The following is a 54,763-nucleotide window of genomic DNA, read 5'->3' as shown; positions in this document are numbered from 1 at the left end:
ATCCGGCGGCGGCGACCCCGCGAAAACCCCAGGCCCGGTCCAGCGCACCGTGCAGCACACCGCGGAAGGCCAGTTCCTCGGGGATGACGGTCTGCAGCGGGATGATGATCATCGAGGCGATCAGGGCGCCGGAGACGGTCGCGTAGTGGTTGTTCATGAACATCGGCCGGGTCCACGGCAGCGCGACACCGATGGCGATGACCGCCAGCACGATGCCGATCGCGGCCGCGGCGTAGCGGGCGCCGGAGCGCCAGTGTTCGCGCCCCAGGCCCAGTTCGGCCCAGCCCAGCCCGCGGGCGCGCACCAGCGCCACCAGGGCGATCGCCGCGGCGGGCACCGTCGCGATATTGGCCCAGGGGGTCGTGAAGTGGGCGATGAGATTGGTGGCGACCAGGACGATCACCACGACCGCCAGGTCGATGTAGACGCGGGCGTGGTGCAGCGCCGACAGAGTTCCCACCAGTGGATGGGCTGGAGGGGAGATCGGTGAGGCCACCACGCCGAGGTCAGACATCGTTCTCCAGTGTACCGGCATGGGTTGTCTACCTAAGTTATAGAAGTGGGCACTAAGGTGTCCGTCGTGCCGGGGTATGACGCAGTGAGCCATCCACTCGCCGGGGTGCGGGTCCTCGAACTCACCGACGGGCCGGCCGACGGTATCGCCCGGCTGTTCGCCGACCTCGGTGCCGACGTCCTCAAGATCGAACACCCGGGCGGCGGGGCGGCCCGCGTGGGCGCCCCCACACTCGCCGGCGCATCGGTGTCCTTCGCCCTCGACAATGCCAACAAACGCAGCGCGATCCTGGATCCGCTGGACCCCGACGACCGGCGCCGGGTCGACGAACTCGCCTCCGGTGCCGACATCCTCATCGGGGATCAGTTCGTCGCGGCGTTCGGCACCACCGTCGCCGAACTGGCGTCAGGACACCCCGAGCTGGTGGCCGCCATGATGACCGACTTCGGCACCGACGGACCGCACGCATGGTGGACGGCCACCGATCCCGTCCTCTACGCGATGTCGACGGCGCTGTCTCGCAGTGGCCCGCCGACCGGAACCCCGGTGCTGCCGCCGGTGGGTATCGCGTCGGCCACGGCGGCAGTCCAGGCGGCCTGGGCGATCCTGGTGGCGTATTACCACCGGCTGCGTACCGGCCGCGGTGGGTTGATCGACTTCTCCCGGTTCGAAGCGGTCCTGCAGGCGCTCGACCCGCCTTTCGGCTCCGAGGGCCAGGCCGCGTCCGGGCAGAAGCGCTCCACCTGGCGTGGTCGACCACGCAATCAACAGATCTATCCGACATTCCGTTGCCGCGACGGTTTCGTCCGGATCTGCCTGCTGTCCCCCCGGCAATGGCGGGGGATGCGGGCTTGGCTGGGCGAACCCGAGGAGTTCTCCGACCCGAAATTCGACTCCATCGGCGCACGCTATGCGGCGACGAGGGAGCTCAATGCTGTCATCGCGGACCTGTTCTCCCGCGGCACGATGGCCGACCTCGTTGCCGAAGGGCAGGCCCGCGGGGTACCGATCGCAGCGGTGCAGGGCCCCGCCGAAGCGCTGGCCTCCGATCACTTCCGTGCTGTCGGCGCCCTGGTCGATGTGCAGCTCGCGCCGGGCACCGACACTGTCGTCCCGGTGGGCGCGTTCGTGATCGGCGACGTGCACCACGGATTCGCGCGGACCGCGCCGTCGCCGGGCGCCGACCGGGCCGACTGGGTGTCCGCCCGCTCTGCGGTGAATCTCCCGGCCGCCGACCGGCCCTTCGAGGGCCTGCGCATCCTCGATCTCGGTGTCATCGTCGCCGGCGGCGAACTCGGCCGGCTCTTCGCCGACTTGGGCGCCGAGGTGATCAAGGTGGAGAGCGCCGCCTATCCCGACGGCTTGCGCCAGGCCCCGCCGGGACGGCCGATGAGCCGGTCCTGGGCGCTGACCCACCGCAACGAGTCCAGTCTCGGCTTGGACCTGCGCCACCCGCGCGGCGCGGAGATCTTCGCCGCGCTGGTGGCCCGATCCGATGCCGTGTTCGCCAATTTCAAGCCGGGAACGCTGGCGGCCCTGGGTTTTTCGTATCGGCAGTTGACGGACATCAACGCACGGATCGTCCTGGCCGAGAGCAGTGCGTTCGGTGACCGCGGACCGTGGAGTCAGCGGATGGGATACGGGCCGCTGGTGCGTGCCACCACCGGGGTGACGCGACTGTGGCGGACACCCGACAGTGCCGACGACGAATTCCCGCAGTTTTTCGATGCCACCACCATTTTCCCCGACCACGTCGTCGCCCGTATCACCGCGCTCGCGACGCTGGCCGCCCTGATCCGCCGGGAGCGCACCGGACAGGGCGCCCACGTGCACATCTCGCAGGCCGAGGTGGCGGTGAACCAACTGGCCGCCGCCTACGTCATCGAGGCCGCCCGGGTGGCCGGCCTGCCCGTCGTACCCGACGCTTCCGTGCACGCGGTATGTCCGTGCTCCGGTGCGGACGAATGGTGCGTCATCTCGGTACGCCATGATGCCGACCGGGCAGCCCTGACCGGCGTCATCGGCGTCGAAATGCCGACGGCTGCACCAGAACTGATCGCCGCGCTCAGCGCGTACACCTCGCAACGAGACAAGCAGGACGTCGCCGAGGCGCTCCAGCGCGCCGGTATCCCGGCGGGCCCGATGAACCGGGCCGCCGACATCCTCATCGATCCGCAGGTCCGTCATCGCGGGCTCTACACCGACCTGGCGCATCCTCTGTTCGAGGAACCGATGCCCACCGAAACCGGACCTGCTCGCTACCACCACATCCCGCCCGCCCCGTTACGCCCGGCCCCGTTGCCCGGCGAGCACACCCGCGATATCTGCCAGCGGGTGCTCGCGCTGGACGACACCGCCATCGACCGCTTGATCACCGACGGCGTGCTGTTCGCCGCAACCGACCCGAACGACCCGAGGAGTTCGCTGTGAGCACCGCTTCTGTCTTCATCGCCGGCCAGTTCCGCACCGCCGAACGCACCGAACCGGTGATCGAGGCCGCCACCGGTGAGCTGCTGGGGCACGGCTCTTCGGCGACCGAATCCGAGGTCGACGATGCGGTGGCAGCGGCCCGTGCCGCGCTGCCGGCCTGGAGTGCCACGGCCGCCGGCGAGCGGGCGGCGCTGCTGCTGCGCTTCGCCGATGCCCTGCTGGCCCGCTCGGCGACCACCAACGAACTGTGTACCCGCGAGAACGGCATGCCGATCCGGCTGTCCAAGGGCGCCAACGGCATGTTCCCGGCGGTCCTGCTGCGCTACTACGCCGACCTGATCACCGCCGGCGGTGACGAGGAGATCCGGCCCGCGCTGATCGGGCACACCATCGTGCGCCGGGAAGCCGTCGGGGTGGTGGCGGCGATCACGCCGTGGAACTATCCCCAAGCCCTGGCGGCGATGAAGCTGGCCCCCGGGCTCGCCGCAGGCTGCACCATGGTGCTCAAAGCCGCGCCCGAAACCGCTTTGGATGCACTCGTTTTCGCCGAAGCCGCCGCCGAGGCCGGGTTTCCCGCCGGTGTGCTCAACGTGGTGGCGGGCGGCCCGGCCGCCGGTGCACACCTGGTGACGCACCCGGGCGTGGACAAGGTCGCGTTCACCGGATCCACCGGGGCGGGCCGTTCCATCGCCGAGATGTGCGGCCGGTTGCTGCGGCCGGTCACACTCGAGCTGGGCGGAAAGTCCGCCGCGATCATCCTCGACGATGCGGACCTGGCCGCCACGGTCAAAGGACTGAAGAACGCATCCTTCGTCAACAACGGCCAGACCTGCCACCTCAGTTCGCGGATCCTGGCGCCGCGCTCACGGTATGCCGAGGTGGTCGACGCGGTGGCGGCCCTGGCCGACGGGCTCACGGTGGGTGATCCGCTGGACAAGGCCACCGACGTCGGTCCGCTGGTCAGTGATCGTCAGCGCCGGCGGGTCCTCGACTATATCGACATCGGTAAAGCGGAGGCGAAACTCGTTGCCGGCGGCGCTGTTCCGGCCGATCAGCCGCACGGCTGGTTCGTCTCGCCGACGGTCTTCGCCGATGTCGACAACTCGTCGCGGATCGCGCAGGAAGAGGTCTTCGGCCCGGTGCTGGCGGTGATTCCCTACGACACCGAGGAGCAGGCCGTCGCGATCGCCAACGACAGCGAGTTCGGCCTCGGCGGCACCGTATGGACCACCGACGCCGATCGCGGGACCGAGATCGCCCGCCGGGTGCACACCGGCTCCATCGGCGTCAACGACTACCAACTGGACGTCGCGGCGCCGTTCGGCGGGGTCAAGTCCAGCGGCCTCGGTCGTGAGCTCGGCCCGGAAGGGCTGGCCGCCTACCAACAGCTCAAGTCCATCTACCGCGTCGGCCCGGCCTGAACGCCTCTACAAGACAGGAAGATTCACCAGATGTCTCTCGACCCACGCACCCCGGTCCTCGTCGGCTACGGCCAGGTCAACCAGCGCGAGGAGAGCGCCACCACCGAACCCGTCGACCTGATGGAGCGTGCGGCGCGCGCCGCCGCCGACCCACGCGTGCTCGAAGCGGTGGACGCCGTGCGCATCGTCAACCTGCTGTCCTGGCGCTACCGGGATCCGGGTCTGCTTCTGGCCCAACGGATCGGCGCGTCCACCGCGGCCACCCGGTATACCAGCATCGGTGGCAACATCCCGCAGTCGCTGGTGAACCAGGCCTGCCTGGACATCCAGCAGGGCCGCAATGACGTGGTCCTCATCGCCGGCGGTGAAACCTGGCGCAGCCGAACCCGGATACGGGCGCAGGGGCACAAGCTCACCGGCACCGTCCAGGATGATTCGGTGCCGCTACCCGCCGGCGCCGACGACGAGTTCCAGATGTCCGGCCCCGCCGAGATCCGGATCGGACTGGACCGGCCGGCCTACGTGTACCCGATGTTCGAGCAGGCGCTGCGTATCGCCTCGGGGGAGTCGCCCGAGGAGCACCGGCGCCGGATCGGTGCGCTGTGGTCGCGGTTCAGCCAAGTGGCACAGGACAATCCGCATGCCTGGAACCAGAAGGCGGTGCCGGCCGAGGAGATCTGGCAGCCGGGTCCGACCAACCGCATGATCAGCTGGCCCTACACGAAGCTGATGAACTCGAACAATATGGTCGACCAGGGCGCGGCACTGATCCTCACCTCGGTGGAGAAGGCGCAGTCCCTGCAGATTCCGCGGGACCGCTGGGTCTTCCCCTACGCGGGCACCGATGCCCACGACACCTACCTGATCGGGGAGCGGGCCCGCTTTGACGGGTCACCGGCGATCCGCATCGGCGGTCACCGCGCGCTGGAACTCGCCGGTCGTGGCATCGACGAGATCGACCTCGTCGACATCTACTCGTGCTTCCCGTGCGCGGTCCAGGTCGCGGCCAACGAACTCGGTCTGCCCACCGACGACCCGCAGCGGCCGCTGACCGTCACCGGCGGTCTGACCTTCGCGGGCGGACCGTGGAACAACTACGTCTCACACTCCATCGCGACCATGGCCGAACGCCTCACCGCGCAACCCGGCACCGTCGGGCTCATCACCGCCAACGGCGGCTACCTCACCAAGCACAGCTTCGGCATCTACGGCACCGAGCCGCCCACCGGCGAATTCCGCTGGGAGGACGTGCAATCGGCCGTGGATGCGGAGCCCACCGTGGTGGCCGAGGACGTGTGGGCCGGGGTCGGCACCGTGGAGACCTGGACCACGCCCCACACCCGCGAGGACACCGCGGAGAAGGCGTTCCTGGCGGTGCGGACCCCGACGGGCAGTCGAGCCCTGGCCGTGATCACCGACCCTTCGCAGGCTGCGGCCACCGTCACCGAGGACATCGCCGGGGTGAAGGTCACCGTCACCGCCGAAGGCATCGCCACCCTGGAGTGACGATGTCGACGACCTAGTTACCGACCTCACCGAGCGGTGTGTCGACGTCGGCCAACCGCGCGGCGTCCACCGGTTGCCCGCCGCGGACCAGGGCCTTGATATCGTCCAGGCCCTCCCAGATGTTGACGTTCATCCCCGCCAGCACCCGGGCGTCGTCGTCCAGCCAGAACGCGGTGAACTCGCGGCCGGGCACATCGCCACGGAATACCACCCGCGCGTCCGGCGGGGCGTGTCCGACATACTCCATGCCGAGGTCGTACTGATCGGTGAAGAAGTACGGCAACTCGTCGTAGCTGCCGGGTGCGCCGAGCATCCCGGCCGCGGCCACGGCGGGTTGTTTGAGTGCGTTGGCCCAGTGCTCGGTACGAATCCTGGTGTCCAGCAGGGGATGCTGGGCCGCGGCGATATCGCCGACGGCGAAGATGTCGGGATCACTGGTGCGCAGTGCCGCATCGACGGCGACGCCGCCGTCGGCCAGCGTCAGCCCCGCCTTCTCGGCGAGTTCGATACGAGGTCGGGCGCCCGCCGCGACCAGCACCACGTCCGCGGACACGGTGGAACCGTCACCGAGGCGCAGGCCGGTCGCGTGGCCCCCGGCCGTGGTGATCTCTTCGACCGAGGTGCTTAATCGGAGGTCGACACCGTGGTTGCGGTGCAGGTCGGTGAACACCCGCGCGACGTCACGGCCGAGTGCGGCCAACGGCAGATCCGCCGATTCGACGACGGTGACCTCGGCGCCCAACTCGCGGGCGGCGGCGGCAACCTCAAGACCGATCCAGCCCGCGCCGACCACTGCCAGCCGTGCACCCCCTCGCAGGAGCGCGCGCAGGGCCGCCGCGTCCTCGACGGTCCGCAGGTAGTGCACCCCGTCGGAGTCGGATCCGGGAAGGGGTGGGCGCCGCGATGCCGACCCGGTGGCCAGCAGCAGTTTGTCGTAGTGCTCGTGTTTGCCGTCCTGGTAGCCGACGGCGTGGGCCGCGCGATCGATGGTCTTGACGGTGGTGTTCAGCCGCAGGTCGATATCGTGCTCGCGGTACCAACTCGCGGGCTGCACGGTGAACTCGTCGGGTTCCTTCTTGCCTGCCAGGTAGTCCTTCGACAGGGGCGGACGTTCGTAGGGCAGATGGTCCTCGGTGCCGAACAGGATGATCTGACCGCCGAAGTTCCGGTCCCGCAGGGCTTCTGCGGCCTTGGCTCCGGCAAGGCCGGCGCCGATGATGACATAGGTCGGTGTGGTCATGGCAGTTCTCCTTCGATGAGCGGCTACGCCGTGACGTGTTCGCGCAGGTGGTGGTCGAGTGAGGCGCGGACCAGCGCGGCAGCCAGCTGGGCGGGGTGGCCGCCGGACAGGTCGAGCAGTGTTTCGGGGTCTTCGGGCAGGCCCAGTTCGTGTGCGCCGGCCAGGGCGCGATCATCGAAATAGGGCCGCACCCAAGGCCAGACGTTCTGAACCTCGCGCAGGAAGATGTCGGCGCCCACCGGGCCGATGCCGTCGAATTCCTGTAGGGCATGCGCGGCAGCCCGGACATCGCCGGCGGCTTCGTCGGCCAGTCTGCGCAGATCACCGCGATACCGCTGCTGCACCCGGGTGGCGAGCCCGGTCAGCCGAGTTGCCGAGCTTTCGTCGTAGCGCGCGTAACCCGCCCGGCCGAACGCCTCGATCAGCGTCGCGCGATCGGCGTGCAGTACCGAGGCAGGGGTCCGGATGCCGCTGCAAAACACCTCGCTTGCGGCCGCCACGGCGACCTCCGCGCTGATCGGTTTGCTAGCCAGCATGGCCAGCGCCAGGAGCTGGAACAACGGCTTGGGTTCGTCGCGCAACGTGATGCCGGCTTCGTCGGCGAACGTGGTTCCGGCTTGCCGGAGCAGCCGCGCAGCCAGGGTGTGTGCACCAGGCATGAGATCAGGCATACCCGCTCCTTGTTGCCGCCTAACGGCGCTGTTTGGCGGGGAGTCCCGACGCGTAGTCCACCCCGCGACTCACCCACGGCTGGAGCTGGCGGGTGGTGCGGATACCGTCGGTGCGCACGCGTAGCCAGCCGCGGGTTTCGCGGCCGGCCATCACCATGGGCTCGACATGGTCGCGGTCGAGCAGTGCGGCCGTCTCCTCCGGCGGCACGCGCACCATCAACCCGCCCCCGCCGCTGGCGGCCACCGCCATGTTGCCGTTCACCAGGAAGGCCAGTCCGCCGAACATCCGTTTCTCGTCGACATTCGCGGTGGTGGCCAGGATCTCGCGGATCCGGTTGGCCAGGTCCTCGTCGTAGGACATCTCAGTCCAGGTCGACTCGGATGGTGAGCAGATCACTGCCCATCACGCGGACCACCGCACTGTTGAGCTGAGGCAACTGGGCCAGCCGGGCGGCGGCGTCGTCGTCGGGCAGCAGATGCGCGGTGCCGGTGCGCCAATGGCCATGGATCCGGACCCGCACCGACGGATCGGCCTTGATGTTCTTCACGTAGTCGGACTGAGCGCCGTGTTCGGAGACCAGCCAGAAGGCATTGCCGACGAGGCGCCCACCCACGGCGGTATGTCGAGGCTGGCCGGACTTGCGGCCCGTGGTCTCCAGCATGGTGACCGGGAGTTTTCGCCCGACCGGGTTCACGAGGTAGCGCTGGGCGGTGTGCACGATGCGGCGTTTGAGCGTGTTGGCCACCATGGAAGCCGAGTGTAAGGCCGCGGGGCGTCGTCGTCGACGAGACGTTTGTGCGGTGAACTGCACTCACGATCGCTTGGTCAGCTGCCGATCCAGCCACTGCTGCACCTTGGCGGCGGCCATGGGGCCACCATGTCCGATGTGCAGGGTGTGGGGTCCCAGGCTCAGCGCGGCCTGCAGACTGCGGAGGGCCTGTTGAGGGTCGTCGTGGAACGGCGGGTTCGACGGGCGGTACTGCATCAGACCCAGGAAACCGCCGGTGAGCATGTCTCCAGCGATCAAGTCGCCCTGATCGAGCAGGATCGATACCGAACCAGCGGTGTGGCCGGGGGTATGGATGATGCGGCCGTCGATGCCATGTTCGTGGAGACGGTACTCCCCGGTGAGGACACGGTCGGGGTGCAGCGGCCGGGTGACTTCGTTCGGCGGTGGGGTTCGGGTAAAGAGGTGCCCGAAAACGCCGATGGGTTGGCGCCGGGCACGATCGGAATGTCCTGCCAGGTAAGTCGGAAGGTCGCCCTCATGTGCCGCGACGGGAGCACCGGTGCGGGCTTGGAGTTCGGTGGCGGCACCGAAGTGGTCGACATGCCCGTGCGTGACGATGATCATCTCCAGATCGGTGGGATCGATGCCCGCGGCAGTGATTCCGTTCCAGATGCGATCGCCGCTGGAGGGCATGCCGCAATCGACTAGAACGGGTCGCCGTCCGATCAACAGGTACGTGTTCACCAGGTGGTCACCGAGAACCGGAATCTTGACGATCTTGGTCTTCATGGGTTCCCTCGGTTTTCGTTGCGGGTGAGCTGTTGGGCGAGTGCCATCGGTGCCTCGAGCGGGATCAGGTGGCCGACGGCGTCGAGTACGCGCAGATGCGCATGAGGGATGAACGGCAACAGATGCCGGCGCAAGACCTCGACCGGTTCGACCAGGTCACGACCGCCGGCGATGACCGTGGTCGCGGCCGAAATGCGTTCTGCCGCCTGTGTGATGTTCTCGGCGATGCCGCGAAGTGGCCACTCCGTGCGGGCCGCCGCAGCGGCCGAAAGACTGTCCTCGATGACCGCCGAGCGCACGGAGGTCGGCAGTGCAGTGGCCGTAAGGACGTGATCGAGCGCGGCGGCCACGGTCTCTCGGCTGTCGTAGGCGTGCGCGAGTTCGTGTTGGAACTCCCGCGTGACTGTGGTCGGCGGGTCCGGGGGTGCAGGTGCAATGAGGATCAAACCTGTAAGCGCAGAGGGACTTCCGGCCGCTACGAGTTGCGCGACCTTGCCGCCCATCGAATGCCCGACAAGAATGACGTCGGTCTGCAGCGCCGTGATGACCGCCGTGGCGTCGGCGGCGAGTTGCTCCAGGTCGAAGGGTCCGGTCAGGGTGTTGGATCGGCCCCAGCCCCGGTGATCGTAGGAGGCCACTGGGGTCTGAGGGTCGAGATGGGCGAGCATCGGATCCCAGGTGCGTCTGCTGCCGCCCCAGTAGTGCAGAAGAAGCAGTGTCGGTCCCCGCCCGGACCGCCGTTGCACGGTCAGCGAGCCGCCTGCCACCGGGACGTGTAGTTCGCGGAACGCGGATGTCATGACAGACTGTCGCGCACTGCGACGGGGCGGTCGTTCCAGCCGGCGGCGTCGACCAGGTCGAACCAGGTCGCGGCCGGTTGGGTGGCATGCGCCAGCTGGTGGAGGTGTGCAGGAAAGCTCAGCGGTGGCGCTTTGACGGGATTGCGCTGCGCCTGTTCGGCGACGACTGCGGCGAGCGCATAGCCGAGGTCGTGGCGCGGCCAAACGGCGTGTACGCGATCGGCGAATTGTTCTGGCAGTTGCCAGATGTGGGTCCCGATGATGTCCGTACCGATACCCATCTGGGCGACCGCGGCGAGGGGACCGAACCGGTGGGCCAGGCCCGCGCTGGTATGCAATGCGATTGCTGTCCAGACGGTTTCGACCCGTGCGGGGGCGACGCCGTGCTCCTCAAGGAAACGTACCGCCGCATCTGCGCCGTCCACCTCGAAACGTTGGTCGGTGTTCGCATACTCGGTGGCGCCCAGGTCGTGCAGGATGCACGTGAGGAACAGCAACTCGTCGTCGAGCTCACCGATGGTTGCTTCGGCCACGGACAATTCCCGCGCGAACACGTAGCTGCGGACGGCGTGGTTGTAGACGAATTCGGGTGAAACGTCGTGGACGAGTCGGCGAGCCGCGACGGCCACCGGGGAGTCGGGTAGTCCGAACTGTGCGGCCTCGGCGTGGTCGTTGACGGTCATCTGCAAGCCCTTCGACGTTCAGCGGTGTTCCTCAACTCTGGGCTGCGGGGCTCCGTGGCGCCAGTGGCCAAGCAGCCACATATTGCTAAGATCTGGCCATGATCATCGGTGTGCTGGGATGTGAGCAAGTACTCGGCTTCGAACTGATGATCCCCGGTCAGGTCTTCGGGATGGCCAACCTCGCGGTGGCGGAGACCACCTTCGGTGAAATGCCCTACGACGTCCGAATGTGTGCCCCGCAGCACGCCGTGACCACGACCCTTGAGTGGGGCGCTGTCGAGATCCGGACACCCTTCGGTCTCGACGAGGTGATCGCCGCGGACGTCGTGATCGTGCCCGGCAAGCAGGACTTTCTGGCGCCGCCCTCCCACGATGTGGTCGAGGTCTTGCGGGCCGCATACCGAGCCGGCGCACGCATCGGTGCCATCTGTGTCGGGGCGTTCACGCTCGCCGCAAGCGGCCTGCTGGATGGGCGAACGGTCACCACACACTGGCAGTGGGCGGACGCCCTGGCCCGCCGCCACCCCGATGTCGACGTCAATGCCGCCGCCATGTTCATCGACGACGGTCAGATCCTGACATCGGCGGGCGTGGCAGCAGGCCTTGACCTGTGTCTACACCTGATCCGTCAGGACGCCGGGCCCGACCTCGCCGACCGCACCGCCCGGCGTCTCGTCCTGCCGAGTTGGCGCGAAGGTGGCCAGGCCCCGTACATCGAATCATCACGGCCAGAAGATGATTCGCTGCAGGAGATCGTCGGGTGGATGGAAGAGCACGCGCTCGAACCGCTGGACCTCCGCAGCATCGCCCAGCATGCGTCAACCAGCGTACGCAGTCTCAATCGGCACTTTCGCGCACGGCTGGGCACCACACCGCTGCAACTGTTGCTCCAGATTCGCATCGACCGGGCACGCCGGCTGCTGGAGTCCACCCGACTGCCGATGGACAGGATTGCCGAGCGGTCCGGTTTCACCTCGCACGCCTCGTTTCGCTACCACTTCGTCCGCAGCGTCGGCGTTCCGCCGCAGACGTACCGCGCGAGTTACGAGGCGCGTCCTTGATGTGTGGTTGACGGTTGCCAGCCGAGGCGTGGTCCCAGTTCCTGCGCCATGTCCGTGATGATCTGGTTGTAATCCGCGGGTGCGAAGGTGAACGGCAAGGCGAAGGTCACCTCGTCGGCCCGGGTGAATCCGGCGTGTGCGAACAGCTGGTCGGCGAGTTCGTCGGAGGTGCCGACGTAGTCGGGGGAGAACAGCATGCCGCGCGCGCCTTGCGGGCTCTTGGTCCGCTCGAACCGGCTCGCCGCGTACTCGCGGTAGCGGCGGATCTGGTCGTCGCTGGCCGAGTCGGTCGGGATGACCACCAATCCCTGTGACACCCGGGATTTCCCGGGCTCGGGATGGTGTGCCCGGTAGGCGTCGATGTGTTCAGCCTGGATGGTCGCGAAGTCGCGGGATTCGGTGCCCTCTGAGATGTTCTCCGTGCTGACCACCGAACTCGTCATGTAATTGATCCCCTGTTGGCCGGCCCAGATCGCCGACTCCCGGCCGCCGCCGTACCAGACCCGCCCGGCCAGCCCGGGGGAGTGCGGTTGCACCTGGCGCACGAATTGTTCGATCCCGATGACACCCTCGAAATCGCTGACCGGTTCCCCGCGCAGACTGCGCAGCAGCCGCAGCACCCGCTCCTTCGAAAAGTCCTGCACATCATGGGATTCCGGGTACAGCGCGGTTTTGTAGTGGTCGTAGAGCATCGGTGTACCCACCGACACCCCCGGGTTGACCCGGCCGCCGGACAGGATGTCGACGGTGGCCAGATCCTCGGCGAGGCGCACCGGGTTCTCCAGACCCAGCGGGATGACGGCGGTACCCAGCTCGATGCGGGACGTGCGCTGGGTGGCCGCCGCCATGATCGCCACGGGGGAGGAGATGCCGGGCTGGAAATGCCGGCAGCGCAACCAGACACTGTCGAAACCGAGCGCCTCGGCCCGTTCGATGACCTGCAGCGTTTCCTCGATACCCGGACCCGGATGGTCCACGTCGAAGCGGCCGATGGTCAGGAAGCCGAGCTTGCGCATGTTCTCCTCCTCACACGAGCGTGCGCATTTGCACGCGACACACCGTGTCAGGCCGTACAAACACGCACGCTCGCGTGGTTATGCCGCGAGCGTCGCCGCCTCGGCCACCGGTTCCAGCGCCTGGGCGACGATCTCGGCCACATCGGTCATCGGCTTGACCTCCAGTGCGGCCAGCACCTCGGCAGGCACGTCGTCCAGGTCCGGCTCGTTGCGCTGGGGGATGAAGACGGTCTTCAGCCCGGCCCGTTGCGCCGCAAGCAGTTTCTGCTTGACGCCGCCGATCGGCAGCACCCGGCCGTTCAGCGTGACCTCACCGGTCATGCCGACATCGCCGCGGACCTGCCTGCCGGTCGCCATCGAAACCAGCGCCGTGACCATCGTGACGCCGGCCGACGGACCGTCCTTGGGCACCGCGCCCGCGGGCACGTGCACGTGGATCTGGCGGTCCAGCGCCTTCGGGTCGACGCCCAGCTGCTCGGCGTGCGCTCGGACGTAGGACAGCGCGATCTGCGCCGACTCCTTCATCACGTCACCCAGTTGACCTGTCAGCTTCAACCCGGCATCGCCATCGGTGGCGCCCGCCTCGATGTAGAGCACATCGCCGCCCAGTCCGGTGACCGCCAGACCGGTGGCCACACCGGGCACCGCCGTGCGCTCGTTCGACTCCGGGGTGAACCGCGGACGGCCCAGGTATTCGACGAGATCGGGTTCATCGATGGTCAGCGGCGCTTCGCTGGAGCTCAACTTGGTGGTCACCTTCCGCAGCGCCTTGGCCAGGAGTCGTTCGAACTGCCGCACACCCGGTTCGCGGGTGTAGTCGGCGGCGATCTTGCGCAGCGCCGCGTCGGTTACGGTCACCTCATCTGAGGTGAGCGCCGCACGCTCGGCCTGCCGGGGCAGCAGGTAGTCGCGTGCGATCGCGACCTTGTCGTCCTCGGTGTACCCGTCTATCTGGATCAGCTCCATGCGGTCCAGCAGGGCCGACGGGATGTTCTCGATGACGTTGGCCGTCGCCAGGAACACCACATCGGACAGGTCCAGATCCAGCTCCAGGTAGTGGTCGCGGAACGTGTGGTTCTGCGCCGGGTCCAGCACCTCCAACAGCGCGGCCGACGGGTCGCCACGGTAGTCCGAGCCGACCTTGTCGATCTCGTCCAGCAGCACGACGGGGTTCATCGAGCCCGCTTCGCCGATGGCCCGCACGATGCGGCCCGGCAGGGCGCCGACGTACGTGCGCCGGTGGCCGCGGATCTCGGCCTCGTCGCGCACACCACCGAGGGCGACGCGGACGAACTTGCGGCCCAGGGCGCGGGCCACCGACTCACCCAGCGATGTCTTGCCGACGCCGGGCGGACCGGCCAGCACCATGACGGCACCGGATCCGCGTCCTCCGACGACGGCCATGCCGCGCTGCGCGCGCCGGGCCCGCACCGCCAGGTACTCCACGATGCGGTCCTTCACATCGTCGAGCCCGTGATGGTCGGCATCCAGGATCTCCCTGGCCGACTTGAGATCGGTGGAGTCCTCGGTGGTGATGTTCCACGGCAGGTCCAGCACGGTGTCCAGCCAGGTTCGGATCCAGCCGCCCTCGGGGCTCTGCTCGCTGGACCGCTCCAGCTTGCCGACCTCGCGCAGCGCGGCGTCGCGCACCTTCTCGGGCAGATCGGCGGCCTCGACCCGGGCCCGGTAGTCAGCTTCTTCTCCTTGGCCTTCGGGACCCAACTCGCCGAGCTCCTTGCGGATGGCGTTCAGCTGCTGACGCAGCAGGAACTCCTTCTGCTGCTTGTCCATCCCTTCCCGGACGTCCTCGGCGATCTTGTCGTTGACCTCGACCTCGGCCAGGTGTTCCCCGGTCAGCTCGATCAGCAGCCGCAGCCGCGCGGCCACGTCCTCGGTCTCCAGTAGTTCACGCTTGCGCACATCGCTGAGATACGACGCGTAACCGGCCGTGTCGGCCAGCTGCGACGGATCGGTGATCTTGTTGACCACATCGACGATCTGCCACGCCTCGCGCCGCTGCAGCATCGCCAGCAGCAGCTTCTTGTATTCGGCGGCAAGGGTTTTCGTCTCGTCGGTGGACTCGGAGTCCGCCACTTCTTCGACCTCGACCCACAACGCGGCACCGGGTCCGGTGGCCCCGGAACCGATGTGGGCGCGGCGTTCACCGCGCACGACGGCGGCGGCACCGCCGCCCGGGACGCGGCCGACCTGCACGATGGACGCGATCACACCGTAGGTGGGGTAGCGGTCGTCCAGGCGGGGCGCGATCAGCAGCTTGCCGTATTCGCTTGCCTGCGCCGCGTCGACGGCTGCACGGGCGGCATCGTCGAGCTCGATCGGCACGACCATGCCGGGCAGCACGATCGGCTCGCTGACAAACAACACCGGGACTGCGATGGCTTCAGTCATCAATCCTCCAAAGTTGAACCTGATGGGCTCAACTCTGTGAAGCGATCCTTTGTTCCCACCGCGATCTGGCGGCCTTGGCCACCACCACGGTCGCCAGGATCAGCAGGCCGGTCAGTGCGAGGGATACCGCCGTGTTCACACCCTTCCCGACGTCGACGGACAGCGAGAAGATGATGCCCAGACTGAGGAACATGCCCAGTAGCAGGCCGACTCCCCATATCGCTGACAGCAGAACGTGCACGCGGTGTCTGTAGGCCCGCGCGCCCGGCTCGCTCGAGCGCTCGTCGGGGGGCTGGACGCGCTCGGCAACCACCTGGGTCAGGGGCTTACCGATAATGCAGCTGCCCAGGAAGATCAACGCGCCGATCCCACCGACCAGGGTGTCGCCCACCATCAGCATCCGGGCATTCGAGGTCGCCAGTCCCACGGCGAGGCTCAGACCGAAGTTGAGCATCAGGTAGCCGGCGAAGGGATCGAGCCGGCGCGCCTTGATCGCGTCATAGGCCACCTTGATCCCGGCCAGCACGGTCGCGGACAGGAGCGCGATATATTCGGACACCCCGGCGGCACGCAGTCCGTAGTAGGCACCCAACGGCGGCCCGAAGTCGAGCAGCATGCCGCGCAGGACCGGACGGAGGGACTGTGGTCGCGCGGGCGGCTCGGTCACCGAGCCGACGGTAGGTCGCGAAGCTGTGAGGTCACTGAAGGGGCGTATCCGCGTGTCGGCCGCGGAATCGCGGTGCGGCGGAATACTCACCGGCCACGGGTCGTCGTAGCCCTCATGACCAGAGCTGTGCAGTTCGATCGGTACGGAGACGTCGACGTCCTGGAGGTTCGCGAGGTGCCCCGGCCCGAGCCCGGCCCGGGCGAAGTGCTTGTCGAGGTCAAGGCGGCGGGTATCAATCCGGGCGAGGCGATGATCCGCAGGGGCTTCCTGCACGACATCTGGCCGGCGACGTTCCCCTCGGGTGAGGGGAGCGATCTGGCCGGAGTGATCGTCGAATTGGGTCACCGAGGCGAGCGAAGCGACGGGACACGCAGCGGTGTCACCGAGTTCGCCGTGGGTGACGAAGTCCTCGGGTTCTCGATGCGACGGTCCAGCCACGCTGAGTACGTGACGGTGCCCGCCGATCAGCTCACGGCCAAGCCGGCCGGCGTGTCCTGGGAGGTGGCCGGATCACTGTATGTCGCCGGATCCACCGCCTACGCCGCCGTCGGGTCGGTCGCTCTGAAAGCCGGGGAGACCGTGGCCATCGCGGGCGCGGCCGGTGGTGTCGGCAGTATCGCCGTGCAGTTGGCGGCCCGGACCGGGGCGAGGGTGCTCGGTATCGCGGGACCGGCCAACGACGACTGGCTGCGTAAGCATGGTGCGACTCCGGTGAACTACGGCGACGGTCTGGCGGACCGGCTGCGGGCCGCAGCAGAGCCGGGCCGGGTGGACGCGTTCCTCGACTTCTTCGGCGGCGGCTACGTCGCGCTCGCCGTGGACGAGCTGGGCGTCCCGCGCGAACGGGTGGACACCGTCATCGATTTCGCGGCGATCGAGCAGTTCGGTGTCCTCGGCGTCGGCAGTGCCGAGGCCAGCACCGCCGCGGTGATGGCCGAACTCGCCGCGGCGGTGGCATCCGGCGAGCTCGAGGTCCCGATCGCGAAGGTGTACCCGCTGGCCGAGGTCCGCGCGGCATATCGCGATCTGGAGGAGCGGCACACCCGCGGCAAGCTGGTGCTGCGCCCGTGAACCCCCTCGATGGCAAGGTCGTGGCGATCACCGGGGCCAGTAGTGGGATCGGGGCAGCCACGGCCCGGCTGCTGGCGCGACGCGGGGCCCGGGTGGTGCTGGGTGCGCGCCGCGTCGATCTGCTGACGGCCCTGCAGGATTCGCTGCGGGCCGACGGCGCCGACGTGGTGTACGTGGCCGTCGACGTGACGCGGCCCGAGGACGTCGAGCGGCTGGTCGCGGCGGCGGTGCAGCATTTCGGCCGACTCGATGTGTTCGTGAGCAACGCCGGGATCGCGTCGCTCGGCCCGCTGGCCGACGGCGACCTCAGCGCGTGGTCGGCCATGATCGATGTGAATCTGCGGGGGGTGCTCAACGGGATCGCGGCGGCGATGCCGGTGTTCCTGCGCCAGGGTCACGGCGACTTCGTCACGACGGTCTCGACGGCGGGGTTGAAGATCGTGCCGAACATGGGTGTCTACGCCGCGACCAAGAATGCGGTGCGCACGGTGCTGGAGGCGTTGCGCCAGGAGTCCACCGACGGGGTGGTCCGGACGACCGGCATCTCGCCGGGCTACGTCCGCACCGAACTCGGTGGGCCGGACCGTGATCCCGAAATCGGTTCCCGGATGGCGGCGATGGCGATCGCCCCGGAGGCGGTGGCTCGGGCGGTCGCGTTCGCGATCGAGCAGCCCCGGGATGTCGAGATCGGCGAGATCACCATCCGTCCGACCGTCCAGAACTGATCAGACAAAAGCAGGGAGCCTGCCGCTCGGGGGGTTGCGGCAGGCTCCCTGTGGTTCTGGTGTGTTACGTGGCGGCTTGCGCCCCGAGCACACGCTGGATGTCCGGCTTCATCATCTGAAGCTGCTGACCCCAGTACGCCCAGGTGTGCGTCCCGTTGGGCGGGAAGTTGAACACGCCGTTGGTGCCGCCTGCGGCGATGTAGCGATCGCGGAAGGTGACGTTGGTGCGCAGCGTGAAGCCTTCGAGGAACTGCGCCGCCATCAGGTTCGCGCCGTTGGCTCCGGCGTCGAGATCCGACGGGGTTCCGGTACCGCAGTAGATCCAGATACGGGTGTTGTTGGCGACCAGCTGGTTGATGTTGACCATCGGGTCGTTGCGACGCCAGGCCGGATCAGAGGCCGGGCCCCACATGCTCTCGGCGTTGAATCCACCGGCGTCGTTCATGGCCAGCCCGATCAGCATCGGCCACCAACCCTCGGATGGGTTGAGGAAGCCCGACAACGTGCCCGCGTAGATGAACTGCTGCGGATGGTAGATCGCGTAGGTCAGGGCAGCGCTGCCCGCCATCGACAGGCCGACCACGGCGTTGCCGGTGCGCGACACACCCTTGTTGGCCTCCAGGTAAGCCGGCAGTTCCTGAGTCAGGAACGTCTCCCACTTGTAGGTGTAGTTCTGCCCGTTGCCCTTGGACGGCTGGTACCAGTCGGTGTAGAAGCTGGACTGGCCGCCGACCGGCATGATCGTCGACAGGCCGGACTGGTAGTACCACTCGAAGGCCGGGGTGTTGATATCCCAGCCGTTGTAGTCGTCCTGGGCGCGCAGACCGTCGAGCAGGTATACCGCGTGCGGCCCGCCGCCCTGGAACTGGATACGGATATCGCGGCCCATGGATGCCGAGGGCACGTCGAGATACTCGACGGGAAGGCCCGGCCGCGAGAATGCTCCTGCCGTCGCCGAACCCCCCGCGAAGCCGATCAGCCCGGGCAGTGCGGCGACGGTCGCGGCGACCACCGCCGCTCGACGGAGCCACTCTCCACGAATCTTTCTGATGAACTTCATAACGGCAACCAACCCACCTTTCCTCTTGCGTGTCCCGTCCGGGACCCAAAGCAATTGCCGCTGCTTTTTCTTCGTCGGTAGTGAATCACGCGCCCCAAATGCCACACGTGTAACACGGCCGCGTCGTGATATCGCGGTTGGCTAACGATTGAGACTCAGCCCTGAGACCTCGCCGTGATCCGCCGTGATCTGGCCGGTGGTCCGCTCGAGTCGGTGGCCAGGATATCGGCGATACATGTTGCACACCAATGCATTTCGGCCATTCTTAGGCCGATACCGGTGGCCGAGCCGACCGCTACGGCACCGGGTGCAGCGTCACCCGGCGGCCAGTTCACTGCGGCTCGACGATGACCCATCCGTGCGGCGGAACCACCAGATCGGCAACGTGCTCCGGCGGTGGGGCGCCGGAGCCGGCGGTGATCCGGCCGGGCCGAGGCAAGGCGACCGGCAACGGATCGTCGCCGATATTGAGCGCCACCGTCAGCTCGTGGCCGTCTGCGACGGTCCGGTACACGTAACCGGTGTTGCTCACCTCGACCGCTTCGGTGTGCGCGGTGTGCAGCCAGGACTGGCGGCGCCGCAATCCGATCAGATATTGGTGCAGTTGCAGGATGTCGTTGTCACCGGTCGGCCGCTGGTCGAATTCGGGGCGGACCGCGTCATCGCCGCCCACCCGTTCCTCCTTGACCGCGCGCCATCCCCATTCGTCGCCGGCGTAGATGCTCGGCGTGCCCCCGGTGGTGAGCAGCAGCACGAGCGCGTGCTCCAGATGCCGGGAATCGTCGAGCCGGCTGGCGATCCGGGTCACGTCGTGGTTGCCGACGAAGGTGAGCGGCACGAAGGTGTCCAGGAAGTCGTTGTGGCGTTGCAGCGCCCAGTCCAGTTCGTGGAAGTTGCCGTCGTTCAGGCTGCTCCAGATCGCCTTCCACAGTTCGTATTGGGTGACGGAGTCGAACCCGGCGGACCGCACCTGTGCCGGATAGTCGCCGTGGATCACCTCGCCCACGAACCAGGCCTGTGGGTGGCGTTCGCGGACGGCTGGCAGCACCGAAGCCCAGAACCGTTCGGGCACGGCGTAGGCGGCGTCCAGTCGCCAGCCATCGGCGCCACGGTCCAGCCAGTGCGCCATCACCTCGACGGTGTAGTCGACGACGTCGGGGTTGCCGTGGTTGAGCGCGATCAGCTCGCCGTGCCCCTCGAAGGTGGCGAAACCGTCGCGCGCCCTGCGGAACCAGGCGGTGTCGCCACCGTCGAGTGCCGCCCGGTACCGCGGGAAGTCGGTGCCGACGTGATTGAAGACCCCGTCGAGCAGGATCCGGAGCCCGCGCCGATGGCATTCTTCGACGAGCCGGTCGAAATCGTCCTCCACGCCCAGACGCGGATCGATGCGGTAGTGGTCGGTGGTGTCGTAACCGTGGGTGCGGGAGGCGAACACCGGACCGAGCGCGATACCCGAGCAGCCGAGTTCGACAGCGTGGTCCAGCCATTCGACGATGCGCAGCAGACGATGCTCGTCCGGTGGTGGTGGCGGGTCGGCGGGAAAGGCGCCGACAAACCCCAGCGGGTAGATCTGCCACCAGATCGCGTGTGTCACCCAGTCCGGATCGGTCATGGCGTGAACTTCGCTTCGTAGAGCGCACGCATGCGGTCGGTGAGTTCACCGGCAGGACCGTCGGTGACGATGCCGGGGGCCACGGTGGTGATGGGCAGCGGTGCGACCGGCGAGGGCGGGGTGCCCCACTCGGTGCACCACCGGCTCAGTTGCGCGGCCGAGGCGGCGTACACGATCCGCCCGAGCCCGACCCAGGCGTGCGCGGCCGCGCACATCGGGCAGTGCTCGCCGGAGGTGTAGACGGTTGCGGCGCGGCGTTGCTCGGATGTCAGATGGTCGACGGCCCATCGGGCGATCGCGAACTCCGGGTGCTGGGTGGCGTCACCGTCCTTGACGCGGTTGCGATCCTCGAAGACGGTCTGCCCGGTGCCGTCAACCAGGATCGAACCGAAGGGTTCGTCGCCGTCATCGAGTGCCGCCGCGGCGAGTTCGACGCAGCGGCGCAGGCATTCGAGGTCTCGCGCGCTGATCGCCACGCCTCGGAGCCTACTCAACCCGGGTGCGGTGCCCGCGGTGCAGCAGCTTCGCCGGATCCCAGGGCGGCGGCCGGCGACGATTGCGGGTCAGCGGATAGCAGGCCAACCCGATCAGCAGGGCGCTGGCATGTCCGATCGGCGTGAACTGCGGGTTCAGGGCGACCGCGAGCCCGAACGTCGACACCGCCGCCACGAGGTAGAACCACCGCCACGGCCGCACGACGTGATAGGTGAGGACGCCGATCAGACCCACGAGGAAGTAGCTGACCCCGATATCCCTGGCGTCGATGTACCGGGGTGACACCATCGCCTCCTGGATGGTCCAGTACAGATAGCCCTCGCTGAGGTAGGTGGACCCGATGTGGGCGAGCATCCCGACGGTGAACCAGCGCAGGGGGCCGAGCCAACGCTCGGCGGGGGCGACGAAGGCGGCGAACAGCAGCAGATACGGCCACCAATGGTGGCCGTCAATCCACAGCAGGCTGGTGAACAGCACCCGCAACGGATCGCCGGCCAGATGGTGCAGGTTGGTCGAGCGCGCCTGCAGGAACCGGTGCAGCGCGTGCTGGCTGAGGCTGTGCTGAATCACCGTGGTGATCAGCAGCACCATCAACCAGGAGAAGGTGAAGGGTGCGCTCAATACGAAGCGGCGCAGGCGGTGACCGGCTAGGTCTGACGGCATACCTGCGGGACGGTCTCGAACGCCGCAGCGGAGCCCCAACACCAGGCTGCGTAGGCGGCGGCAACCGCGACGCGATCGATGTCTCGTTGGGATCCGCCGGCTGAGCGGACCGATTCCGCGACGGCGAATTTGATGATGTCGACCAGAGCGGACAACGGCTCGTCCGACACAGGTGTGGACCTCGTCGTGGCTATGGACACTGTTCCCCCAAACGGCGAAGGGCCGTCGCGCAGTCGCCCCGTTGCGAGGCGCGAAACCCCTGCCTGCCCAACACCTTAGTACCGTGACGTGCCCGCGCGCACGGGACGCGCCTCAGCGGCAGCAGTCTTCCTCACTTGTTACCGCACCGAGACGGCATGCACACGACGCGTTAACCGGGACATCGGTGCGCGCCCGCGCCAGGTCGAGCTGGCGTCCGATGATCGTGGCTTCGGCGTCACGGCCCAGTCGCTGCAGGCATTCGTGGTAGCCGTGCAGGCTCCACACGTTGCCGGGATGCTGGCAGGACCGGCGCAGGGTGTCGTCCAATCCCAGATCGGCCGCATACGCCGCGGCCGCTTCCTCGACACGGCCCTGCTCCAGCAGTAAGGCGCCGTAGGCGTGCCGGGTCGGCTGCATCCAGCCCCACGGTTCGTCGTAGGGCAGGGCGTCGTCGAGGGCGATCGCCGTCCTCAGGTGCGCGAAGGCCTCGTCGAAATGCCCTTCGCGGTAGGAGATTTCGCCGTCCAGCATGGCCACGGCGATGGCCAGGATGTCGCGGCTGGTGTTGTTGAACAGATAGCGCGTCTCCGGGATGCCGGCGTACGCGGCGGCCAGTGCCTCGCGTTCGGCATACGCCTGGGCGAGCTGCCCCTTGGCGGCGTGCGCGACACCGCGGCCGTAGTGGATGGTGGCCGTGGTGGTGCAGTAGAGCCGCGGGTCCTCGGGCAGTGCGGTGGCGATCAGTTCGTCCCAGCGTCCGAACCGGACCAGTACGTGGACGCGCAGCGGCACGAACGCCTCCAGCCAGTCGGCCATCGGCGGGGATTCGATGGCCAGCAGCTCCGGGGTCAGCTGACCCGACAGTTCGTCGGCCGCATCGAGAGCCACCCGGGACTGCCCCTCGAACATCGCCGAGTACACGACGAAATGCAGGTCGTGCGCCCGGTACAGGGAGTAGAAGTTCAGCGGGCCCTCGCGCTGCACGAAGCGCCGGTCGGCCCGCACCGCGGCCTGGTTGGCCACGATCGAGGCGCGGTAGTCACCGCACAGCACGTCGATGTGACTCGGCATGTGTTGCAGGTGGCCGGCGTCGGGCACCAGACCGCGCAGCAGATCGGCGGCGGGCAGCGCGTCCTCGGGGTGCGCCGACATCTCGCACGCGTGCAGGTAGAGGTGCAGCACGCCCGGATGGGCCCGTCCGGCCGGTGTGGTCAGGGCATCGCCCAGGATTCGGGTGGCCTCCAGTACCCGCGAGCCCGGTGCCGGATCTCCGGTTGCGCTGTCCCACAGCGCCCATGCGGTGACGTTGAGCAGTGCGTCGGCCGCCAGCGCCGCGACGTCGATATCGCCGGGGTGCTCCGCGGCGACGCGGGCCATCGCATCGGCGTAGGCGTCGTGGCCGGCCGCCAGCGCCTCGGTGTCCTGCGGATCGTCGGTGGGGAAGCGCACGGCCAGCGCGTCGATCAGGGCGCGTTCCACCGTGGAGGCGCGGGCGGTGCCGGCACGGGCGAGCTCGGCGCGGGCCCGGTCCAACGAGGTGGCCAGATCGACCGGGTCGAAAGCCTCCCAGGCCTTGTTGTAGTTGGGGCCGACCGCGTAGGCGATGCCCCAGCGGGCGATGGCCAGCTCGGGATCGAGTGCCAGCGCCCGCTCGAAACAGTGCACGGCTTCCTCGTGGTTGAACGCGTAGGCCCAGACCATGCCGCGGTCGAACCACACCTGGGCTTCCGGTTCGGGGGAGTCGACCTGCCGGTGGTAGGTCCCCAGGTCGTAGTACGGCTCGATGGCTGTGCTCATGGCACGCACGTTAATTGAGCGGGGGCCGCGGCGAGAAGCGTTGCGCGTAGGCGTGAGGCGAACCGGCCGGCCTGCGACTAGCGTGGCCCCGTGATCAGATGTGTCCGGTTGTGGACCGGTGACGACGGTGGCTCCCACGTGGAGGTGGGAACTCTGGACATGACGCCCGGCCGCAATGCCGACCTGGTGTCGGTGGCGATGTCGGCCGCACACGTCACCGTCGAGGAGACCGCGGGCGGCGGGTCACTTGCCTGGCACACCGCGCCCGTGCGCCAGCTGGTGGTGACGCTGGCGGGCACGCTGCGGTTCTGCACCCGTGACGGCGAGGAGTTCACGCTGGCTCCCGGCGACGTGTTGCTGGCCGAGGATACGACGGGCTCGGGCCACCAGTGGGAACTGATCGACGGTGACCCGTGGCGCCGGATGTACGTCGTGCTCGCGCCCGGCACCGAGGTCCCGTTCGTCGCCGCCCCTCGCTAGTGGCCGGCGACGATATCGGCCTCGTCGACCTCGACGGGATCTTTCGCGCCGGGCAGGAAGTGGTAGATCGCGCACACCACGCCGAAGAACAGATAGCCCAGGGCGACTTGTGGATTGGCGGCCCAGGCCACCTGCGGCGCGTGGATCAGCCCGATGAAGGACAGCGCCGCACCGACCACCGAGGCGATCGCCGCGTAGAGGAATTTCTTCTCCAGGATGAACGTCACCATCGTGCCCAGGATCAGGCCCACCAGCACCGCACCCTCGCCGAGGGTCAACAGGCCGTCGTAGACGACACCCGCACCGTTGAGTGCCTCCAACCCGACCTTCGATGCGGATGTGCCCGCCGCGTTGAGGGCGTTGTCGACCAGCCCGCTGGCCCATTGCGCGAGGTTGGGCAGGATGGCCGCGACGACGGCGACGGCGTGCAGTCGCGGCACCGCCTGGAACGCCTGCGCGCCGATCAGCAGACCGATGTACAGCAGGATCGGCACGATCGCCGGAACCGGTAACAGCGCATCCAGCACCCCGAAGAGCCCGAGGAAGCAGAAGATACCGATCACCACGCCGCTGGCCAGCGAGTACCCGGCGCGGCCGCCGGCGTCCTTCCAGCCGGGGTGGCCGATGTAGACCGCGGGCGGGAACGGCGAACCGAACGCCGACCCGATGACCGCACCGGCACCGTCGGCGAGCAGCACACTGCGCAGGTTGTAGTTGTCACCCGCGGCGGCGGCGCTCTCGACGTTGCTCATCGCCTCGGTGAAGTTGTAGACGCCCAGCGGTATCGCGGTGCCCAGCAGCGGGGCCAGATGCGACAGGCCGGAGAACAGCATGTCCACTCGCAGGTCGGGGACGCCGATGGCGATATCCGAAACCGCCTGTCCCACATCGGGTGCCGACATGAACCCGCCGATCCACCCGATCGCGGTGCCGACCAGCAGGGCGGCCAGGCCGACGGGGATGCCGAACGGCAGCTTCATATCGGTGAAGAAGCCGACGAGGATGATCGCCATGACCGGCAGGCCGATCCAGGCCGCCTCCCACATCTGTGCGGCGGGCCGCATGGAGATGAAGGTGATCGAGATACCGGCCAGCGTGCCGAGCATCGCGGCACGGGGGGTCAGTTTGCGGATGTAGGGGCCGACGAATGCGCCGATCATCACGATGACGCCGATCATGAACGCCCACGCCAGCCCGGCTTCCCAGGCCGCCATCGCGTTCTTGGTGTTCAGGTACACCGGGAGCATCACCACGAAGACGACGATGAACATATGCGGCACACTGGGGCCGTACGGCAAAGCCGTGACATCGGTTCGGTTTTCGCGCTTGGCCAGCCGGCGGGCCAGGAACGTGTAGTACAGATTGCCCAGAATCAAGGCCACGCCCAGCGCGGGCAGGATGGTGCCCAGCACGTCACCCGGCGGCACCTTGACGACACCGATCATCAAGCCGGTCAGCGTCAGGACGTTGACCAGGATGTTGAATCCGAGTCCGAAGAATGCGTTGGTGTCGCCTCGCGTCCACCAGGGGATGGACAACCTCGGCTGGGCCTTTTCGGCGGGGGGATCGGAGCTGGCGGGGGGATCGGTGACGTCGGTGGACATGGCTGGATCCTTTCGGCGGACGCTCAGGCGGCGTTCGTGGTGAGTTGTTGCAACGCGGGAATGACCGCAGCGGTGTCGGCGACCCACCCGAAAATGCCCCCCTGGGCCTTGATCATCTCCAGCCCCACCCGCTGGAACTCCGGGAAATACGAACCGACGCAGTCGGATACCACCAGGCACTCGTAACCGCGGTCGTTGGCTTCGCGGGTCGTGGTGTGCACGCACACCTCCGTCGTGACACCGGTGACGAGCAGCTGCGTGATACCGGCGGCGGTCAGTACGTCCTGGAGTTCGGTGGCGTAGAACGCCCCCTTGCCCGGCTTGTCGATCACCACTTCGCCCTCGATCGGGGCCAGTTCGTCGACGATGTCGTGGCCGTACTCGCCGCGGATGAGGATGCGTCCGTACTTGCCGGGATCGCCGATGCGCTTCGACGGGGCGCCGCGCGTCAGCTTGGCGGGTGGACAATCCGACAGATCGGGCCGGTGGCCTTCTCTGGTGTGGATCACCAGGATTCCCGCCTCGCGGGCCGCGGCGATCAGCGCGGCCAGTGGGGGGACCACCTTGAGCAGCTGATCCACGTCATTGCCCAGGCTCTCACCGAAGCCGCCGGGCAGCAGGAAATCCCGTTGCATGTCGATGACGACAAGGGCGGTCTGCCCTGGTACCAGTGAGAAGGCTGACGGTTCAGCGGGGACGGGGACGGTCATACCTGCTCCTTTACCGCGGAATCGGCCGCCGCGGCGGCGGCCCGGGGCTCATCGAGGATCTGGGCGGCCAGCGTCAAGGCCGTGTCATCGGAGAGTGCGTTGCCCAGCAACATCGCGCTGTAGGGCCGCCCGTCGCTGGTCACGCCGAGCGGCACGGCAACGCCCAGCAGATCGAGCAGATTGCCGAAATGCGTGTAGTGACCGAGCATCGTGTTGCAGTCGATGGGTCGGTCGAGCACCTGCTCGACGGTGAAGGTGGTGCCGATGGTGGGGACCACCAGGATGTCCATGTGCTGCCACAGCCGGGCCACCTCGGCCTTGAGATCCTGCAGCTTCTGCAACGCGGCGAACGCATCCACCGCGGTGTAGGTGAGCCCACTGCGGAAGATCTCGCGGACCACGGGGTGGATCGAATCCGGTTTCTCGGCAAGGAAATCGCCGAATTCGACCAGTCGCTCGGCCACCCACGGCCCCTGATACAGCAACGCCCCCGCCGCCAGGAACGGCGCGAGTGACACCTCGACGATGACGGCCTGACGTTCCAGCTGTTCCCGGAACCCCAGATGCGCCGCGCGCATCGCGTCGTCGCCGAAGAACTCCAACTCGGCCACCGGCGGCAGTCCGACCCGGATGGGGCCGCCCGCGTACCGCGGCCCGCGGTCCCGGTACCACGAGTCGGCGTCGTCGCGTGCCGCCATCACGTCGAAAACGCGGTCCACATCGTCGATGCAGCCGGCCATCACGCTCAGGCAGTCCAGGGACTTGCAGGCCGGCACCAGACCGACGGTGCTGATCAGTCCCCGCGAGGGTTTGAAGCCCACCACGCCGTTGAGGGCGGCGGGCACCCGGCCCGACCCCGCGGTGTCGGTGGCCACGGCGAACGGCACCTGCCCCAGCGCGACGGCCAGCGCGGATCCCGAGCTGGAGCCGCCCGAGATGAGTTCTCCGCCGAAGACGCTGCGGGGCACCGTATACGGGGTGCGGGTGCCGTTGAGGCCGGTGGCGAACTGGTCCAGATTGGTCTTCCCGACGTACAACGCCCCCGCGTCCAGCAGTCGCTGCACGGCCGGTGCGGTGGTCTCGGGGATATAGGCGTAGTCCGGGCAGGACAGTGTCGTGGGTACCCCGGCGACGTCGATACTGTCTTTGACCCCGAAGGGGACGCCGTACAGCGGCAAGGTCCGTGCCCCTGGCCGGCTCTCGATCGCGGCCGCGGCGGCCAGCAGTTCGTCACGGGGAACGGTGGACAACCAGGTTCCGTCATCCCCGCGTGCGGCGATGGCGTCGGCGACTCGTGTCGCGGTCTTGACCGGGGAACCGGTGCCGCCGGCATGCGAATCGAGAATCTCGGCGATCGATGGCCCGATCGACGGACCCCTGCTGATCCCCTGGTCGCCGCGTACATCTGAACCCATGAATGTCGATTGTCGACAGAATGATGGCGATCGCGGTACGCGCGTGTGTCGATCGTGTTAGCGATGTTCGGGGAGATCGGCGGGGAGATTCAGGTACCTCAGGTGTCCGTGGTCCTCCAGCGCGGCGATCACCGTGGCGGCGTCGTTGGACTCGAGTGCGGTGAGGATGGCCCGGTGCCGTTCGATCCCGTCGCCGGCGCGGTGGTGGCGGGCCTCCTCGCGCATGTTCATCGCCATCGGCAGCTGCAGCTTCAGCAGGATCGGCGCCAGGACGATGTCGAGTTGCCGGTTCGCCGCCAGCCCGACCACGGCGGCGTGGAAACGGCGATGAGCGTCGTCGCGGTCCAGTGCCGTCCGCGCACAGGTCATTTCGCGGAGGGCGTGGCGCACCGGCTCCAGTTCCGACACCGGGTCGGCGAGCGGCATGGCCATCTCGATGGCGTGCCGCTCCAGCACATGGCGCAACGCGAACAGCTGAAGGATATCGGCCGGTGACCAGTCGGTGACCCGTGATCCGCGCCGGGGGAGGTGCTCGACCAGACCTTGTTGTGCCAGCAGCCGCAGGGCCTCGCGCAGCGGGGCGCGGCTGATGCCGAGATCGGCGCACAGCTGCTCTTCGACGATCTTCTCGCCGGGGCCCAACGTCCCGCTGAGGATGGCGTCACGCAGCCGGTTGCCCGCGACATCGACGAGCGTCGCAGGCAACTTCTGCCTCGGTCCGTCCACCCGGGGTGCCGCCATGCCACGCCATCGTAGGAACTTTTGCCGGCGAGTGCGTCGTGCAAGCTCGACACCACACCTAGAACATGTTCTAGTTCTCCCATGCTGGACTTCACACTCGAGGACCTCAGTGCCGAGGACGTCGAGCGCTTGCGCACCGTCTACCGGCCACTGACCGAGGCCGTCCGCGACCTCATCGATGCCACGATCAGGTCCGAGGTGGACGCCGATGCGGTGGCCGAGGCGAAGACGCAGATCGACGCGGCGACCGCGACGCTGCGCAGCCGTCAACTCGACGGCCCGTTCGGTGTCCGATTCACCGCACACGGCGACCGGATGCCATGGGGTAACGCGGTGATCGGGCTGCGCAACCCGATCGCTCCGCCGTTGTCGGTACAACGGGACGAGACCGGCGGGGTGTTCGCCGACTTCGAACTCGGTGCGCCCTACGAGGGGCCGCCGGGGCACGTGCACGGCGGTGTGGCCGCGATGCTGCTCGACCACATCCTCGGCGAGGTGGCCAGCCCGGCCACCAGTCCGCGGCTCACCGGCACCATCACGGTCCGGTATCTGCGGCCCACCCCGCTAGGACGGCTGCACGCCGAGGCCGGGATCGTGCGGACCGAGGGGGTCAAGACGTTCGCAGCCGGAATCATCGCGGACGCGCAGGGCCCCACCGTCGAGGCCGAGGGTGTGTTCATTCGGCCGAAGTGGGCCAGGGATGAGCAGCTGACTGACCCACCGGTCTGACATGGGCGATATCCACCACCACCTGGGTGATGGTGGCCAATTCGCCGACCAGCACGCGGGCGGGGCCGTCATCGGAGCTGAGCAGCGGGGCGGTGTCGCGTACCGCGACGGCAGCGGCGGCGAGTTGCTCGGCATCCACCCGCCAGGGCGCCGCCGGCGTCGCCGGATTGCCCATCAGAGCTTTGACGTAACCGTCTATGGCACTGGTGAATTCACGGTTGAGGGTGGGTGACGGATGCGAGGGCAGAGTTGATTCCAGAGTGGCGCAACTGGTGGTGACGGCGTTGAGCGAGGCGCGGTAGGTGCGCAACCACCGTCGAATCTCGGGATCATCGGTGCGGGTCGCACCGGCGGCGGCCTCGAAAGCGGTGCGCGCGCTGGCCGCTCGCTGCCACGCGGCCGACAGCATTTCGGCGGGATGGTCGAGGTCGTGGACGAAAGCCTTGATCACCGTGGCTGCGTAATCGATTTCGGTCTTCAGCAATTCACCGGCCCGCTGGTGCAGTCGCACGAGGGCGCTGTCGGGCAGGCAGACATGCACGATCACCGCCAGCGCGCCGCCGATGATGGTCGCGAACCAGCGCTGTTCGACCGTACTGGTGTCGACCCCGCCGCTCACGTCCAGCAGGAAGATGATCGCGGCCGCCAGGGCGGCGCTGACCACGAGGTAACCGAAGTCCGCTGCCAGGTAGGCGATTCCCAGAAACACCACCGCCAGTGCCACCGAGGCCAGCCCGCCCGGGTGCAGTAGTGCGGTGAATGAGGAGGCGGCGACCACGCCGATTGCGGTGCCGGTGATCCGGCCGATGCACCGGGTATAGGTGTGCGCAGTCTCCGGGCGCAGCACCATGAGGACCGTGACCGCGATCCAGTAACCGTATTCGGCGCCGGCCGCGCGGCCCATCGTCACCCCGGCGGTCGCGGCGATCGTCAGCCGCATGGCGTGCCGAAGGATGGGGGACCGCCAGCTCAGTTGCGCACGGATCAGGCCGGCCGCCACGGCCCAGGAATGTGGAAGCCCGGGCCGACGCAGTGGGGCGATCTGTTCGGGCTCGAACAGGCCGAGATGCAGCTCGACGGCCTCCGACAGCTGGTGCGAAAGCCGTTGGGCGACAATTCGGGTCGCCCCGCTGAGCTGCTCGGCCGCCGCGTCCACCCGTGCCAGCGCCGGACCGATCTGACGTCGCGGCGCGCGCTGGGCGATGAGATCGAGGAGGTCGGCGCCGGCCTGCAGCACGTCGGCGGCGGCCCCGTCCCGGGGCCCCTCACGACCGAGTGCGGTGAGTGTCACCATGATCCGCTCCGGCAACCCGTACCAGCCGCGGTAGGCCGGTGGTCGGAGTCGGGCCTGGGACTCGCTGAGCGTGAACGCCTCCCGCAGCCGGATCAACGGCTGCCGGTCCACCTGTGCCCCCGGGTCCGATGCCAATCGGGTGGCGTCGGCGCCGAGCGAGCGGTACGCGAGGGCAAGCGCCTCCCGCTGGTCGCGCCATCGGCGTTGCGGCCAGAGCGCGATCAGCACCCCTTGAGCCAGTCCGCCGACCAGAGCCAGGCCACTCGCGGTCGACACCGTGGTGAGGCTGTCCGCCGTGGGTGAGGCGGTGACCAGCAGGATTGCCGCACCCGAGGCCACCATTCCGGCATTGGCGCTCAGCGCCCACTGCATGCCGGCCGTGAAGCACCACGCGGCGACCACCGCGAGGAACGCCGGTGTCCAGGCGGAGCTGAGTCCGCCGGCGGCCACCGCCAGGGCCATTTCCACCGACACGGCGACGACCAGTGGCAACCGGCTGCGCGGACTGTCCTGCAGGGCGGTCGCACCGGCCATGGCCGCGGCGCCCCCGGCGGCGATGGCGGCTCCCGGCGAGCCGAGGTAGAGCGCAACGGCGGTCACCCCCAGCACGCCGAGCAGGCTGCGCACCACGGCGCCGAACTCGTAGAGCGTCAGCCCCAGGGGCCTACCCTTCGCCACCTGTTCATTGTCGTCCTCCGGGTGGCCCACCGGGGGTAACTGAGGCGTTCCCGGAATCGCGTCCTGACCGCGACCTGATCCGGCCCTATCTCGTCTCGGCGGTTGTTACTTTCGGGGAGTGGAAAAGGTGATGGTCACGTTGCGGCGGGCCGAAGCGGATGAGCAATGGTGTCGGCGATTGCGGACCGGGGTGGCATCGGCGTTGTCCGAGCTGCACCTGCCCGGCCTGACCGTCAACGTCAGGGATGACGCCGTCCGGGCCTCGCTGATGACGCTCACCACGCTGGATCCACCGGTGGCCGCGGTCGTGAGCATCTGGACCCACCAGTACTACGGCGCGGCCGTCACTGCGGCCCTCGAGCTGCTGGCACCCGAATGTGATCATCTGGCAGCGTATTTGGTGACCGAGTCGGTGCCCCTGCCCGGACCGACGGGGCCGCCGAGTGCGCGCACCCCCGGCTTGGCCAACGTGGCGCTGCTGCGCAGACCCGCCGACCTGGACCAGGCCACGTGGCTCACTCGATGGCATATCGACCACACCCCGGTGGCCATCGCCACCCAGGCCACGTTCGGCTACACCCAGAACACGGTGGTGCGGCCCCTTACCGCTGGTGCACCTCGGATCGACGCCATCGTCGAGGAACTGTTCCCGATCGAGGCGGTGTCCGACCTGCACGCGTTCTTCGGTGCGGCCGACGATGCCGATCTCGGGGACCGGATGGGGAAGATGGCGGCCAGCGTGGCACGGTTCGGCGCAGACCGAGATATCGACACGGTGCCCACCAGCCGGTACCCGCTGTGGGGCCCGGTGGATACGCTACGGGCGTGACATTATTGATCTCCGATGACAACCGGGTGCGCACGCTCACCCTGAACCGGCCCGAAGCGCTCAACGCCTTCAGCGAGGCGCTGTACGACGCCACCACCGAGGCGCTGTTGGCAGCAGCAGACGACCCCGAGGTGTCGGTCGTGCTGCTGACCGGAGCGGGTCGCGCCTTCAGTGCGGGCAATGACCTGGTGGAGATGCAGAAGCTGGTCACCGACCCCGACTACAAGCCGGGCAAGTACGGTTTCCGCGGCATGATCGAGGCGCTCGCCGCGTTTCCGAAACCGTTCATCTGTGCGGTCAACGGCGTCGGGCTGGGTATCGGCACGACCATCCTCGGCTACGCGGATCTGGCGTTCATGTCGTCCACGGCGCGGCTGAAGTGCCCGTTCACCAGCCTCGGCGTGCCGCCCGAGGCCGCCTCGTCGTACCTGCTGCCGCGGCTGATCGGCAGGCAGAACGCGGCATGGCTGCTGTTGTCCTCGGAGTGGATCGATGCGGCCGAAGCGCAGCGAATGGGGTTGGTGTTCAAGGTCTGTGAGCCCGAGGACCTCCTGGCCGAGGCGCGCAGGCACGCCGAGGTGCTGGCCTCGCGCCCGCTGGGCAGCCTGCTGGCGGTGAAGAAGACCATGCTGGAGCCGATTCGGCCGGGTATCGCCGAGGCCAGCGAACGGGAGAACGCGTTGTTCGCCGAGCTTCTCGGCCAGGCCGCCAACGTCGACGCGCTGGCCTCGTTCGTCGACAAGCGCGGCTAACTGGCCGCATGCACCGGGCACTCGCGGGAGGCCGCGAGGATCGCGCGCAGTGTGCGGCGGCAGCGTCCGCAGTCCGATCCCGCCCCACACGCGTCGGCGATCTGTTTGGACGTGGTGGCACCCGCAGCCACGGCGTCGTGGACGGCCTGGGTGGTGGCGCCGGTACACAGACAGACGAACATCGGCTCAGCTCCCGACCGTCATCAGATGGGCGAACTTTCCGACGAACAGGGAGGGGTAGGCCCCGAATCCGGCCCGGGACAACCACTCCGCGGCGGCATCGGGATGGTCGATCCAGCGGCGTGCACTGGCCTCGTTCTCGATCTCTTGCAGGATCAGCACTTCGTGTCCGTCGTCGAACGCGCGGTACACCCAGATCTTGCGGACGCCGGACTGCCGGAACCGGTCCAGGGCGCCGTGCACCTTGACCATCAGGTCCTCCGCGCTGTCCACGGTGGCGACCACGCCCACGATCACGCCGGCGACGGTTTCCCCGGCGCTGCCCGCCGCAGTGTCGAACAGGTCGATCTTCTCCACGACCTCGCCCGCGAAGACCGCCGGAATATCGTCGACGCCCGAGATGTCAAAGAGATCGAATATCGCCTGCGAACGCAGAACATCGCGTACAGAATTGGGATGGGATACGCCGATGGTCACCAGAATGCGCCCTGGTTCCCAAATCGACGTGTAGAGAACGACATGATGGGCGTCGATATTCACCAGCGATTGCTGGCGGTCTTTCAACGAATTCCACATCGACTCGGGATCGGCGACGCGATAGTCGGCGGCCAGAATAAGTGAATGCAAATGGTATTCGCTCATTTGCACACCGCCTCCGCCTCCATGGCAGCCGGCTTCCCGGCGCCGCCGTCGATCATTAGGTGAGTGTAACCTTAGTTAGGCAAGCCAGTCCATCTCTGCATCGCTGACTAGGGTTAGCCTCACCTACCGGCGACGCAAACCCGTCCGATGTCGCGCGGAATCGCCGTCGAAGCCCTCGCCCGCGTGTCTGTGCTGCACTAGATTCAAAGCGCACGGCAAGAGCAACGCTTGACCAGCCCTCAAGGTGCTTAGGAGTGATATGCAAGGCGATCCGGAAGTTCTGAAACTGCTCAACGAGCAGTTGACAAGCGAACTCACGGCGATCAATCAGTATTTTCTGCATTCGAAGATGCAGGACAATTGGGGATTCAGCGAATTAGCGCAACACACGCGCGAAGAATCCATCGAGGAAATGCACCACGCGGAATGGATCACCGACCGCATTCTGCTCCTCGACGGTCTCCCGAACTATCAGCGATTGTTCTCGCTGCGAGTCGGCCAGACGCTGCGCGAGCAGTTCGAGGCCGACCTCGCGATCGAGTACGAGGTGGTGGCCCGACTGCGGCCGGGTGTCATCATGTGCCGTGAGAAGCAGGATGCGGTGTCGGCCAAGCTTTTCGAGGACATCCTCGCCGACGAGGAGAAGCACATCGACTACCTGGAAACGCAGCTGGAGCTGATGGACAAGCTCGGCGAGGCGCTGTACTCGGCGCAGTGCGTTTCGCGTCCACCCAAGTAATCCCGATACCGACACCCGCCGGCCGCCGACACTCCGTCGGCGGCCGGCGGCGTCGAAAAACTAGAACATGTTCCAATTCTCTCTCGGCGCGCGTACGCTTCGCAGCATGAGTCGAATCGGAGATTTTGCCGACGATGACGCCGCCGCATGGGTGCGCAAATCTCCCGATATCGGGGTCGCGATGGCCGGTTTCACGAACGCGGTCTACACCAAGAACCGTCTCCCGATGCGGGTCCGCGAGCTGGCCCGGATGGTGATCGCCCTGGACAACGAATGCGTGGTGTGCCAGAACACGCGCGATTCGGATGGCATCGCCGCAGGGGTCGACGAAGATCTCTACGACCACGCCCACGAGTGGCGAAGCTGGTCCGGCTACAGCGCGCAGGAGCGGGTTGCCGCGGAGTTCGCGGAACGATTCGCGCGCGATCACACCGCCTTACGTGACGATGAGGAGTTTTGGCAGCGCTGTTCGGCCGAATTCGACGACGAACTGCTGACCGATCTGGCGCTGTCCTGTGCCATGTGGCTCGGGATGGGCCGGATGCTGCGCACCCTCGATATCGGCCAGGCTTGCAAGATCACCCTCTGATCCAGATGAGCGGTGGTGTCGCGACAGCGGTCGCCGGCGTGTTCGTCTGGCTGGGCATGGTGCTGGCGATCTCGTTTGTGGAAGCGCCACTGAAATTCCGGGCACCCGGTGTCACGCTGCCGATCGGGCTGGGAATCGGGCGGTTGGTGTTCCGTGCCCTCAACGCGGCCGAGTCGGTGCTCGGCCTGGTCGCCATTGCCGCACTCGCGCTGTCACACCCGCCGGTTGCCGCCGTCGTGGCGACCGCAACGGCGGCGGGTGCGCTGGTGGTGCAACTGATCGCCGTGCGCCCACGCCTGACCCGCCGTTCCGACGCGGTGCTGGCCGGTGCCGAGGTGCCCCGGTCGCGCGCCCATCACGCATACGTCGGGCTCGAGGTGATCAAGGTGCTCAGTCTGGTCGTCGCCGGTATCGCACTGTTGTCGCGGTGAGTACCGCGCCCACCAGGAGCAGAAGTAGCCATGGCCAACTCCCATGCTGATGTACCCAGCCGGCCACGGCGGACTGGACCCGGCCGGCCGCGGTGATCACCGGATCCGCGGGGCCCGCGCCGGAAGTGAACAACCGGATCTCGTAGACGCCGTAATACGCCACGTAGGCACCCACGACGACGAGTATCACGCCGCCGATCCTGTTGACATAGAGCACAATTCGGCGCATTCGGTCGAGTAGTGCAGAGCTGGCCAGCGCCACCGACACCGCCAGCGCCCCGACGATGAGGGCGAAACCGGCCGCGTACGCCAGGTACACCAGGGACGCGTCACGCGCGGACCCCGCCCGCGCCGCACCTGCCGTCACCGCCAGGAACGGTCCCACCGTGCACGACAGTGAGGCGAGGGCGAAACCTGCGCCGTAGCCGACCATGGACCCGATCCGGGCGGTGGGTGCCCAGCGTGCACCGGCGCCGATCGGTAAGCCCACTCGCCGGCCCAACAGCATCCAGAGGCCCAGCAACAGCAGCACCACCCCGATCGCCACCGTGGCGTAGGGGAGATAACGCTGGATGGTGGAGGCCACCGACACGGCGAGCGTGCCGAACCCCGCGAACACCACCACCACACCCAGCGTCATCGCCGCCGTGGCCCCCAGCGCCCTCCCGACGGCCCGGCCGGGGCCGCCGTCCGGCTGCACCACCAGCGCCAGGTACGCCGGCAGCATGGCGAATCCGCACGGGTTCAGGGCGGCCACCAGCCCGGCACTGAACGCCAGGCCCACGAGGTCTGGGTTCATTCGATCAGGACTTGAGCGCGGCGACCCGGTCGGAGAGTTCCTGTTCGGACATCGCCGAGGTCGGGTTGTTGACGAAAGACGAGGTGCCATCCGGCTTCACGAACAGGTAGGCGGGCTGCCACGGCACATTGAACCGGGCCCACAGGGATCCGTCGGCGTCGTTGAGGTTGGTGAAGTTGAGGTTGTACTTGGACACGAAGCCCTGCATGGCGGCCACATCTGAGCGGGCGGCCACACCGACGAACGTCACCCCGGGATTGGCCGCGGCGACGTGGCTGACATTGGGTGCTTCCTGATTGCAGAACGGGCACCACGGTGTCCAGAACCAGAGCACGGCCGGGCGGCCCTGCAAGCTGGCGCCGTTGAAGGGGCTACCCGAGAGCGTGGTCCCGGTGAACTGAAGACGGTCGTCGGCCAGGGCCGGGGGTGCGGTAACACCGAGCAGCAGCGCGGCTGCCGCGACGATGAGCGCGAGGTGGCGGATTCGAGAGGTCATACTGCATGCACGTACCCAGATACCGCCCGGTTCAGTCTCGGCAGTGTCAGATCTGGCCGGTGGCGTCGTAGATCCAGGACATATCGGCGCGGGCGAGGTCGTCCAACCACGTCGACGGCGCGAAGTTCACCAGCGCACTCATGTCCCAGTAGTCCTTCCATAGGGTGATCCGGTCGTTCTGGACGTGGTGCACGGTGACGAACCGCAGAACGGCGGTCTCGCCGGTGCGCCATTCCCAGGTCTCGGAATGCTCGTACATCACGGTGGCGCCGTCGGCGACCAGCAGCCCGTCGTGATTGACATAGGAGGCCAGTGGTTCAAGGCCGATCTTGAGCCGCTTGACGATGTCTTCGGGACCGCGCGCCGAGGCCGCGGGGCCGACCGGCATGTCGGCGTAGATGCAGTCGTCGGCCAGGTGTGACTTGACGGCGTCCCAGTCACGCTCGGACAACGCCTTCCACATCTGGCGGACGGTATCTTCAGCTGACACTGGACAATTCGCCCTTCTGCACCGGCAGCGCGGGGGCGCGGTGGGCAGCCCGCAGGAATCGCCCGGTGCGCCGGCGCCCGACCAGCTCGGTGGCCGCGCCGGCGGCGAACACCAACCGGCCACCGACGAGCACGGCGCATACGGTGTCGTCATTGCGGTTCACCATGCGGGACAGCCCGCCGTACTGTTCGACGGGTTCCTCGGCATAGGTCTCCAGCTCGGCATCCAGCCGGGCCGGATCGATGATCACGGCGTCCGCGCGGTCCCCGACGCGCAGGTGGCCGGCGTCGAGGCGGTACCAATCGGCCAGCTCACCGGTGAGTCGGTGCACCGCCGCCTCGATCGTCATGAACGGCCGGCCGGCCTTCTCGGCGTCGTACACATGCCGCAGCAGCCGCAGACCCATGTTGTAGAAGGCCATGTTGCGTAGGTGGGCCCCGGCATCGGAGAAGCCCATCTGGATCCCCGGCTCGCGGGCAAGCTTCTTGAGCACCTCGGGGCGATGGTTGGAGATGGTCGTGCGCCAGCGCAGCGCGCGGCCGTGCTCGAGCACCAGGTCGAGGAACGCGTCGACGGGGTGCACCCCGCGGTTGGTGGCCACCTGTCCGAAGGATCTGCCGATCACCGACGTATCCGGGCAGGCGACGATATCGGCGTCGAAGAAGTCACGCTGCCAAACCCGCACACCGAACTTGTTCTCGTAGTCCTTGCGGAACTGCCTGCGGTACTCGGGGTCACGCAGTAGCTCGTTGCGTTCCACCTCGTCGCGCAGATGCAAGGCGGCGGCGCCGGTACCGAACTCCTCGAAGACCACCAGGTCGATGCCGTCGGCGTACACCTCGAACGGGACCGGCAGGTGCTGCCAGCGGAAGTTGCCGCCGAGCGCGTTCACCGCCCGGGCGAGCGGGCCCAGGATCTTCACGGCGTAGGGATTGGACTTCACGTCGGCGGCCGAGAGCAGGCTGGTCTTGAGCGGGTTGCGGAACAGGCCCAGCGACTGGGCCAGCTGCGAGGCCAGATTGACCGGGTTGGCGATATCGGGGCCTGACTGCAGCACGCGTCCGCTGCGTCGTAGCAGTGACTTGAGTCGGCGTAGTTCGCGCGGTCTGGCGTAGGTGGACGGCAACGTGCGAGACCGGCACACCTCGCCGTCGATCTTGTCGAAAAGCAGTTGTTGCGAGGACATTCCGACGAATCCGGCATTGAGTGCCTCGGTCAGCATCCGCTCCATCCGGGCCTGCTCGCGCCGCGTCGGGCGCTCGGAGTGGCGGGTGGCCCGGTCCAGACCCATGATCGCGGTGCGCATATCGGAATGCCCGAGGAAGGCGGCGACATTGGGGCCCAGGGGCAGCTTCTCCAGCGCTTCGACATACCCCTCGGCGCTGTCCCAGGTCTTGTTGCCGGCGACCGCGGAGATGACGTGTTCCCGGGGGATGGCCTCCACCCGGCCGAACAGGTCACCGGCCTCCTGCCCGTCGACGTGGATGGTCGACAGCGAGCAGGAGCCCAGCATGACCGTCGTCACGCCGTGGCGCAGGGATTCGGTGAGCGCGGGGCCGCCGAGGATCTCGACGTCGTAGTGGGTGTGGATGTCGAGCATGCCGGGCAGCACCCACTTGCCGTCCGCGTCGATGACCTCGGCGCACCCGGTGGCGTCGAGCTCATCTGCGCTGACGGCCACGACGTGGCCGGCACGGATGCCGATATTGCGCACCGCCGAGGGGGCACCGGTTCCGTCGAACCAGCGGCCGCCGCGAATGATGGTGTCGAAAGTGTTGTGGGTCACGTTCACGCTCACCCCGTCATCACAACAGCGCGACCGGACGGGTGTCAACGAAAATCGTGAACAGATTTGAGAACCTGTCTACTCGATGGGCGGGGCATCCGGGTGGCCGGGGCCCGCGCTGATCGTCGGCGTCAGCAGCGCCAGTTCCTCCGAGATCGCTGCTCCGGTCCGCGCTTTCCGGGAGAGTTCTCCCAGCGCGGCGACATACTTGTCAGCGTCGACCTCGGCCAACGGTGTGGTGGCGCCGTCCTCGGCGGCCCAGCAGCTGGTCACCATGAGATAGCCCAGGCTCTCGGCGGCGCTGACCGTCGCGGTGAGTTGCTGCGCCAGCGCGCGCTGGCCGGCGGTTCCGCCGAGTGCGGCGCCGTATGCGGCACCCAGGTCGAGGATGGCCCGTTGCAGGTCTCGTCGGGCCGCGCGCGCCGCCAGGGCGGCCGGGGTGTCGTCACACAGGTACCGCGCCACGGTCGCCACCTCAGCCAGGGTGTCGGCCACCGCCGCGCTGAGGCGGCCCGCTTCCTGGCGCGGCGCGGTGAACAGGTATACCGCGATGCCGATCGCGCAGCCGATCAGGGTGTCCAGGCCGCGGTCGACGATGACCGGGCCGACATCGACGGGGTGCGCCGCGGTGGAGGCGGTCAGTGCGGCGGCGGTGATGAACACACTGGCCAGCGTGTAGTTGCGGGTCACCAGGATCTCGATGACGAACTGCAGCGCGGCGACCACCAAGGCCAGCCACGGACCTTGCGGGTGTACCACCAGGACCGCGGCGGCCAGCGCCAACCCGATCCACGTGCCAACCAGCCGTTCGGTGCCGCGTCGCAGTGTCGCGGTGCGGTCGATACCGGTGTGCAGGACGAGCACCGCCGCCGCAATCGCCCAGTACACGTGCCCGACACCGGTGATCGCCGCCGTGGCGCCGGCCAGGGGAGCGGCCACCGCCACGCGCAACATCACCCGCCGGGTGTGCGCGCCGGGGGCGAGGGCCTGGCGCAGCAACTCCGGAATGGGGGGCGGACGCAGAGCGCGGCGGTCCCGGTCGCGGACCGCGATACCGGCAGGGTCCAGGTCCAGGCGTGCCACGGCCCGCACAGTGGCCGCGCATCCCGGTGGTACCGGCCGCGCCGTGTCTGCGGCACGCAGCGTGGTCGAGAAGAGTACGTGCAGAGCATGATTGGCGTCCCGCAGCCGGTCCAGCGTGCCACCGGGGCGCGCCGCCAGCGGCTGGTAGCTGACCAGCACGTTCCACGCCCGATACAAGGCGCTTGCCGCGCGGTCCCGCACAGCGGGGTCCTCGGGATGCTCGGCACAGGCCGCCACAGCATCTCCTGCCGCAGCCACCGCGGCCTTCTCCGGTCCGCGGAAATCGAGGAACGCCCCGGCCATCTGTGTGGTCCAGGCGAGCGCGCCGCCGGCGAGCACCAGTAATCCGATCTGCCACGGCGGAAGCTGCGATGCCGAAACCCCCACTCCCGCGGCGCAGACGATCACGAAGATGTAGGCACCGGGAGGGCCGACGGACAGGGCTGCGCACAACCACACCGCCGTCGCGGCGATGACCGATACGACGGTGACCGCCAACCATGGGATCGGGGCCACCCATGCGCCCAGCGTCACCGCGGCCGCGAGCGTCACCGCGATGACGGCCAGCTGTGTGCCGCGGTTGAGATACGGCCGGTCGCCACCGAAGCGGCAGGTGAACGCGCCGAGGGCGGCGATCAGGCCGGCACCGAGATCGCCGGTGGCCCAACCGATCAGGATGGGGACGGCGGCGCTGACAGCGGCCCGCACACCCATCGGCCAACGGGGCGGGGACGGCCGCATCCGGAACAGGGCGCCGAACCCCGGTCCGGCCGCGGATGAGGCGTCGGCGGGCACGGCTCACCCTAACTGCCGGTCAACGCGCAGACCGGACAACGCGGCGCGTCAGGACACCGCCCAGGCATCGGGCCGGCGGCCGTCGATATCGGTGAAACCGTATTCGGCGGCCAGGGCCGCCGAGGTGACCGACTGCTGATTCCACCGCTGCCGGGCCGGGTCGGCAGCGATCGCTGCAACGCCGCGGCCCACGAAACGGGGGGATTCGGACTGCGCGAAGCCGGGCGGTGCGGCCGGGTACCCGTCCCCGCGTTCGATGTCGAGGGCGTGCAGCCAATCGGCCTCGGAGACGCCGTAGGCATCCAGCATCATCTCCGAACGCAACCATCCCGGGGTGACCGCCACTGCGGTGGCGCCGAATTCCCGCAATTCGTGGCCCTGGCTGTAGGCGAGCCGATTCACCGCGACTTTGGCCAGGTCGTAGAACACCGACAGCCGGTAGTTCTCGGCATTGTATTCAACTGTGCCGTCGGTGATTTCGACGACGAGCCCACCGGGTCGGGCGACCAGCAGCGGCATCAGGCAGTGTGAGGTGATCAGGTGGGTGTCGATTCCCAGGCGCAGGATGCGCAGGCCGTCATCGAGGTCGTGCTCCCACATCGGTCTGCCCCATGTCGAGGGCGGGCCCTTGAGCACCTCGGCGCCCCAGATGTCATTGACCAGAATGTCGATGGCGCCGAATTCCGCATCGAGCCGCCGGGCCAGGCCCCGTACCTGCGCGGCATCGAGGTGGTCGACCTGGATGGCCAGCCCCGTCCCGCCCAGCTCGGTCACCAGTGCGGCGGTCTGTTCGATGGTCTCGGGACGCCGGTAATCGGAGCTTTCATTGCCGGTCGCACTGCTGCGTCCGGTGCAGATGACGGTGGCACCGGCCTCGCCGAGTCCGGCGGCGATACCGCGGCCGGCACCCCGGGTTGCGCCCGCGACGACCGCGACCCGGCCGCGCAACGAGCGAGGCGTCATCGCCTGAGTATCGCGCGTCGGTGCACGTGCTCGTGGCCTTTAAGGAACTGCGGGCATACTCGCGGAGGTGACTCCGATGCAGCGATACATCGCCGAAGAGATCGCCACCGACCACGTCGACGGGCTCATGTCGAGGCGCGAGGCACTGCGCAGGCTGGCGCTGCTCGGTATCGGTGTGGGCGCGGCGAGTGCGCTCATCGCCGCGTGCAGTGACAAGAAAGCGGCGACTCCGGCGACTCCGGCGGCCACGGCGGGCACCGGTACCTCGGCCGCCATCGCCCCGCCGCCGGGATCCGAGCACACCCTGCCCACCGCGCCGGTCAATTGGGCGGGCCCGCAGGGCGAACTCGAAGCGGCGTGGAGCGAGGCACCAGAGCCCAAGGGCGGTGTGCTGATCGTGCACGAGAACAAGGGCCTCAACGACTGGACACGATCGGTGGCCGGCCGGTTCGCGGGCAGTGGGTACTCGGCGCTGGCGATCGATCTGCTCTCGCCGCAGGGCGGTACCGGCAGCTTCGCCGATCCGGCCGCGGCCACCGCCGCCCTGGGCAAGATCCCGGCCGCAGACCTGGTGGCCAACCTCAAGTCGGGCGTCGACGAACTGGCCCGGCGGATGCCGGAGCGCAAACTGGCCGCGGTCGGGTTCTGCATGGGTGGCGGGCTGGTCTGGCAGTTGCTGGCCGGCGGCGAGCCGCGCTTGGCGGCCGCCGTACCGTTTTACGGCCCGGCCCCCGAGGGTGCTGATTTCGACGGCTCCAAAGGTGCTGCGGTACTTGGCTTCTACGGGGCCCTCGATGACCGGGTGAACGCGACCGAACCCATCGCCAGGGCGGCGCTGGAGAAGGCCGGTATGGTCCACGAACTGGTCACCGAACCCGATGCGAACCACGCGTTCTTCAACGACACCGGTGAGCGCTACAACGCGGTGGCCGCCGCCGACGCCTGGCAGCGGGTACAGGACTGGTTCTCCAAGTACCTCACCTGAACAGGTGCGTTCACACTCCGTTAACGGACGCGTCGAGTGGGCGTGTTCGTCCGCACATGGGCTGCCGATCTGATGGTGACATGCGGGTTGTCCAGGTCGCGAACTTCTATGGTCCACGGTCGGGGGGCCTGCGCACCGCGGTGGACAGGCTCGGCGCCGAATACTGCGCGGCCGGCCACGAGGTCTTCCTCGTCGTCCCGGGTTCGCGCCGCGACCGGCAGGTGCTGGCGTCGGGAGTGGTGCGGCTCTCGCTACCGGCCGCGCTCATTCCCTTCACCGGCGGCTACCGCGCGGTGCTGCCCGGTCCGGTGACCGCACTGTTGGAGGAACTGGCCCCGGATGCGCTGGAGGTGTCCGACCGGCTCACCCTGCGCTCGCTCGGACCGTGGGGTAGGCGGCACGGTGTCGCCACAGTGATGATCTCCCACGAACGGCTCGATCGCCTTGTCGGGCAAGTTCTTCCGAGCGGCGCGGCCCGGGGGGTGGCCGACTTCGCCAACCGTCGCACCGCGTCGAACTACGACGCCGTGGTGTGCACCACCGGATTCGCCCGCGCGGAGTTCGACCGGATCGGCGCCCGCAACGTCCTCACCGTCCCGCTCGGCGTCGACCTCGAGCAGTTCCATCCGTGCCGGCGCAGTGCGCAGGTGCGCAGTCAGTGGGCGGCGCCGCAGCAGACCCTGTTGGTGCACTGCGGCAGGCTGTCGGTGGAGAAGCATGCCCATCGAAGTATCGATACGCTTGCGGCACTGTGTGATTCAGGGCTGGACGCCAGACTGGTGGTGGTGGGCGAGGGTCCGCTGCGAGCCCGGCTGCAACGCCAGGCGGCGGGATTGCCGGTCGATTTCACCGGGTATATCGGTTGTCGGGACACGGTGGCGGGCATCTTGGCGTCCGCCGACGTCGCACTGGCGCCTGGCCCGCACGAGACCTTCGGGCTCGCGGCGCTGGAGGCGTTGGCGTGTGGGACCCCGGCGGTCGTGTCGCGGACGTCGGCACTGGCCGAGATCCTCACCGACGAAAGCGGTGCCACCGCGGACAACGATCCGCATGCCCTCGCCGACGCGGTGGCCACCGTCATCAGCCGCCCGGAACTGCTGCGCCGGCACAGCGCGCGGCGCCGCGCCGAACAGTTCACCTGGCCGCGTTCGGCCGCGGGGATGCTCGACGCGCTGGGCGCGGCCGGCGGGTAGCTTTACCGCCATGTCAGCCGGCGGGCAGGAGCGTAGCGACCCGGGGAGTAGGACCGGCGGGCAGGAGCGTAGCGACCCGGGGATTAGGACCGGCGGGCGGGAGCGTAGCGACCCGGGGATCGACACCGGCGTCCCCGGTGTCGATGACACCGCACGTACCCGCACTCTGTGGTTCGCCCTGCTGCTCACCGTGACCAACGGGTTTCTGGACGCGCACACCTATTCCGTCCGCGGACACGTGTTCGCCAACGTGCAGACCGGCAATGTGATCTTCTTTGCACTCGACATCTCGCAACGGCACCTCGCCGCGGCGATGGCCCACGTGTGGCCGATCCTGGCGTTCATCACCGGAGTGTCGGTGGCGGCACATATCAAGTCCGGCCGCGCTGAACGTCACCTTCCGCATCCGCTGCGTTGGACGATGGGCGTCCAGGTGCTGGCGCTGGTGATCATCGGCTTCGTGCCGTCGTCGGTGCCGCACAGCTATGTCACCGTGCCGATCTCCTTCCTGGCCGCCGTGCAGATCGGGTTGTTCCGCAACATCGGCGACCTGGCCTACCTCCCGGTGGCCACCACCGGCAATCTGATGCGGTTCGTCGAGGCCGGCTATGACGGACTGGTCGACCACAAGCCCGGCGCCCTGAAGGCCTGGGGCATTTACGCGGCGCTGATCGGCGCGTTCGCCGCGGGTGCGGTCCTGGGCGCGGTGCTCAGCCGGGCCTGGGAGGTGCACGCCATCTGGGTGGCCGCCGGGATTCTCGCCGTCACCCTGGTGCTGTTCATTGTCGATCGCGATGCCTTGCAGTGACATACGATCCAGCTGTGAGACGTCGCGCTGCGTGTGTTCTGCCGCTCCTGGTCGGCGCGGGCTTGTGCGGTGTGGGCACTGCCACCGCTGCGCCCGCCCAACCGGGTTGCGCCTATACGCTCGCGCAGCCGGTGGTGACCCAGGTGTCGGGCACTCCCATGGTGACCACCACGGTCGCCGTCGCGGCCTGCCGCCAGAGCAACGCCATGTTGCAGGTGGCGTGCCTGGAACTCAAGGGTGCCGGCGCGGCGCCGCTGTGTGTGTCCAGCGAGGGCCCCGCCGCGGCCCAGGTCTTCTTCGCGCCGTATCGGCCCGGCGCGACCTACGTGGCCAGCGGCCGCGGATGCGCGGTGGCGGGCAGTCCCACGGTTTCGGTGTGCAATGCCGTCGGGCCGGTGACCGTCACGTTGTGATGCGTGAGATCCGGCAGGTCGACCGGCTCCCACCGGTATCCGGATCCGCGGACGGTCCGCAGCGCCCGGGCGTAGCCGCCGAGTTTGGTGCGCAGCCGGCGGACATGGATGTCCACCGTGCGGGCCGACATCTGCGGGTCCCGCCACACCTGCGCCATTAGCTCGCTGCGCGAAACGGGCTGTCCGTGCCGCTCGGCCAGATGCTGCAGCAGCTCGAACTCCCTGCGGGTCAGCCGTAGCCGGACGCCGCCCACCCAGGGGTCATTGCGCCCGATGACCAGACCGGCCGGGGGTGTGACCGTGACGGGCGGACCGGACCGGACGGTGCTGATCTGGGCGGGCCGCACCCGCACTCCCGGTACCGATCGCGCGATGATCCGGCCGTACTCGTCGGCCAGTTGCGCCGTGCGCCTCGGAAGTTCGACGAAGCCGGCGGGCACCTCGAAGGTCAGTACCACCGGCACCGTGCCCACACCCTCGGGCGACGGGGAGTCGACTTGGTACATCGTGCCAATGTGTCCGCCGGCGCGGCGATCGCGACAGGGTTTGGCTCGCCGTGTTCCCAACTCAGAACGCGGCGATCACCTGGCCGGCGTAGGCCGTGGTGATGAAGTCCCGGGTCGCGGCGCTGTTCAGCGCGGCCGCGAGCACTTGGATATCGGGGTGCCGAACCCCGTCGGCCGCCGCCACCAGGTACTCGGCGTAGGCCGGGTTGGCGTGCACATCGGCGACCGAGGCCAGCGCACCCGGGCGGCCCGTGCACTCGATCAGACCCAGGCCGTCCAGCATCCGCAGGGACCGGTCGGCGTTGACGGGGTCGGACGGCACCGGGACCACCGGCACCAGCGCGCTGCCGGTGCGCTGGTTGAACTCCTCGAGGAACGGGAGATACTGAAAGTAGTTGGCGTGCAACCGGCCTGCTGCCAACCTGTCGTTGGGCTCATCGGTGGGCGCGCTGGTGTTGATCCTGACGAACCTGGAGGGGCTGGCCACCTCGAACGCGCTGGGCTGGGGCATCGTCGGGCTGCTGGCGGTGTCGTTCCTCGTCGGCGCGGTGGTGGGCCGTCGGGTCGGCTGCCAGCGGATACATCTGAGCGGGTAACACCGCCGCGGCGACCGCCGATACTGTTGGTAGGAATGGCGGCCGATCGGCAGTGACCTGCTCCGCCTTCGATCTGCCTGTCGCCGGTGTGCCGTCTTCCTGGCCAGGTGCACACAACACGGTGGGGAGAGCACGGTGAAGGTAGCAAAGATCGTGGCAAGCGCCATGATCGTCAGCAGCCTGGGATTGGGAGGTGCCACCCTCGGGGGTGCGGTGGCGTCGGCGCAACCCGGCAACGGAAATGGCAACGGGCACGGGAACGGGCACGGCAATGACTGTCGTCCATGGTGCAACGGACCGGGGTTCGACAATCACTGGGACAAGGGCGTGTGGTGGGCCGACAACCGACACGACTGGTGGGACGACCGCCAGGGCCCGCCGCCCTGGGGTTGGGGCCCGCCGCCCGCGTTCCAGTGGAACGGCGGCCCGCTCCCGCAGACGGTGAACTACTGGGGCTACCAGGCGAACCCGGTATGGGACAACGGGTTCCATCAATGGGGGATCTGGCTGTTCGGGTTGTGGATCCCGATCTTCGGGGTGGGTTTCAACTGAGCCGGAAGCGGGATGGGGGACAACACCTCATCCCGGCCCGGGCGCAGCGGTCTCCGATTCGGGGAGGTCGTGGCGGACCACCCGAACGCGTCCGTGCGGTAGGCATGCGGCATAGCCGTGGTACTTCCCGTACAACTCCCATGAGGTGTGCTGGTCGTCGCTGCGGACATCGATACCCTGCCCACCGGAGAACCGCAGGTGCAGGCTGCCGTCGTCGTCCCATTCGGCGTGCGTACAGGTGGTGCCGGCGAAGTCGAAGAGCGGCTTCTGCTCCCGCCGCACCGCCATCGGGTCGATCGAGAACACTTCACGCGTTTCCCCCGCGATCGGGGGCACCGTCAGCTCCATCGGCGCGGAGATGACGAGTTCGTTGTAATGATCCAGGTTGAGCACCAGACCGTCGCGGAACATGATCCGTTGCAGGACGTGCCCCTGGATCCACTGTTCGGTCATCTTCTCACTGTGAGCGCGTGGCCGGCCCTGCACAAGAGGCCAGGGATGCACGGAACCCGTCGGGGATGGGGCGCTTGGTCCAGTCGTCGGTCGATACCACCACGTAGGTGTTGCGGCCGTGCACCGCGGCATGTTCGGCCTCGCCGGCCCCGTGGCGCAACACGGTGAATGCGAGGGTGAAACTGGTGGTGCCGATCTGCTCGCACTCCACGGTGATCCGCACCGAGTCGCGCCAGCGCACCGAGGCCAGGTAGTCGATCTCGCTGTGCACCACTTTGAAATCGAAGCCTGCGGCCATCAGTTCCTCGTAGTGCACCGGGAGAAGGTCCAGGTACGCCGTGCACGCCTCGTCGAACCAGGTCAGATAGTGGCCGTTGAACACCACACCCTGCTGGTCGACCTCCGCGTAGCGGGGCACGATCGGAAACGAGAACGGCCGGTCGGTCGGTGCACTCACCCGCTCACCTTGCCTGAGACGATGACGCCATGGAAGCGTGGTCGCCGATGACCACTCCCACCCTTGTGACACTCGAGGACATCCGCGCCGCGGCACGGCGGTTACACGGCGGCATCGTGCGCACACCGCTGGTCCCTGCGCAGTGGGGCGACCCCGCCCGTCCGTTGTGGATCAAGCCGGAGAGTCTGCAGGTGATCGGCGCCTTCAAGGTGCGGGGTGCCCTCAACGCCGTCGGTCGTATCGACGAGTCAGTCAGGTCGCGCGGCGTGGTGGCCTATTCGAGCGGTAACCATGCGCAGGCCGTGGCCTATGCTGCAGCGACCTTCGGGATCACCGCGCAGATCGTGATGCCTCGGGAGACGCCGGATATCAAGGTACGCAAGACCCGTGCGTACGGCGCCGAGGTGGTGTTGTGCGATGCGGGACAACGGGAGACGGTGGCCGCCGAACTCGTCGAGCGCACCGGGGCGACGCTCGTCCCGCCGTTCGACCACCCCGATGTCATCGCCGGGCAGGGCACCATCGGTCTGGAGATCGCCGAGGATCTGCCCGATGTCGCCAATGTGCTCGTCCCGGTCAGTGGGGGCGGCCTCGCCTCGGGGATCGGCACGGCGGTCAAAGCGCTGTGCCCGCGCGCGCAGATCTTCGGAGTCGAGCCCGAACTCGCCGCGGACACCGCGGCCGGGCTGCAGGCCGGGCACCGCGTGTCGATGCCGGTGGCCGACCGGAACCGGACCATCGCCGACGGATTGCGGTCGGAACCCTCGGCGCTGACCTTCGCGCATCTGCAACAGGTGCTGTCTGGGGTGCTCACCGTGACCGAGGACGAAATCCGTTCGGCGGTCCGGGAGTTGACGTTCAAGGCGCAGCTGGTCAGCGAGCCGAGCGGCGCGGTCGCACTCGCTGCCTACCGTCGGCACCCCTTACCGCCGGGACCCACGGTGATCATCCTGTCCGGCGGCAATGTCGAGCCGGCGCTGCTGCGGGATATCCTGTTCGATCAGTCAGCCGCCGAAGACCAACGGCACTGACACGTCGCAGCCCCGCTGCAGGCAGTGGGTCCACGCATCTTGTGCGGCAACCGCTTTCAGTCGGCGTCGGGTACCGTTCCAGCCGCACGAACAGCGCGCCGTGGAGTGTCCGATCCCGCGGCGGCACACCGTGGTCAACCCGTGCGCGTGCACGTCGACGGTCGGGTCGTGAAGCAGGGATATGCTCATCGGCACCTCCTTGGGCCGGACGGGATCCGTGACTCGATTCTCCCGCAGCGCAGCGCCGAAACCGTTCTGTGCAAGGTCACGAGTTCGCAGAGATCAGGTGGAGTGGCCGTAACCCTCTTTGCGGAGCGACGGGGAATACGTCTCAGTGCACGCCGTCCATCTGCCGGCTGATCCACGGCGACACGGTGAACACGACGACCCCGACGACGATCGCCACGATGCCGAGGATCCCGAAGTAGGCCACTTCGCGAGACGGGTCGTAGTACTTGGCCAGCACTCCCGACATCGAGGTGCCCAGTCCCACGGAGAAGAAGTACAGCGCCATCATCTGTGCGCGGAACGCATCCGGTGCCAGCTTGGTGGTGACCGACAACCCGATCGGGGACAGCAGCAGCTCGGACACCGCGAACACCCCCAGGATCACGGCGATCAGCAGGGCGGGTACCGCCTCGATCCCGGCCAGCGGCACGAAACACAGGAACGCCACACCCATGCCGATGACGCCGTAGCTGAACTTGCGCGGCGTGGTCGGTGCACGGTTGCCCAGTTTGGTCCACAGCACCGCGAACACCGGCGACAGCAGGATGATCCACACGGGTTCGATCGAGCCGATCCAGTTCGACGGCGCCGTCCACCCGAAGATCGACCAATTCATCCGCTCGTCGGAGTACACCGCGAGCACTGTGAAGATCTGCTGGAACAGCGACCAGAACACCGCGTTGGCGATGAAGAGCGGGATGAACGACCGCACCCGCACCCTTTCCGGTCCGGTTACCTTGGAGCTGGTGAGCATGATGGCGAAATAGGCGCCCGAGGCCACGACGATCACACCGGTGGTGACCTGAGACAGGTTGGCAAGCGTCACCAGTTTCAGCGCGATCGCCGCGGCGACGACGACGATGACGGCCACGAAGACCCCGGCGGTCTTGGCGATCGCTTTGCGGGGCAACGGGTTCGGGACATTCCGGCCGTGTCCGTCGAGATTGCGGCGGAACACCACGTACTGCGTCAGACCCAGCGCCATCCCGATGGCGGCGGCGCCGAAGCCGTAGTGGAAGCCGATCCTGGTCTGCAGCAGTCCGGTGATCAGCGGACCGGCGAACGCGCCGAGGTTAATGCCGAGGTAGAACAGTGTGAACCCGCCGTCGGCCCGGGCATCGCCCTTCTCGTAGAGCGTGCCGAGCAGTGACGACGCATTGGCTTTCAACGCCCCGGAACCCAGCGCGACCAGAACCAGGCCCGCGCCGACACCGCTCAGTCCCGGCAGCACCGCCAGTGCGATGTGGCCGAGCATCACGACGACCCCGCCGTAGAAGACGGTGCGTTCCATCCCCAGCAGGCGGTCGGCGATCCAGCCGCCCAGCACCGTCGACAGATAGACCAGCCCGCCGTATGCGCCGACCATGCCGGTGGCGGTGGCCTTTGACAGGCCCAAGCCGCCTTCTGCGGCGGTGTAGTAGAGGTAGTAGCCGAGGATGGTGAGCATCCCGTAGAACGAGAACCGTTCCCACAACTCGACGCCGAACAGATTCGTCAGCCCGATCGGGTGTCCGAAGATGGTTCGGGTGCCCGGCGCCGGCAGTTCTCGCTGTCCCGTCATGTCGTCACCCTGCCACGCGCGGTGTCGCCGGCACTGCCGTTCGGTCACGTGTGTCGCCCGGCGGTATTCGCTGGGCAAAGGACCAACCGGGTGCTGATAACCGCAGAGGTGGCTACGGGCAAATGCACACTCGGGAGCGATCGGGTTTGGGCTGGGCCGAAGGTGGGCCACGGAGGTAGTCTCAGCCCGATAACGAGACGATGACAGCATCGACTCGGCGCGGTCGCCTTGCTCTGTGGCCGTCTCGGTCCGAAGGGGTACATGTGGACGCGGTGCTCGGCTTGTCGATGACACCTACGGCACTGGGTCTGGTGGTCGTGGGTGGGGATGAGGCACTCGAGGACGGTGCCGCCCGGGATGCGTTCTCGCTGAGTGTCGACGGCTCGACGGACGTGCGGGAAGCCACCGAACAGGTGACGGCGGCCGTCGAGGCGATCTCGGCGGCGCGCGGACACCGGCTCAAGTCCATCGGTGTGACCTGGAGCGACGAGGCCGGGGCCGACGCATCCATGCTGATGGACTCGCTGAGTGAGAGCGGATTCGGCAATGTCGTGCCCATCCGCCTGCCTGAAGCCACCGAGGCGCTGGCCCGCGGCACGGCCGAGGTGATCGGCTACCGGACCACCGCGGTGTGCGTCGTCGAGCCCGACACCGTGATCGCGCTGATCGTGCACACCGATGACGGTGCTGTGCAGACGGCGATCAATCACGGGATCGACAGTGACGAGTCCCTCATCCGCTGGTTGAGCACCGTCTTCACGCGCGCCGACTGGCAGCCCGAAGCCCTGGTGCTGGTGGGGTCGTCCGGTGGTTTCGAGTCGGTGCTGCCGCGCCTGGAGGAGGCATTGTCGGTCCCGGTTTTCGCCCCCGCCGAGGCGCAACTCGCGCTGGCTCGCGGTGCCGCGCTGGCCTCGTCATACAGCCTCTCCCAACCGTTCGACGAACTGGCGCTGCTGCCGGCGGGCGCCCGTCGGCACGCCGCACCCGCGCGCCGGGTATCGCCGGCCGGTGCGCTGACCGGTGTGCTGGCGGCCGGGGTGCTCACTTTCGTGGTGTCGGCGTCGGTCGCGCTCGCGGTCGCGCTTTCGCCGGAACAGACGGTGGCCGCACCGCGGCCGGTGGCCGCGTCTGCGGCGCTGCCCCCAGCGGTGGTGCCCGCGGCCGCACCGATGGCCGTGGTGGCCCCGGCCCCGCAGGCACCGCCCCCGGCGCCGGAACCGCAGGCGCCGGTCGACGTGAGCGCCGATGTGCCCGCGGCCGCTCCCGCCGATATCGCGGACACGGCGCCGCCGGTGGATGTGAACACCGCCGCCCCGCTCGAGGCCGCACCGTCGCAGCTGACCCCGGATGCCGCGGTTGCTGCCGCCGTGCCGCCGCAGGCGATCATTCCCGCGGCGCCGCCGCAGGTGATCGCCCCGCCCACCAAGAAGCCGCTGCTGGAGCGGATCCGTGACCGGCTTCGGATCGGCGGGGATAACGAAGCCCCGGCCCCGGTGATCCTCGCGCCGCAGGGCTGACCCGCGCGCCGCGCACCTGGCTAACATTCGTCCCGCCAGAAACGAACTACGATGTAGTCCACTATCGCCGTTCTGGTTCGCCGGGGAGGATTGGGAGCTTGCGCAGAGTATTTCGGTATGTGCTCGTCATCGCCGGGATCGCCTTGATGGCGACAACCTCGGCCGGCGTGTCCGGTGCGGCGGTGGCTGGTACGTCCACCCACCTGGTGTCCGTTTCGCCCAAAGTTGGCGAAGTCGTCGGGGTGGCCTATCCGGTGACCCTGAGCTTCGACGGGCCCATGTCCGACCGCGACGCGATCGAACGCGGCATCAGGTTCTCGGTGGACACTGCGGCCGACCCTTCGCTCGCGCCGGCCAAGGTGCCCGCGGGATCCTTTGCCTGGCTGGATGATTCGACGGTGCGCTTCACGCCCAGTGACTACTGGCCGGCCCATTCGACCATCGCGATGTCGGTGGGCGGGTTCAAGACGACCTTCGAGACCGGCTCCCAGGTGGTCGGTGTCGCGGACATCAGTGCGCACACGTTCACCGTCAGCATCGACGGTCAGGTGGTCCGGGAGATGCCGGCCTCGATGGGTAAGCCCAAGCACCCCACACCCGTCGGTACGTTCACGGCGCTGGAAAAGCAGAACCCCGTCATCATGGACTCACGCACGATCGGCATTCCGCTGAGCGATCCCGAGGGCTACAAACTCACGGTCAACTACGCCGTGCGGGTCACCTGGGGTGGCGTGTACGTGCACTCCGCGCCCTGGTCGGTGGGCTCCCAGGGCAATTCCAATGTCAGCCATGGCTGCATCAACCTGAGTCCGGACAACGCGGCCTGGTACTACAACAACGTCAGCATCGGCGACCCGATCATCATTCAGGCCTGATCCGCCACACCGTGCAGGTTCTTGGCCGTCGGTGAGGTGGCGACGGTGGCCGGGTCGGGGTAGGTGCCCAACAACCGGTCGGCGGTGCCGCTGGTGGTGACGGTGAACCAGTAGTGCTCGTTCTTGAAGTGGTGTAGCCGGTGGTTGCGCCAGATGGCTCGGTACAGAGCGGTTTTCGGCTTGTAGTCGGTGTGGACGAGATAGTGGCACCACTCGTAGCCGAGGCCCAGGAGCGACAGCCAGACCAGGAAGGTCAGGCCGCGGCCGAGTCCGGCGCCGGTGGCGGGGATGAGCACGACGGCGAGGATCACCACCAGCGGAAGCACCCACAGCAGTGATTGCCACGGGATGAAAACCAGTGGGATGTCCCGTGGTTCGACGTGGTGCTCGCGGTGCTTGCGCGCCAGCAGGGGATCGACGGTGATACCGGCGAGGCGACGTGGCCGCCAGTGCAGGATGACCACATGGATGGCCCACTCTAGTAACGGGAACAGCGCCAGCATCACCAATGGAACGACGGCATCGTCGACTCCCCAGTGGCCGTACAGGATTCGTGTGGTCAGCGCGGCCAGCAGGGTCGCGCTGAGGACCCACGGGGAAGGGTGTCGGACGAACTCGCGTGCGGCGCCGGTGAGGGTGGGCCCGCGCCGGGTCGGGGTGGTGGTCATGACTGAGCCCCCGCTGCCTCCAGGGCTGCCAGCGCGTCGAGCAGTGCGGTGGTGGCCGGCTCAAGGAGTTCGTGGGCGGTCCGCGCTGCCGCCTCGGCATCGCCTGCGGTGACCGCCGACGCGACGGCCCGATAGGCGTCGGGTCGGCCGACCTCGGCGGCCATCAAGGTGGCCAGTGCCGGTAGCGCGGGCTCGTAGCTGGCGCGCAGGGTGTTGTACATCAACCGCAGTGCGATCGAGTCGGCACCGTCGACGAGGTGGTCCCAGAAGGTCAGCGCGTGGCGCTGTTGTTCGACGGGATCGGATTCGGCGGTCAGGGCCGCGATCGCGTCATCGAGCAGCCCCCGCAGTTCGGGCCGGTGCCGGGTGGCGGCCAGTTCGGCCACTTTCGGACCGTTGTGCAGGCGGGTCTCCAGGATGGACCGCACGACCGCCGGATCGAGTTCCCCGTCGCGCAGCAGCAGGCGGGGGAGCAGGTCCAGACCGGCATGCTTGCGGAAGTCGCGCACCGTGGTGGCGTCGCCCTGGCGGATCTCCACCAAGCCCGCGGCGGTCAGCTGTTTGAGTGCCTCCCGCACGGCCGGCCGGGACACACCGAGCACTTCGGCCAGGCGACGTTCACTGGGCAGCGTGTCACCTGGCTGCATCTCGCCGCTGAGGACATCGGCGATGATCTGGTCGAACACGTCCTCGGAGACCGACCGGCGGTTGATGGGTTGTAATGCCATGGCCTGAGCATCACAGGTAAGCGGTCAGAGGTCAAGTGGTAATACCAGTTGTCGTCAGCGCAGGGCTTCAGCCGTGGACTCGTCGGCGGGCAGGAATGCCTCGATGCTGAGCTCGGCGGCGGTCAGGTCGAGCGCGGTGCCGAAGGTGGTCACCGTACTCAGGAATGTCAGCACCGCACCGTCGTCACCGTCGAGTTCCAGTGGGACGACCACCCCGCCGAGATCGGGTGCGCCGGAATCCCCGCCCGGATACGACTCGATCTCGGCCAGCAGGGTCGCCGACTCCGCCGATCCGCTGACCGCCGCCTCGCGCCGCAACCGGCCGATGACGTGGTGGCGCCACTGGGCCAGGTTGCGGATACGCGGTGCCAGTCCGTCGGGGTGCAGCGAGATCCGTAGCGCATT

At 68.1% G+C, this 54,763-nt stretch carries 60 protein-coding genes (2 of these 60 cut by a window edge); 22 read left to right on the top strand and 38 right to left on the bottom strand.

Going from position 1 to position 54,763, the window contains the following annotated elements; genetic code table 11:
* Nucleotides 1-514, bottom strand: the 5' portion of a protein-coding gene (locus FHU31_RS16930; RefSeq protein WP_167160097.1) for a CPBP family intramembrane glutamic endopeptidase. It extends 263 nt beyond the left edge of the window; only the first 514 of its 777 coding nucleotides appear in the window; it begins with the start codon at nt 512-514; its stop codon lies off the left edge, out of view.
* Nucleotides 515-580: 66 nt separating this feature from the next.
* Here FHU31_RS16930 and FHU31_RS16925 point away from each other — a divergent pair, with 66 nt between their 5' ends.
* Genes FHU31_RS16925 through FHU31_RS16915 form a run of 3 tightly spaced genes read left to right on the top strand, consistent with a single transcriptional unit; the run spans nt 581 to nt 5,871 of the window.
* Nucleotides 581-2,944, top strand: coding sequence for a CaiB/BaiF CoA-transferase family protein (locus FHU31_RS16925; protein ID WP_263987850.1), 2,364 nt, complete (start codon nt 581-583; stop codon nt 2,942-2,944).
* Nucleotides 2,941-4,365: an aldehyde dehydrogenase gene (locus FHU31_RS16920; protein WP_167160096.1), complete on the top strand. Its 1,425-nt coding sequence runs from the start codon at nt 2,941-2,943 to the stop codon at nt 4,363-4,365. Before FHU31_RS16925 ends, FHU31_RS16920 begins: the two co-directional genes overlap by 4 nt.
* A gap of 30 nt (nt 4,366-4,395) precedes the next feature.
* A complete protein-coding gene (locus FHU31_RS16915) occupies nt 4,396-5,871 on the top strand; it encodes an acetyl-CoA acetyltransferase (protein WP_167160094.1) in 1,476 nt (491 codons plus the stop codon).
* Between the two features lie 13 nt (nt 5,872-5,884).
* Here the strand turns inward: FHU31_RS16915 and FHU31_RS16910 are convergent, their stop codons facing one another.
* From FHU31_RS16910 to FHU31_RS16880, 7 genes are all read right to left on the bottom strand, one after another.
* The gene (locus tag FHU31_RS16910; protein ID WP_167160092.1) at nt 5,885-7,111 is read right to left on the bottom strand and encodes an NAD(P)/FAD-dependent oxidoreductase; all 1,227 of its coding nucleotides are present in this window, start codon (nt 7,109-7,111) and stop codon (nt 5,885-5,887) included.
* A 23-nt stretch (nt 7,112-7,134) separates the two neighbouring features.
* Nucleotides 7,135-7,782 carry an endonuclease gene (locus FHU31_RS16905; RefSeq protein ID WP_234901208.1) on the bottom strand — a complete coding sequence of 216 codons (648 nt, stop codon included), beginning with the start codon at nt 7,780-7,782 and terminating at the stop codon, nt 7,135-7,137.
* A 19-nt stretch (nt 7,783-7,801) separates the two neighbouring features.
* The gene (locus FHU31_RS16900) at nt 7,802-8,143 is read right to left on the bottom strand and encodes a TfoX/Sxy family protein (protein WP_167160090.1); all 342 of its coding nucleotides are present in this window, start codon (nt 8,141-8,143) and stop codon (nt 7,802-7,804) included.
* A gap of 1 nt (nt 8,144) precedes the next feature.
* Nucleotides 8,145-8,531: a nitroreductase/quinone reductase family protein gene (locus tag FHU31_RS16895; RefSeq protein ID WP_167160088.1), complete on the bottom strand. Its 387-nt coding sequence runs from the start codon at nt 8,529-8,531 to the stop codon at nt 8,145-8,147.
* Nucleotides 8,532-8,594: 63 nt separating this feature from the next.
* Nucleotides 8,595-9,302 (bottom strand): MBL fold metallo-hydrolase, encoded by a 708-nt coding sequence (locus tag FHU31_RS16890; protein ID WP_167160086.1) that lies wholly within the window; start codon nt 9,300-9,302, stop codon nt 8,595-8,597.
* Nucleotides 9,299-10,102 carry an alpha/beta fold hydrolase gene (locus FHU31_RS16885; RefSeq protein ID WP_167160084.1) on the bottom strand — a complete coding sequence of 268 codons (804 nt, stop codon included), beginning with the start codon at nt 10,100-10,102 and terminating at the stop codon, nt 9,299-9,301. Before FHU31_RS16885 ends, FHU31_RS16890 begins: the two co-directional genes overlap by 4 nt.
* Nucleotides 10,099-10,785: an HD domain-containing protein gene (locus FHU31_RS16880; protein ID WP_167160082.1), complete on the bottom strand. Its 687-nt coding sequence runs from the start codon at nt 10,783-10,785 to the stop codon at nt 10,099-10,101. The genes FHU31_RS16885 and FHU31_RS16880 overlap by 4 nt, the downstream gene beginning before the upstream one ends.
* Nucleotides 10,786-10,883: 98 nt before the next feature.
* Between FHU31_RS16880 and FHU31_RS16875 the strand changes: the two genes are divergently transcribed.
* Nucleotides 10,884-11,846: a GlxA family transcriptional regulator gene (locus FHU31_RS16875; RefSeq protein ID WP_167160080.1), complete on the top strand. Its 963-nt coding sequence runs from the start codon at nt 10,884-10,886 to the stop codon at nt 11,844-11,846.
* On the opposite strand, the gene FHU31_RS16870 is transcribed toward FHU31_RS16875, so the two are convergent.
* The 3 genes from FHU31_RS16870 to FHU31_RS16860 form a co-directional block, all read right to left on the bottom strand.
* Nucleotides 11,828-12,862 carry an LLM class flavin-dependent oxidoreductase gene (locus tag FHU31_RS16870; protein ID WP_167160079.1) on the bottom strand — a complete coding sequence of 345 codons (1,035 nt, stop codon included), beginning with the start codon at nt 12,860-12,862 and terminating at the stop codon, nt 11,828-11,830. The two genes, FHU31_RS16875 and FHU31_RS16870, sit on opposite strands and share 19 nt — an antisense overlap.
* 78 nt (nt 12,863-12,940) lie before the next feature.
* A complete protein-coding gene (lon, locus tag FHU31_RS16865; protein WP_167160077.1) occupies nt 12,941-15,271 on the bottom strand; it encodes an endopeptidase La in 2,331 nt (776 codons plus the stop codon).
* Between the two features lie 28 nt (nt 15,272-15,299).
* Entirely contained in the window at nt 15,300-15,938 is a 639-nt protein-coding gene (locus FHU31_RS16860) for a VC0807 family protein (RefSeq protein ID WP_263987852.1), read from the bottom strand.
* Nucleotides 15,939-16,052: 114 nt separating this feature from the next.
* Between FHU31_RS16860 and FHU31_RS16855 the strand changes: the two genes are divergently transcribed.
* Entirely contained in the window at nt 16,053-17,009 is a 957-nt protein-coding gene (locus FHU31_RS16855; RefSeq protein ID WP_167160075.1) for an NADP-dependent oxidoreductase, read from the top strand.
* Nucleotides 17,006-17,734, top strand: a complete 729-nt coding sequence (locus FHU31_RS16850) for an SDR family oxidoreductase (RefSeq protein ID WP_167160073.1) — start codon at nt 17,006-17,008, stop codon at nt 17,732-17,734. Before FHU31_RS16855 ends, FHU31_RS16850 begins: the two co-directional genes overlap by 4 nt.
* A 64-nt stretch (nt 17,735-17,798) precedes the next feature.
* On the opposite strand, the gene FHU31_RS16845 is transcribed toward FHU31_RS16850, so the two are convergent.
* From FHU31_RS16845 to FHU31_RS16825, 5 genes are all read right to left on the bottom strand, one after another.
* Nucleotides 17,799-18,794 (bottom strand): esterase family protein, encoded by a 996-nt coding sequence (locus FHU31_RS16845; RefSeq protein ID WP_090360807.1) that lies wholly within the window; start codon nt 18,792-18,794, stop codon nt 17,799-17,801.
* 331 nt (nt 18,795-19,125) lie between these two features.
* The gene (locus tag FHU31_RS16840; protein WP_167160071.1) at nt 19,126-20,406 is read right to left on the bottom strand and encodes an alpha-amylase family glycosyl hydrolase; all 1,281 of its coding nucleotides are present in this window, start codon (nt 20,404-20,406) and stop codon (nt 19,126-19,128) included.
* Nucleotides 20,403-20,882, bottom strand: a complete 480-nt coding sequence (locus FHU31_RS16835) for a nucleoside deaminase (protein WP_167160070.1) — start codon at nt 20,880-20,882, stop codon at nt 20,403-20,405. Before FHU31_RS16835 ends, FHU31_RS16840 begins: the two co-directional genes overlap by 4 nt.
* A gap of 10 nt (nt 20,883-20,892) precedes the next feature.
* The gene (locus FHU31_RS16830; protein WP_167160068.1) at nt 20,893-21,564 is read right to left on the bottom strand and encodes a rhomboid-like protein; all 672 of its coding nucleotides are present in this window, start codon (nt 21,562-21,564) and stop codon (nt 20,893-20,895) included.
* A 312-nt stretch (nt 21,565-21,876) separates the two neighbouring features.
* A complete protein-coding gene (locus FHU31_RS16825) occupies nt 21,877-23,562 on the bottom strand; it encodes a tetratricopeptide repeat protein (protein ID WP_167160066.1) in 1,686 nt (561 codons plus the stop codon).
* Between the two features lie 90 nt (nt 23,563-23,652).
* On the opposite strand from FHU31_RS16825, the gene FHU31_RS16820 reads away from it, so the two are divergent.
* Nucleotides 23,653-24,042, top strand: coding sequence for a cupin domain-containing protein (locus tag FHU31_RS16820; protein ID WP_167160064.1), 390 nt, complete (start codon nt 23,653-23,655; stop codon nt 24,040-24,042).
* Here FHU31_RS16820 and FHU31_RS16815 read toward each other — a convergent pair.
* The 4 genes from FHU31_RS16815 to FHU31_RS16800 are packed head-to-tail and all read right to left on the bottom strand — an operon-like array spanning nt 24,039 to nt 28,512.
* Complete coding sequence (locus FHU31_RS16815; protein ID WP_167160062.1) at nt 24,039-25,646, bottom strand: SulP family inorganic anion transporter; 1,608 nt, start codon at nt 25,644-25,646, stop codon at nt 24,039-24,041. The two genes, FHU31_RS16820 and FHU31_RS16815, sit on opposite strands and share 4 nt — an antisense overlap.
* Before the next feature lie 23 nt (nt 25,647-25,669).
* Nucleotides 25,670-26,356 (bottom strand): cysteine hydrolase family protein, encoded by a 687-nt coding sequence (locus FHU31_RS16810; RefSeq protein ID WP_167160060.1) that lies wholly within the window; start codon nt 26,354-26,356, stop codon nt 25,670-25,672.
* Entirely contained in the window at nt 26,353-27,771 is a 1,419-nt protein-coding gene (locus FHU31_RS16805) for an allophanate hydrolase (RefSeq protein ID WP_167160058.1), read from the bottom strand. Before FHU31_RS16805 ends, FHU31_RS16810 begins: the two co-directional genes overlap by 4 nt.
* 57 nt (nt 27,772-27,828) lie before the next feature.
* Nucleotides 27,829-28,512 carry a GntR family transcriptional regulator gene (locus FHU31_RS16800; protein WP_167160056.1) on the bottom strand — a complete coding sequence of 228 codons (684 nt, stop codon included), beginning with the start codon at nt 28,510-28,512 and terminating at the stop codon, nt 27,829-27,831.
* An 81-nt stretch (nt 28,513-28,593) separates the two neighbouring features.
* On the opposite strand from FHU31_RS16800, the gene FHU31_RS16795 reads away from it, so the two are divergent.
* The gene (locus tag FHU31_RS16795; RefSeq protein WP_167160054.1) at nt 28,594-29,241 is read left to right on the top strand and encodes a PaaI family thioesterase; all 648 of its coding nucleotides are present in this window, start codon (nt 28,594-28,596) and stop codon (nt 29,239-29,241) included.
* Here FHU31_RS16795 and FHU31_RS16790 read toward each other — a convergent pair.
* Complete coding sequence (locus FHU31_RS16790; RefSeq protein ID WP_167160051.1) at nt 29,189-31,213, bottom strand: FUSC family protein; 2,025 nt, start codon at nt 31,211-31,213, stop codon at nt 29,189-29,191. The two genes, FHU31_RS16795 and FHU31_RS16790, sit on opposite strands and share 53 nt — an antisense overlap.
* 118 nt (nt 31,214-31,331) lie before the next feature.
* Between FHU31_RS16790 and FHU31_RS16785 the strand changes: the two genes are divergently transcribed.
* Together FHU31_RS16785 and FHU31_RS16780 are read left to right on the top strand one after the other, a co-directional pair.
* Nucleotides 31,332-32,042, top strand: a complete 711-nt coding sequence (locus FHU31_RS16785) for an EthD domain-containing protein (RefSeq protein ID WP_167160050.1) — start codon at nt 31,332-31,334, stop codon at nt 32,040-32,042.
* Entirely contained in the window at nt 32,039-32,794 is a 756-nt protein-coding gene (locus FHU31_RS16780; protein WP_167160048.1) for an enoyl-CoA hydratase/isomerase family protein, read from the top strand. The genes FHU31_RS16785 and FHU31_RS16780 overlap by 4 nt, the downstream gene beginning before the upstream one ends.
* On the opposite strand, the gene FHU31_RS16775 is transcribed toward FHU31_RS16780, so the two are convergent.
* Together FHU31_RS16775 and FHU31_RS16770 are read right to left on the bottom strand one after the other, a co-directional pair.
* On the bottom strand, nt 32,791-32,976 hold the full coding sequence (locus tag FHU31_RS16775; RefSeq protein ID WP_090360771.1) for a (2Fe-2S)-binding protein: 186 nt from the start codon (nt 32,974-32,976) through the stop codon (nt 32,791-32,793). The genes FHU31_RS16780 and FHU31_RS16775 overlap by 4 nt on opposite strands.
* A 4-nt stretch (nt 32,977-32,980) precedes the next feature.
* Nucleotides 32,981-33,616: a fatty-acid--CoA ligase gene (locus FHU31_RS16770; protein WP_167160046.1), complete on the bottom strand. Its 636-nt coding sequence runs from the start codon at nt 33,614-33,616 to the stop codon at nt 32,981-32,983.
* 259 nt (nt 33,617-33,875) lie between these two features.
* Here FHU31_RS16770 and bfr point away from each other — a divergent pair, with 259 nt between their 5' ends.
* From bfr to FHU31_RS16755, 3 genes are all read left to right on the top strand, one after another.
* A complete protein-coding gene (gene bfr, locus FHU31_RS16765) occupies nt 33,876-34,355 on the top strand; it encodes a bacterioferritin (RefSeq protein WP_090360767.1) in 480 nt (159 codons plus the stop codon).
* A gap of 106 nt (nt 34,356-34,461) precedes the next feature.
* Nucleotides 34,462-34,944 (top strand): carboxymuconolactone decarboxylase family protein, encoded by a 483-nt coding sequence (locus FHU31_RS16760; protein WP_167160044.1) that lies wholly within the window; start codon nt 34,462-34,464, stop codon nt 34,942-34,944.
* Between the two features lie 5 nt (nt 34,945-34,949).
* The gene (locus tag FHU31_RS16755) at nt 34,950-35,375 is read left to right on the top strand and encodes a hypothetical protein (RefSeq protein ID WP_167160042.1); all 426 of its coding nucleotides are present in this window, start codon (nt 34,950-34,952) and stop codon (nt 35,373-35,375) included.
* Here FHU31_RS16755 and FHU31_RS16750 read toward each other — a convergent pair.
* From FHU31_RS16750 to FHU31_RS16725, 6 genes are all read right to left on the bottom strand, one after another.
* Complete coding sequence (locus FHU31_RS16750; RefSeq protein ID WP_167160039.1) at nt 35,335-36,174, bottom strand: cytochrome c biogenesis CcdA family protein; 840 nt, start codon at nt 36,172-36,174, stop codon at nt 35,335-35,337. The two genes, FHU31_RS16755 and FHU31_RS16750, sit on opposite strands and share 41 nt — an antisense overlap.
* A gap of 4 nt (nt 36,175-36,178) precedes the next feature.
* Nucleotides 36,179-36,670, bottom strand: coding sequence for a disulfide bond-forming protein DsbE (gene dsbE, locus FHU31_RS16745; RefSeq protein ID WP_167160037.1), 492 nt, complete (start codon nt 36,668-36,670; stop codon nt 36,179-36,181).
* Nucleotides 36,671-36,716: 46 nt separating this feature from the next.
* The gene (locus FHU31_RS16740; protein ID WP_234901207.1) at nt 36,717-37,133 is read right to left on the bottom strand and encodes a limonene-1,2-epoxide hydrolase family protein; all 417 of its coding nucleotides are present in this window, start codon (nt 37,131-37,133) and stop codon (nt 36,717-36,719) included.
* Between the two features lie 16 nt (nt 37,134-37,149).
* Nucleotides 37,150-38,946: an N-acyl-D-amino-acid deacylase family protein gene (locus FHU31_RS31550; protein ID WP_167161105.1), complete on the bottom strand. Its 1,797-nt coding sequence runs from the start codon at nt 38,944-38,946 to the stop codon at nt 37,150-37,152.
* Nucleotides 38,947-39,024: 78 nt separating this feature from the next.
* On the bottom strand, nt 39,025-40,824 hold the full coding sequence (locus FHU31_RS32060; RefSeq protein ID WP_167160033.1) for an FUSC family protein: 1,800 nt from the start codon (nt 40,822-40,824) through the stop codon (nt 39,025-39,027).
* 48 nt (nt 40,825-40,872) lie between these two features.
* Nucleotides 40,873-41,787, bottom strand: coding sequence for an SDR family oxidoreductase (locus FHU31_RS16725; RefSeq protein WP_167160031.1), 915 nt, complete (start codon nt 41,785-41,787; stop codon nt 40,873-40,875).
* Between the two features lie 67 nt (nt 41,788-41,854).
* On the opposite strand from FHU31_RS16725, the gene FHU31_RS16720 reads away from it, so the two are divergent.
* From FHU31_RS16720 to FHU31_RS16705, 4 genes are all read left to right on the top strand, one after another.
* On the top strand, nt 41,855-42,772 hold the full coding sequence (locus tag FHU31_RS16720) for a dienelactone hydrolase family protein (protein WP_167160029.1): 918 nt from the start codon (nt 41,855-41,857) through the stop codon (nt 42,770-42,772).
* Nucleotides 42,773-42,852: 80 nt separating this feature from the next.
* Nucleotides 42,853-43,965, top strand: a complete 1,113-nt coding sequence (locus tag FHU31_RS16715) for a glycosyltransferase (protein WP_167160027.1) — start codon at nt 42,853-42,855, stop codon at nt 43,963-43,965.
* A gap of 10 nt (nt 43,966-43,975) precedes the next feature.
* Nucleotides 43,976-44,773 (top strand): YoaK family protein, encoded by a 798-nt coding sequence (locus tag FHU31_RS16710; protein ID WP_167160025.1) that lies wholly within the window; start codon nt 43,976-43,978, stop codon nt 44,771-44,773.
* Between the two features lie 14 nt (nt 44,774-44,787).
* A complete protein-coding gene (locus FHU31_RS16705) occupies nt 44,788-45,186 on the top strand; it encodes a hypothetical protein (protein WP_263987853.1) in 399 nt (132 codons plus the stop codon).
* On the opposite strand, the gene FHU31_RS16700 is transcribed toward FHU31_RS16705, so the two are convergent.
* Together FHU31_RS16700 and FHU31_RS16695 are read right to left on the bottom strand one after the other, a co-directional pair.
* The gene (locus tag FHU31_RS16700) at nt 45,096-45,692 is read right to left on the bottom strand and encodes a helix-turn-helix domain-containing protein (RefSeq protein ID WP_167160023.1); all 597 of its coding nucleotides are present in this window, start codon (nt 45,690-45,692) and stop codon (nt 45,096-45,098) included. The genes FHU31_RS16705 and FHU31_RS16700 overlap by 91 nt on opposite strands.
* A gap of 61 nt (nt 45,693-45,753) precedes the next feature.
* Nucleotides 45,754-46,098, bottom strand: a complete 345-nt coding sequence (locus FHU31_RS16695; RefSeq protein ID WP_234901205.1) for a MetQ/NlpA family ABC transporter substrate-binding protein — start codon at nt 46,096-46,098, stop codon at nt 45,754-45,756.
* Between FHU31_RS16695 and FHU31_RS31540 the strand changes: the two genes are divergently transcribed.
* The gene (locus tag FHU31_RS31540; protein ID WP_234901204.1) at nt 46,088-46,288 is read left to right on the top strand and encodes a hypothetical protein; all 201 of its coding nucleotides are present in this window, start codon (nt 46,088-46,090) and stop codon (nt 46,286-46,288) included. The genes FHU31_RS16695 and FHU31_RS31540 overlap by 11 nt on opposite strands.
* 135 nt (nt 46,289-46,423) lie before the next feature.
* Complete coding sequence (locus tag FHU31_RS16690) at nt 46,424-46,840, top strand: hypothetical protein (RefSeq protein ID WP_263987854.1); 417 nt, start codon at nt 46,424-46,426, stop codon at nt 46,838-46,840.
* Between the two features lie 27 nt (nt 46,841-46,867).
* On the opposite strand, the gene FHU31_RS16685 is transcribed toward FHU31_RS16690, so the two are convergent.
* Together FHU31_RS16685 and FHU31_RS16680 are read right to left on the bottom strand one after the other, a co-directional pair.
* On the bottom strand, nt 46,868-47,293 hold the full coding sequence (locus FHU31_RS16685) for a DUF6188 family protein (protein WP_167160019.1): 426 nt from the start codon (nt 47,291-47,293) through the stop codon (nt 46,868-46,870).
* Between the two features lie 4 nt (nt 47,294-47,297).
* Nucleotides 47,298-47,750 (bottom strand): acyl-CoA thioesterase, encoded by a 453-nt coding sequence (locus tag FHU31_RS16680; protein ID WP_167160017.1) that lies wholly within the window; start codon nt 47,748-47,750, stop codon nt 47,298-47,300.
* 47 nt (nt 47,751-47,797) lie between these two features.
* On the opposite strand from FHU31_RS16680, the gene FHU31_RS16675 reads away from it, so the two are divergent.
* Nucleotides 47,798-48,781 (top strand): threonine ammonia-lyase, encoded by a 984-nt coding sequence (locus tag FHU31_RS16675; RefSeq protein WP_167160015.1) that lies wholly within the window; start codon nt 47,798-47,800, stop codon nt 48,779-48,781.
* On the opposite strand, the gene FHU31_RS16670 is transcribed toward FHU31_RS16675, so the two are convergent.
* Nucleotides 48,755-48,970: a hypothetical protein gene (locus FHU31_RS16670; protein WP_167160013.1), complete on the bottom strand. Its 216-nt coding sequence runs from the start codon at nt 48,968-48,970 to the stop codon at nt 48,755-48,757. The two genes, FHU31_RS16675 and FHU31_RS16670, sit on opposite strands and share 27 nt — an antisense overlap.
* 142 nt (nt 48,971-49,112) lie before the next feature.
* Entirely contained in the window at nt 49,113-50,570 is a 1,458-nt protein-coding gene (locus tag FHU31_RS16665; protein WP_167160011.1) for a peptide MFS transporter, read from the bottom strand.
* Between the two features lie 263 nt (nt 50,571-50,833).
* Between FHU31_RS16665 and FHU31_RS16660 the strand changes: the two genes are divergently transcribed.
* Nucleotides 50,834-52,087: a DUF7159 family protein gene (locus FHU31_RS16660; RefSeq protein WP_167160009.1), complete on the top strand. Its 1,254-nt coding sequence runs from the start codon at nt 50,834-50,836 to the stop codon at nt 52,085-52,087.
* A gap of 146 nt (nt 52,088-52,233) precedes the next feature.
* Entirely contained in the window at nt 52,234-52,962 is a 729-nt protein-coding gene (locus tag FHU31_RS16655; RefSeq protein ID WP_167161099.1) for a L,D-transpeptidase, read from the top strand.
* On the opposite strand, the gene FHU31_RS16650 is transcribed toward FHU31_RS16655, so the two are convergent.
* The 3 genes in view from FHU31_RS16650 to FHU31_RS16640 are tightly spaced (at most 54 nt apart) and all read right to left on the bottom strand, a layout consistent with a single transcriptional unit that may run on beyond the window.
* Nucleotides 52,953-53,630 (bottom strand): sterol desaturase family protein, encoded by a 678-nt coding sequence (locus tag FHU31_RS16650; protein WP_167160007.1) that lies wholly within the window; start codon nt 53,628-53,630, stop codon nt 52,953-52,955. The two genes, FHU31_RS16655 and FHU31_RS16650, sit on opposite strands and share 10 nt — an antisense overlap.
* Nucleotides 53,627-54,358, bottom strand: coding sequence for a FadR/GntR family transcriptional regulator (locus tag FHU31_RS16645; RefSeq protein WP_167160005.1), 732 nt, complete (start codon nt 54,356-54,358; stop codon nt 53,627-53,629). The genes FHU31_RS16650 and FHU31_RS16645 overlap by 4 nt, the downstream gene beginning before the upstream one ends.
* Before the next feature lie 54 nt (nt 54,359-54,412).
* Nucleotides 54,413-54,763, bottom strand: the end of a protein-coding gene (locus FHU31_RS16640; RefSeq protein WP_208411061.1) for a helix-turn-helix domain-containing protein. The gene runs 384 nt beyond the window's last position; only the last 351 of its 735 coding nucleotides appear in the window; its start codon lies off the right edge, out of view — the gene reads right to left on this strand; it ends in the stop codon at nt 54,413-54,415.

It is taken from the genome of Mycolicibacterium fluoranthenivorans (assembly GCF_011758805.1).
In the GTDB taxonomy this organism is placed as follows: domain Bacteria; phylum Actinomycetota; class Actinomycetes; order Mycobacteriales; family Mycobacteriaceae; genus Mycobacterium; species Mycobacterium fluoranthenivorans.
The sequence above is the reverse complement of the archived record's forward strand: the minus strand, read 5'-3'. Positions and strand labels throughout refer to the sequence as shown.

Excerpts from the sequence above, each read along its gene's own strand:
- FHU31_RS16655 (WP_167161099.1), top strand. The coding sequence starts at position 52,234 with ATGGCGACAACCTCGGCCGGCGTGTCCGGTGCGGCGGTGGCTGGTACG.
- FHU31_RS16915 (WP_167160094.1), top strand. The coding sequence starts at position 4,396 with ATGTCTCTCGACCCACGCACCCCGGTCCTCGTCGGCTACGGCCAGGTC.
- FHU31_RS16905 (WP_234901208.1), bottom strand. The coding sequence starts at position 7,782 with ATGCCTGATCTCATGCCTGGTGCACACACCCTGGCTGCGCGGCTGCTC.
- FHU31_RS16895 (WP_167160088.1), bottom strand. The coding sequence starts at position 8,531 with ATGGTGGCCAACACGCTCAAACGCCGCATCGTGCACACCGCCCAGCGC.
- FHU31_RS16805 (WP_167160058.1), bottom strand. The coding sequence starts at position 27,771 with ATGGGTTCAGATGTACGCGGCGACCAGGGGATCAGCAGGGGTCCGTCG.
- FHU31_RS16775 (WP_090360771.1), bottom strand. The coding sequence starts at position 32,976 with ATGTTCGTCTGTCTGTGTACCGGCGCCACCACCCAGGCCGTCCACGAC.
- FHU31_RS16855 (WP_167160075.1), top strand. The coding sequence starts at position 16,053 with ATGACCAGAGCTGTGCAGTTCGATCGGTACGGAGACGTCGACGTCCTG.
- FHU31_RS16650 (WP_167160007.1), bottom strand. The coding sequence starts at position 53,630 with ATGACCACCACCCCGACCCGGCGCGGGCCCACCCTCACCGGCGCCGCA.
- FHU31_RS16890 (WP_167160086.1), bottom strand. The coding sequence starts at position 9,302 with ATGAAGACCAAGATCGTCAAGATTCCGGTTCTCGGTGACCACCTGGTG.
- FHU31_RS16810 (WP_167160060.1), bottom strand. The coding sequence starts at position 26,356 with ATGACCGTCCCCGTCCCCGCTGAACCGTCAGCCTTCTCACTGGTACCA.
- FHU31_RS16685 (WP_167160019.1), bottom strand. The coding sequence starts at position 47,293 with ATGACCGAACAGTGGATCCAGGGGCACGTCCTGCAACGGATCATGTTC.
- FHU31_RS16670 (WP_167160013.1), bottom strand. The coding sequence starts at position 48,970 with ATGAGCATATCCCTGCTTCACGACCCGACCGTCGACGTGCACGCGCAC.
- FHU31_RS16665 (WP_167160011.1), bottom strand. The coding sequence starts at position 50,570 with ATGACGGGACAGCGAGAACTGCCGGCGCCGGGCACCCGAACCATCTTC.
- FHU31_RS16815 (WP_167160062.1), bottom strand. The coding sequence starts at position 25,646 with ATGTCCACCGACGTCACCGATCCCCCCGCCAGCTCCGATCCCCCCGCC.
- FHU31_RS16760 (WP_167160044.1), top strand. The coding sequence starts at position 34,462 with ATGAGTCGAATCGGAGATTTTGCCGACGATGACGCCGCCGCATGGGTG.
- FHU31_RS16795 (WP_167160054.1), top strand. The coding sequence starts at position 28,594 with ATGCTGGACTTCACACTCGAGGACCTCAGTGCCGAGGACGTCGAGCGC.
- FHU31_RS16875 (WP_167160080.1), top strand. The coding sequence starts at position 10,884 with ATGATCATCGGTGTGCTGGGATGTGAGCAAGTACTCGGCTTCGAACTG.
- FHU31_RS16845 (WP_090360807.1), bottom strand. The coding sequence starts at position 18,794 with ATGAAGTTCATCAGAAAGATTCGTGGAGAGTGGCTCCGTCGAGCGGCG.
- FHU31_RS16800 (WP_167160056.1), bottom strand. The coding sequence starts at position 28,512 with ATGGCGGCACCCCGGGTGGACGGACCGAGGCAGAAGTTGCCTGCGACG.
- FHU31_RS16840 (WP_167160071.1), bottom strand. The coding sequence starts at position 20,406 with ATGACCGATCCGGACTGGGTGACACACGCGATCTGGTGGCAGATCTAC.
- FHU31_RS16725 (WP_167160031.1), bottom strand. The coding sequence starts at position 41,787 with ATGACGCCTCGCTCGTTGCGCGGCCGGGTCGCGGTCGTCGCGGGCGCA.
- FHU31_RS16830 (WP_167160068.1), bottom strand. The coding sequence starts at position 21,564 with ATGCCGTCAGACCTAGCCGGTCACCGCCTGCGCCGCTTCGTATTGAGC.
- FHU31_RS16885 (WP_167160084.1), bottom strand. The coding sequence starts at position 10,102 with ATGACATCCGCGTTCCGCGAACTACACGTCCCGGTGGCAGGCGGCTCG.
- FHU31_RS16870 (WP_167160079.1), bottom strand. The coding sequence starts at position 12,862 with ATGCGCAAGCTCGGCTTCCTGACCATCGGCCGCTTCGACGTGGACCAT.
- bfr (WP_090360767.1), top strand. The coding sequence starts at position 33,876 with ATGCAAGGCGATCCGGAAGTTCTGAAACTGCTCAACGAGCAGTTGACA.
- FHU31_RS16900 (WP_167160090.1), bottom strand. The coding sequence starts at position 8,143 with ATGTCCTACGACGAGGACCTGGCCAACCGGATCCGCGAGATCCTGGCC.
- FHU31_RS16700 (WP_167160023.1), bottom strand. The coding sequence starts at position 45,692 with ATGTACCAAGTCGACTCCCCGTCGCCCGAGGGTGTGGGCACGGTGCCG.
- FHU31_RS16710 (WP_167160025.1), top strand. The coding sequence starts at position 43,976 with ATGTCAGCCGGCGGGCAGGAGCGTAGCGACCCGGGGAGTAGGACCGGC.
- FHU31_RS16770 (WP_167160046.1), bottom strand. The coding sequence starts at position 33,616 with ATGAGCGAATACCATTTGCATTCACTTATTCTGGCCGCCGACTATCGC.
- lon (WP_167160077.1), bottom strand. The coding sequence starts at position 15,271 with ATGACTGAAGCCATCGCAGTCCCGGTGTTGTTTGTCAGCGAGCCGATC.
- FHU31_RS16750 (WP_167160039.1), bottom strand. The coding sequence starts at position 36,174 with ATGAACCCAGACCTCGTGGGCCTGGCGTTCAGTGCCGGGCTGGTGGCC.
- FHU31_RS16880 (WP_167160082.1), bottom strand. The coding sequence starts at position 10,785 with ATGACCGTCAACGACCACGCCGAGGCCGCACAGTTCGGACTACCCGAC.
- FHU31_RS16910 (WP_167160092.1), bottom strand. The coding sequence starts at position 7,111 with ATGACCACACCGACCTATGTCATCATCGGCGCCGGCCTTGCCGGAGCC.
- dsbE (WP_167160037.1), bottom strand. The coding sequence starts at position 36,670 with ATGACCTCTCGAATCCGCCACCTCGCGCTCATCGTCGCGGCAGCCGCG.
- FHU31_RS16740 (WP_234901207.1), bottom strand. The coding sequence starts at position 37,133 with ATGTGGAAGGCGTTGTCCGAGCGTGACTGGGACGCCGTCAAGTCACAC.
- FHU31_RS16715 (WP_167160027.1), top strand. The coding sequence starts at position 42,853 with ATGCGGGTTGTCCAGGTCGCGAACTTCTATGGTCCACGGTCGGGGGGC.
- FHU31_RS16825 (WP_167160066.1), bottom strand. The coding sequence starts at position 23,562 with ATGAGCACAGCCATCGAGCCGTACTACGACCTGGGGACCTACCACCGG.
- FHU31_RS16675 (WP_167160015.1), top strand. The coding sequence starts at position 47,798 with ATGACCACTCCCACCCTTGTGACACTCGAGGACATCCGCGCCGCGGCA.
- FHU31_RS16645 (WP_167160005.1), bottom strand. The coding sequence starts at position 54,358 with ATGGCATTACAACCCATCAACCGCCGGTCGGTCTCCGAGGACGTGTTC.
- FHU31_RS16755 (WP_167160042.1), top strand. The coding sequence starts at position 34,950 with ATGAGCGGTGGTGTCGCGACAGCGGTCGCCGGCGTGTTCGTCTGGCTG.